The sequence below is a fragment of the Paenibacillus wynnii genome (assembly GCF_030812855.1).
In the GTDB taxonomy this organism is placed as follows: domain Bacteria; phylum Bacillota; class Bacilli; order Paenibacillales; family Paenibacillaceae; genus Paenibacillus_AQ; species Paenibacillus_AQ wynnii_A.
In genome coordinates this window covers 1-57,671 of sequence record NZ_JAUSTK010000025.1, presented here as the reverse complement: position 1 = coordinate 57,671, position 57,671 = coordinate 1, and the positions used below count along the sequence as shown (strand labels likewise).

General features: G+C 44.1%; 54 protein-coding genes and 1 tRNA gene (1 of these 55 running past the window's edge). 42 read left to right on the top strand and 13 right to left on the bottom strand.

The window, feature by feature from the left end; all coding sequences use genetic code 11:
- On the top strand, positions 1-270 hold the 3' end of the coding sequence (locus J2T20_RS19805) for a methyl-accepting chemotaxis protein (RefSeq protein ID WP_307591063.1). It extends 1,764 nt beyond the left edge of the window; only the last 270 of its 2,034 coding nucleotides appear in the window; its start codon lies beyond the left edge, outside the window; the stop codon is at positions 268-270.
- A gap of 133 nt (positions 271-403) precedes the next feature.
- On the opposite strand, the gene J2T20_RS19800 is transcribed toward J2T20_RS19805, so the two are convergent.
- Positions 404-931 carry a 5' nucleotidase, NT5C type gene (locus J2T20_RS19800; protein ID WP_307591062.1) on the bottom strand — a complete coding sequence of 176 codons (528 nt, stop codon included), beginning with the start codon at positions 929-931 and terminating at the stop codon, positions 404-406.
- Between the two features lie 88 nt (positions 932-1,019).
- Here J2T20_RS19800 and J2T20_RS19795 point away from each other — a divergent pair, with 88 nt between their 5' ends.
- Both J2T20_RS19795 and J2T20_RS19790 read left to right on the top strand, forming a co-directional pair.
- Entirely contained in the window at positions 1,020-2,306 is a 1,287-nt protein-coding gene (locus tag J2T20_RS19795; protein ID WP_307591061.1) for a helix-turn-helix domain-containing protein, read from the top strand.
- A 192-nt stretch (positions 2,307-2,498) separates the two neighbouring features.
- Positions 2,499-2,885 carry a hypothetical protein gene (locus tag J2T20_RS19790; protein ID WP_307591060.1) on the top strand — a complete coding sequence of 129 codons (387 nt, stop codon included), beginning with the start codon at positions 2,499-2,501 and terminating at the stop codon, positions 2,883-2,885.
- A 525-nt stretch (positions 2,886-3,410) separates the two neighbouring features.
- Here the strand turns inward: J2T20_RS19790 and J2T20_RS19785 are convergent.
- Positions 3,411-3,809, bottom strand: a complete 399-nt coding sequence (locus J2T20_RS19785; protein WP_307591059.1) for a GNAT family N-acetyltransferase — start codon at positions 3,807-3,809, stop codon at positions 3,411-3,413.
- 79 nt (positions 3,810-3,888) lie between these two features.
- Between J2T20_RS19785 and J2T20_RS19780 the strand changes: the two genes are divergently transcribed.
- On the top strand, positions 3,889-4,551 hold the full coding sequence (locus J2T20_RS19780) for an HD domain-containing protein (protein WP_307591058.1): 663 nt from the start codon (positions 3,889-3,891) through the stop codon (positions 4,549-4,551).
- A gap of 85 nt (positions 4,552-4,636) precedes the next feature.
- A complete protein-coding gene (locus J2T20_RS19775) occupies positions 4,637-6,082 on the top strand; it encodes a DEAD/DEAH box helicase (RefSeq protein WP_307591057.1) in 1,446 nt (481 codons plus the stop codon).
- A gap of 386 nt (positions 6,083-6,468) precedes the next feature.
- Here the strand turns inward: J2T20_RS19775 and J2T20_RS19770 are convergent, their stop codons facing one another.
- The gene (locus J2T20_RS19770) at positions 6,469-6,912 is read right to left on the bottom strand and encodes a DUF5680 domain-containing protein (RefSeq protein WP_307591056.1); all 444 of its coding nucleotides are present in this window, start codon (positions 6,910-6,912) and stop codon (positions 6,469-6,471) included.
- A 143-nt stretch (positions 6,913-7,055) separates the two neighbouring features.
- Positions 7,056-8,771, bottom strand: a complete 1,716-nt coding sequence (locus J2T20_RS19765; RefSeq protein WP_307591055.1) for an ABC transporter ATP-binding protein — start codon at positions 8,769-8,771, stop codon at positions 7,056-7,058.
- Positions 8,772-8,936: 165 nt separating this feature from the next.
- Between J2T20_RS19765 and J2T20_RS19760 the strand changes: the two genes are divergently transcribed.
- Entirely contained in the window at positions 8,937-10,157 is a 1,221-nt protein-coding gene (locus J2T20_RS19760; protein WP_307591054.1) for a CynX/NimT family MFS transporter, read from the top strand.
- A gap of 15 nt (positions 10,158-10,172) precedes the next feature.
- Here the strand turns inward: J2T20_RS19760 and J2T20_RS19755 are convergent, their stop codons facing one another.
- On the bottom strand, positions 10,173-10,931 hold the full coding sequence (locus J2T20_RS19755) for a class I SAM-dependent methyltransferase (RefSeq protein ID WP_307591053.1): 759 nt from the start codon (positions 10,929-10,931) through the stop codon (positions 10,173-10,175).
- 212 nt (positions 10,932-11,143) lie between these two features.
- Between J2T20_RS19755 and J2T20_RS19750 the strand changes: the two genes are divergently transcribed.
- The 8 genes from J2T20_RS19750 to J2T20_RS19715 all read left to right on the top strand — a co-directional run bounded on the left by J2T20_RS19750 (position 11,144) and on the right by J2T20_RS19715 (position 20,135).
- Positions 11,144-11,227 (top strand) — tRNA-Leu (locus tag J2T20_RS19750).
- A 381-nt stretch (positions 11,228-11,608) separates the two neighbouring features.
- Entirely contained in the window at positions 11,609-12,397 is a 789-nt protein-coding gene (locus J2T20_RS19745) for an SDR family NAD(P)-dependent oxidoreductase (protein ID WP_307591052.1), read from the top strand.
- Between the two features lie 170 nt (positions 12,398-12,567).
- Complete coding sequence (locus J2T20_RS19740) at positions 12,568-13,320, top strand: SDR family NAD(P)-dependent oxidoreductase (RefSeq protein WP_307591051.1); 753 nt, start codon at positions 12,568-12,570, stop codon at positions 13,318-13,320.
- Positions 13,321-13,366: 46 nt separating this feature from the next.
- Positions 13,367-14,452, top strand: a complete 1,086-nt coding sequence (locus tag J2T20_RS19735) for an alkene reductase (RefSeq protein ID WP_307591050.1) — start codon at positions 13,367-13,369, stop codon at positions 14,450-14,452.
- A complete protein-coding gene (locus tag J2T20_RS19730; RefSeq protein ID WP_307591049.1) occupies positions 14,449-15,462 on the top strand; it encodes an NADP-dependent oxidoreductase in 1,014 nt (337 codons plus the stop codon). The genes J2T20_RS19735 and J2T20_RS19730 overlap by 4 nt, the downstream gene beginning before the upstream one ends.
- Before the next feature lie 45 nt (positions 15,463-15,507).
- Positions 15,508-16,080, top strand: coding sequence for a TetR/AcrR family transcriptional regulator (locus tag J2T20_RS19725; protein ID WP_307591048.1), 573 nt, complete (start codon positions 15,508-15,510; stop codon positions 16,078-16,080).
- A gap of 371 nt (positions 16,081-16,451) precedes the next feature.
- Complete coding sequence (locus tag J2T20_RS19720; RefSeq protein WP_307591047.1) at positions 16,452-19,916, top strand: PAS domain-containing hybrid sensor histidine kinase/response regulator; 3,465 nt, start codon at positions 16,452-16,454, stop codon at positions 19,914-19,916.
- A 36-nt stretch (positions 19,917-19,952) separates the two neighbouring features.
- Positions 19,953-20,135, top strand: coding sequence for a DUF6954 family protein (locus J2T20_RS19715; RefSeq protein ID WP_307591046.1), 183 nt, complete (start codon positions 19,953-19,955; stop codon positions 20,133-20,135).
- Here J2T20_RS19715 and J2T20_RS19710 read toward each other — a convergent pair.
- From J2T20_RS19710 to J2T20_RS19700, 3 genes are read right to left on the bottom strand one after another with little or no spacing between them, the layout of a single operon-like run.
- Positions 20,098-20,979: a TIGR03943 family putative permease subunit gene (locus tag J2T20_RS19710; protein ID WP_307591045.1), complete on the bottom strand. Its 882-nt coding sequence runs from the start codon at positions 20,977-20,979 to the stop codon at positions 20,098-20,100. The genes J2T20_RS19715 and J2T20_RS19710 overlap by 38 nt on opposite strands.
- A 39-nt stretch (positions 20,980-21,018) precedes the next feature.
- Positions 21,019-22,008 (bottom strand): permease, encoded by a 990-nt coding sequence (locus J2T20_RS19705; RefSeq protein WP_307591080.1) that lies wholly within the window; start codon positions 22,006-22,008, stop codon positions 21,019-21,021.
- Positions 22,005-23,033, bottom strand: coding sequence for a CobW family GTP-binding protein (locus J2T20_RS19700; RefSeq protein ID WP_307591044.1), 1,029 nt, complete (start codon positions 23,031-23,033; stop codon positions 22,005-22,007). The genes J2T20_RS19705 and J2T20_RS19700 overlap by 4 nt, the downstream gene beginning before the upstream one ends.
- 235 nt (positions 23,034-23,268) lie before the next feature.
- Here J2T20_RS19700 and J2T20_RS19695 point away from each other — a divergent pair, with 235 nt between their 5' ends.
- The 4 genes from J2T20_RS19695 (at position 23,269) to J2T20_RS19685 (ending at position 26,312) form a co-directional block, all read left to right on the top strand.
- On the top strand, positions 23,269-24,477 hold the full coding sequence (locus J2T20_RS19695; protein WP_307591079.1) for a GTP-binding protein: 1,209 nt from the start codon (positions 23,269-23,271) through the stop codon (positions 24,475-24,477).
- A 211-nt stretch (positions 24,478-24,688) separates the two neighbouring features.
- Complete coding sequence (locus J2T20_RS25840; RefSeq protein WP_373457835.1) at positions 24,689-24,748, top strand: hypothetical protein; 60 nt, start codon at positions 24,689-24,691, stop codon at positions 24,746-24,748.
- A 97-nt stretch (positions 24,749-24,845) separates the two neighbouring features.
- Entirely contained in the window at positions 24,846-25,661 is an 816-nt protein-coding gene (locus J2T20_RS19690; protein WP_307591043.1) for a GNAT family N-acetyltransferase, read from the top strand.
- A gap of 24 nt (positions 25,662-25,685) precedes the next feature.
- Entirely contained in the window at positions 25,686-26,312 is a 627-nt protein-coding gene (locus tag J2T20_RS19685) for a class I SAM-dependent methyltransferase (protein WP_307591042.1), read from the top strand.
- Positions 26,313-26,356: 44 nt separating this feature from the next.
- Here J2T20_RS19685 and J2T20_RS19680 read toward each other — a convergent pair whose 3' ends face one another.
- Both J2T20_RS19680 and J2T20_RS19675 read right to left on the bottom strand, forming a co-directional pair.
- A complete protein-coding gene (locus J2T20_RS19680; protein WP_307591041.1) occupies positions 26,357-27,118 on the bottom strand; it encodes an MBL fold metallo-hydrolase in 762 nt (253 codons plus the stop codon).
- Positions 27,106-27,687 (bottom strand): helix-turn-helix domain-containing protein, encoded by a 582-nt coding sequence (locus J2T20_RS19675; protein ID WP_307591040.1) that lies wholly within the window; start codon positions 27,685-27,687, stop codon positions 27,106-27,108. The genes J2T20_RS19680 and J2T20_RS19675 overlap by 13 nt, the downstream gene beginning before the upstream one ends.
- Positions 27,688-27,841: 154 nt before the next feature.
- Between J2T20_RS19675 and J2T20_RS19670 the strand changes: the two genes are divergently transcribed.
- The 10 genes from J2T20_RS19670 (at position 27,842) to J2T20_RS19625 (ending at position 37,574) form a co-directional block, all read left to right on the top strand.
- The gene (locus J2T20_RS19670) at positions 27,842-28,129 is read left to right on the top strand and encodes a Dabb family protein (protein ID WP_307591039.1); all 288 of its coding nucleotides are present in this window, start codon (positions 27,842-27,844) and stop codon (positions 28,127-28,129) included.
- A 206-nt stretch (positions 28,130-28,335) separates the two neighbouring features.
- Positions 28,336-28,776: a DUF86 domain-containing protein gene (locus J2T20_RS19665; RefSeq protein ID WP_307591037.1), complete on the top strand. Its 441-nt coding sequence runs from the start codon at positions 28,336-28,338 to the stop codon at positions 28,774-28,776.
- Between the two features lie 19 nt (positions 28,777-28,795).
- Positions 28,796-29,428, top strand: a complete 633-nt coding sequence (locus J2T20_RS19660) for a helix-turn-helix transcriptional regulator (RefSeq protein ID WP_307591036.1) — start codon at positions 28,796-28,798, stop codon at positions 29,426-29,428.
- Between the two features lie 182 nt (positions 29,429-29,610).
- Complete coding sequence (locus J2T20_RS19655; protein ID WP_307591035.1) at positions 29,611-30,000, top strand: YtxH domain-containing protein; 390 nt, start codon at positions 29,611-29,613, stop codon at positions 29,998-30,000.
- A gap of 185 nt (positions 30,001-30,185) precedes the next feature.
- Positions 30,186-30,992, top strand: a complete 807-nt coding sequence (racE, locus tag J2T20_RS19650) for a glutamate racemase (protein ID WP_307591078.1) — start codon at positions 30,186-30,188, stop codon at positions 30,990-30,992.
- A 204-nt stretch (positions 30,993-31,196) separates the two neighbouring features.
- Complete coding sequence (locus tag J2T20_RS19645) at positions 31,197-32,408, top strand: M14 family metallopeptidase (RefSeq protein ID WP_307591034.1); 1,212 nt, start codon at positions 31,197-31,199, stop codon at positions 32,406-32,408.
- A 131-nt stretch (positions 32,409-32,539) separates the two neighbouring features.
- Positions 32,540-32,791, top strand: a complete 252-nt coding sequence (locus J2T20_RS19640; RefSeq protein ID WP_307591033.1) for a hypothetical protein — start codon at positions 32,540-32,542, stop codon at positions 32,789-32,791.
- 94 nt (positions 32,792-32,885) lie between these two features.
- On the top strand, positions 32,886-33,188 hold the full coding sequence (locus tag J2T20_RS19635) for a HesB/IscA family protein (protein ID WP_215178458.1): 303 nt from the start codon (positions 32,886-32,888) through the stop codon (positions 33,186-33,188).
- A 42-nt stretch (positions 33,189-33,230) separates the two neighbouring features.
- Positions 33,231-33,470, top strand: a complete 240-nt coding sequence (locus J2T20_RS19630) for a DUF1450 domain-containing protein (protein WP_036654274.1) — start codon at positions 33,231-33,233, stop codon at positions 33,468-33,470.
- Positions 33,471-33,674: 204 nt separating this feature from the next.
- Entirely contained in the window at positions 33,675-37,574 is a 3,900-nt protein-coding gene (locus tag J2T20_RS19625) for an ATP-binding protein (protein ID WP_307591032.1), read from the top strand.
- Between the two features lie 59 nt (positions 37,575-37,633).
- Here J2T20_RS19625 and J2T20_RS19620 read toward each other — a convergent pair whose 3' ends face one another.
- Positions 37,634-38,392: a LytR/AlgR family response regulator transcription factor gene (locus tag J2T20_RS19620; protein WP_307591031.1), complete on the bottom strand. Its 759-nt coding sequence runs from the start codon at positions 38,390-38,392 to the stop codon at positions 37,634-37,636.
- A gap of 159 nt (positions 38,393-38,551) precedes the next feature.
- Between J2T20_RS19620 and J2T20_RS19615 the strand changes: the two genes are divergently transcribed.
- The 4 genes from J2T20_RS19615 to J2T20_RS19600 are packed head-to-tail and all read left to right on the top strand — an operon-like array spanning position 38,552 to position 43,567.
- Positions 38,552-39,313: an MBL fold metallo-hydrolase gene (locus tag J2T20_RS19615; RefSeq protein ID WP_307591030.1), complete on the top strand. Its 762-nt coding sequence runs from the start codon at positions 38,552-38,554 to the stop codon at positions 39,311-39,313.
- Between the two features lie 25 nt (positions 39,314-39,338).
- A complete protein-coding gene (locus tag J2T20_RS19610) occupies positions 39,339-40,628 on the top strand; it encodes a hypothetical protein (protein ID WP_307591029.1) in 1,290 nt (429 codons plus the stop codon).
- A gap of 12 nt (positions 40,629-40,640) precedes the next feature.
- Positions 40,641-41,333 carry a hypothetical protein gene (locus J2T20_RS19605; RefSeq protein WP_307591028.1) on the top strand — a complete coding sequence of 231 codons (693 nt, stop codon included), beginning with the start codon at positions 40,641-40,643 and terminating at the stop codon, positions 41,331-41,333.
- A gap of 2 nt (positions 41,334-41,335) precedes the next feature.
- On the top strand, positions 41,336-43,567 hold the full coding sequence (locus tag J2T20_RS19600; protein WP_307591027.1) for an MMPL family transporter: 2,232 nt from the start codon (positions 41,336-41,338) through the stop codon (positions 43,565-43,567).
- 528 nt (positions 43,568-44,095) lie between these two features.
- Here J2T20_RS19600 and J2T20_RS19595 read toward each other — a convergent pair.
- A complete protein-coding gene (locus tag J2T20_RS19595; RefSeq protein WP_307591026.1) occupies positions 44,096-45,259 on the bottom strand; it encodes a THUMP domain-containing class I SAM-dependent RNA methyltransferase in 1,164 nt (387 codons plus the stop codon).
- Between the two features lie 155 nt (positions 45,260-45,414).
- Between J2T20_RS19595 and J2T20_RS19590 the strand changes: the two genes are divergently transcribed.
- Positions 45,415-46,044, top strand: coding sequence for an O-methyltransferase (locus J2T20_RS19590; protein WP_307591025.1), 630 nt, complete (start codon positions 45,415-45,417; stop codon positions 46,042-46,044).
- Between the two features lie 70 nt (positions 46,045-46,114).
- Here the strand turns inward: J2T20_RS19590 and J2T20_RS19585 are convergent, their stop codons facing one another.
- Positions 46,115-47,335 (bottom strand): MFS transporter, encoded by a 1,221-nt coding sequence (locus tag J2T20_RS19585; RefSeq protein ID WP_307591024.1) that lies wholly within the window; start codon positions 47,333-47,335, stop codon positions 46,115-46,117.
- A 223-nt stretch (positions 47,336-47,558) separates the two neighbouring features.
- Between J2T20_RS19585 and hemE the strand changes: the two genes are divergently transcribed.
- The 9 genes from hemE to J2T20_RS19540 all read left to right on the top strand — a co-directional run bounded on the left by hemE (position 47,559) and on the right by J2T20_RS19540 (position 57,510).
- A complete protein-coding gene (gene hemE / locus J2T20_RS19580) occupies positions 47,559-48,620 on the top strand; it encodes a uroporphyrinogen decarboxylase (protein WP_307591023.1) in 1,062 nt (353 codons plus the stop codon).
- A gap of 36 nt (positions 48,621-48,656) precedes the next feature.
- Complete coding sequence (hemH, locus tag J2T20_RS19575; RefSeq protein WP_307591022.1) at positions 48,657-49,613, top strand: ferrochelatase; 957 nt, start codon at positions 48,657-48,659, stop codon at positions 49,611-49,613.
- The gene (gene hemG / locus J2T20_RS19570; RefSeq protein WP_307591021.1) at positions 49,610-51,043 is read left to right on the top strand and encodes a protoporphyrinogen oxidase; all 1,434 of its coding nucleotides are present in this window, start codon (positions 49,610-49,612) and stop codon (positions 51,041-51,043) included. Before hemH ends, hemG begins: the two co-directional genes overlap by 4 nt.
- A 172-nt stretch (positions 51,044-51,215) precedes the next feature.
- On the top strand, positions 51,216-52,565 hold the full coding sequence (locus tag J2T20_RS19565; RefSeq protein ID WP_307591020.1) for a CapA family protein: 1,350 nt from the start codon (positions 51,216-51,218) through the stop codon (positions 52,563-52,565).
- A gap of 24 nt (positions 52,566-52,589) precedes the next feature.
- Positions 52,590-53,324, top strand: coding sequence for a glycerophosphodiester phosphodiesterase (locus J2T20_RS19560; protein ID WP_307591019.1), 735 nt, complete (start codon positions 52,590-52,592; stop codon positions 53,322-53,324).
- Positions 53,325-53,359: 35 nt separating this feature from the next.
- Positions 53,360-53,983, top strand: a complete 624-nt coding sequence (locus J2T20_RS19555; protein ID WP_307591018.1) for a fumarylacetoacetate hydrolase family protein — start codon at positions 53,360-53,362, stop codon at positions 53,981-53,983.
- 40 nt (positions 53,984-54,023) lie between these two features.
- Complete coding sequence (locus J2T20_RS19550; RefSeq protein WP_307591017.1) at positions 54,024-54,827, top strand: DUF92 domain-containing protein; 804 nt, start codon at positions 54,024-54,026, stop codon at positions 54,825-54,827.
- Positions 54,828-54,885: 58 nt separating this feature from the next.
- Positions 54,886-55,488: a TetR/AcrR family transcriptional regulator gene (locus tag J2T20_RS19545; protein ID WP_307591016.1), complete on the top strand. Its 603-nt coding sequence runs from the start codon at positions 54,886-54,888 to the stop codon at positions 55,486-55,488.
- A gap of 93 nt (positions 55,489-55,581) precedes the next feature.
- A complete protein-coding gene (locus J2T20_RS19540) occupies positions 55,582-57,510 on the top strand; it encodes an ABC-F family ATP-binding cassette domain-containing protein (protein WP_307591015.1) in 1,929 nt (642 codons plus the stop codon).
- Positions 57,511-57,671 lie beyond the last annotated feature (161 nt).

Genomic DNA, 57,671 nt, shown 5'->3' with positions numbered 1-57,671 from the left:
CAGCAGTATAATAACGATGCATCTATGATCTATGAACTGATGGTTGAATTTGAGAATGCTTCCGACCATTTGAGCACGACTGTATCTAGTATTGCTATTGCAGTTAATGAAGTGGCTGCTACGGTTAATGAGGGAGCGACAGGTGTGACTGATATCGCAGAGAAAACTTCGGACATTGTAGATAAGACATTCATGGAGGCCAAAATGGCGGATGAAAACTCACAGAGCGCCAGAGAGCTGCAAACATTGGTTGAAAAATTCAAAATATAACAGACTTTAATATAATCTTTACCCCATCTTCATATGCCTTTAAGCTTTCGGGATTATATTAAACACACCAACCCCCTTTAATATATGAATTGACCCTGCCGGATGGCAGGGTCCCTTTTTTTTGTCTGGCTGACTAAGATTTCAGAAAGTATTGTTGAACCTCCTGCCAATTGCTCACACGATCAAATCCGGTTACGCTCAAATTATGTGGAGCTGAGAATAAGATTCCTTGTCCGTTAAAGCGATCAAAGTGCCTCACGTTATCATCGATCAAGTAATCCGCATGGATGATACTCTTGTCTCCACAAAAGACAAAATTCATATCATTCAAGAATCCGAAATGTTCCCTGAGCCATTCATATTTTGCATTAAAGGAACTCGGGAATTCCATGGCAGCCGTAGTTATATAGATTTCATATCGTTTGCTTAAATTGCGGATAACCTCTTGACTGTCTTTCATTACCTCTAAATCACGAAAGAAAAGCGGATTATGCAAATAATCAATAATCTGTGAGGCTAAGTGCGGGCGAATATCCTCCAACCTGCCTACTTTTAAATCCTCAATCGTAAGATTGTCCCCATAATCGTGATTGTAGACTTTTAGATGTTTAGAGTTGAAATCGGCAATAACCTCATCCATATCAATAGCGATTCTTCTCAAAAGCAGTACCCCCTCTTATGAGTGTTTTCTTTTTATTATATAGGTGCTTGTGAACTTTGTAAGATTGATTTTTAGCGGAGTCTCTTTTTTGCCGGATTGGAGCATACTGAATGCCAAAAGAGAGTTAGGGGCGAATAATTTGTTCGAAATTACGCTGCTTGAGAAAAATGATCCGATCAAACTGCTTCAAGTCAGCTATTTGCAGCAATTAATTAGGGACGATTGGCACAATCTGGCGATGGTTAATGAGCGGTTGCAGCAGATTCAGCTTGCTCCGCTTACTGAGGATGAAGTGAAGCTGAAGTTCGTGGCAGTCCAACTGAGATTGCCGCAGGGTAGGAAAAGTGGACGGCAGGAACGGCATGATTCGCTTCACCTTAATTATCAAGGACTCTGCTGGGAGACTGCTGCCCTAAATGTAGGGATTTATGCGATAAATTATGCAGCTAACCCCTATATGGCCAACTTTTTGATAATAGGTGATAAGGAAAACGAACTGGAAGGGAAAACGGAAGGGTTCGTTCAGGAGCTGAAACAGAATATTGTCAATGAACTGAAGTTGGATAGTGTATTTGGAATGGGTAGAGAAGTTAAGGGACTTCATAACCTGAAGAATGGCTATGCTTCCTCCATGGTATCGTGGGGACATAACGCTGTTTCTACGGGGCAGAATGAGGATCGTAATAAGATATTAGATCAGTCCTATGATTTCCCGGTGGAATCGAGCAGGAAGATGGCGAAGAGCATTGAGAATTCGGATATGAGCAGCTTACGAGAGCAAATGGAGGCCCTTTTTCCCACTGACAAGAATACACCAAGCATCGTCTTTATCCATTTATCACTGCATATCCTGCTGTTACTCAGTTCCATAACCCGAAAATTCGAATGCGGCAGCACTTCCCTGCAGAATTATATATGGAACTGCCAAATGACACTGATGGATTATTCCTCACGTGAGGGGCTGCTGGAGAAGATGGAGGAGTTGGCACAACTCGTTATTGAGGAAGTTAGGAGGACACGTACTTCTGATAATCAGCATATGGAAGCGGTTAGGAAGCATGTGGAGGAACACTTCAGCAATGAGCTCTCCCTTTCCTATCTGTCAGAGTTATTTCATGTCAATGTGCCCCGTTTATCGGATCAATTTAAACAGCATGTAGGGATCTCAGTAAACAAATATGTATCCAGACTGAGAATCACCAAGGCCGAACAACTCCTGCAGCAGCATGAAATGAAAATAAATGATATTGCCCGGCTAGTGGGTTATTCGGACCCTGAATCCTTCACAACCTGTTACACAAAAAACTGCGGCGAGAGCCCTATGGAATACCGTGAGCGTTATTTGCAGAAAAAGCTGCCGGATAAAAGGTATTGATACCGATTTTCTTGAGAAGCTGTCCACAAGATCAACACAGATCTAGGGGGTGGCTTTTTTTATGTGCGCAGATAGACCTAAAGAAATGTCTACTTTACCTAGACTGACGACATTTTTTTGGGCCACCGAATGACTTACCATAAAGCTATCAAAGAGTTCATCTTTGAATCATGGATAAAGGGGAGCAAACAGATGAAACGATCTATGCAAAAGGTAACGGCAGTCATCCTGATGGTTATCCTGGTTGCGTTAGCTGCAACTGCTTGCGGCGGAAATAACAACAACACTAAGGCTAACGGAGACACCAGTAAAAACGGCACCACTAACGAAGCAAAAGGGGATAACAGCACCAGCGGTAAGAAGACTGAATTATTGTTCTGGTCACCCTTCTCCGGTTCTGACGGTCCGTTCATGAAAAAAATAGTCGACAAGTACAACAGCTCCCAAGATAAATACAAAATTAAATTTGTCATTCAGCCGAACGGCGAATATTACAAGCAATTGGATGTAGCGCTAAGCACAGGAAAAGAGCGTCCTGACCTTATGATCATGAACGTGGATCAGGTGCCGACGGCGTAGTTCAAGGATACTGCTACACCCAGCTTACTGATGTCGAACAGGAAATCAACGGCATGCTGATGTATGACCGTAAGACCAAGCTTCCGTTGGAGGTCATCAGAGCAATTAATGAGGGGAAGTAAGCTGGGGTGTGAGCTGGAAATGAGCAGGGATAGTTTGGGACGTTTGAAACAGACAGCAAACACATTAGCTCATTTATAAGCCAACCTAAGAGGGATTGTCAGCGGATATCATAAAAAGCCATTCCCACGGTATAGTTACCGGGGGAATAGCTTTTCTGTCTTAGGACGTATAATATCAGGGCCTGTAGCCGATCAGTTCCGCCCGAGTAGCTCGATTCCATCAATTCAAATGTACAAATACACTTGATTCCGCCTTAGTAGGCCGATTCCATCAATTCAAATGTACAAATACACTTGATTCCGCCCCAGTAGGCCGATTCCATCAAATCAAATGTAACATACCTTATAATATTTTCTGAAAAGGGACGTAATGTTCCACAATAATTTCTTAACACTAACTAACCTATTTCGCTCTAGGTATAATAAACGCACAATCCAGTTTGTCGAATCCAATTTTCGGATAATATTCCATGGCGGAGGGGGCTGCTAACAGCAGGAGCATCGGCTCTTCGCCTAAATGACCTTGCAGAACATTCACCAGTTCCTTGCCGATGCCCAGCTTTTGATAATCCATTCGCACGGCCAAATCAGATAAATAGCAGCAGTAGACGAAGTCCGTAATGGCGCGGGCGATCCCAACTGGCTTCTCTCCATCCCATGCCGTGACAAGTACATCAGCATTAGCAATCATTTTTCCGATACGTTCCAGATCATCGACAGGCCGCTTAATTCCCGAGCTTTTGAATATTTCTGCGGCTTCTGCCGCTTCGAGCGGGGCATTGATTTTGTATGTAATGTTCATAGTTACGCTCCTTTGTCATGGTTTTCTTCCTTAAAGGAAGTATAATAGATGAACAATAGGAGCAAAAGGAGTTTTTTCGATGGAACAAATGGATAAATCATATATCATTTCTCAAACAGAAATTTTCGTTAAAGAGCAGTTGGGTCAAGATACAACCGGACATGATTGGTGGCACTCCGATAGAGTTAGAAATACGGCAAGTGCCATTGCGGAAATCGAGAAGGCGGATGCTTTTATATGCACAATGGCTGCACTGCTGCATGATGTTGCCGATGAGAAACTTAACCCTTCCAAAGAAGTCGGATTACAAAAAGTACATACTTGGTTGACGTCCCATCTGACGGATCAGGAACAAATTAGCCACATCATGATGATCATAGAAACGATGTCCTATAGTGGCGGCGGCGGGGAGCCCATGAGCACGGTTGAAGGACAGGTTGTGCAGGATGCGGATCGGTTGGATGCAATCGGAGCTATCGGTATTGCCAGAGTTTTTGCTTTTTCAGGGGCAAAAGACCGTCCCATTTATGATCCGGGATTGCCTCCAAGAGACGAATCCTTGAAAGAAGAGTACCGAAATTATTCTAAAGGAACAGCAATCAATCATTTTTATGAAAAGCTGTTAAAATTAAAAACTTTAATGAATACTACATATGGACGACAATTAGCGGAGGAGCGGCATGAGTTTATGTTGACTTTTCTCGACCAGTTCTACAAGGAATGGAATCAAGGGGACAAATAGCTGGTATAATGTTAAAGTGCATAATATGGAAGTATCGCGGAAATTCCGCTTTGACCAGATAAATCAGCATAGAAGAGGTTGAACTATGAGCGAATTACAATTTAAAGATTATGAGTTAAGTGAAGAAATCGTCAAAGCGTTGGATGTTTTGAAGTATGAGAAGCCGACTGAGGTACAAAGCAGAGTCATCCCTGTTGCTTTACAGGAAGAGGATCTGATTGTTAAATCACAGACCGGCAGCGGAAAAACAGCAGCATTCGGCATTCCGATCTGCGAACTGGTGGATTGGGCGGAGAACAAACCGCAGGCTTTAATTCTGACACCGACCCGTGAGCTTGCCGCGCAAGTAAAGGATGATATCACGAATATCGGACGGTTCAAGCGGATCAAGGCCGTTGCCCTATTCGGTAAGCAACCCTTTGCTCCGCAAAAAGCAGAGCTGACACAAAAAACACATGTCGTTGTGGGTACGCCCGGACGCGTATCAGACCATATAGAACGAGGCACCATTCACTTGAACCGGATTAAGTATCTGGTTATCGATGAAGCGGATGAGATGCTGAACATGGGCTTTATTGAGCAGGTCGAAGCCATCATTAAAAAACTGCCTAAAGACCATGTGACGATGTTGTTTTCTGCTACATTACCGGATGCTGTAAAAAATCTTTGCCGCAAATATATGAGCTCCCCGATGGATATTGAGATTAATTCCGAGGAAGTTACTACTGCCAAAATCGAGCACGCGCTTATCGAAGTGAAACAACCTGCCAAGTTTTCTCTGTTAACCGATATTATCACCGTGGAGAATCCGGATAGCTGTATTATCTTTTGTCGGACTCAGGATCAGGTGGATGCGTTGTTCCGAGGCCTCGCCGATCAGCAATATCCTTGTGATAAGATCCACGGCGGCATGATGCAGGATGAGCGTTTTGAGGTCATGAATGCTTTCAAAAGAGGTCAATTCCGTTACCTAATTGCTACCGACGTAGCAGCAAGAGGGATTGATATCGAGAGCATCACGCATGTAATCAATTACGATATTCCGCTGGAAAAAGAAAGCTATGTGCACCGTATCGGCAGAACCGGCCGCGCGGGTAAGACAGGCAAAGCGATCACCTTTGCTACGCCGAACGAGCACAAGTGGGTAAAAGAAATTGAAGGATATATTGGCTTCAGTATTCCTGTTATGAAGGCTCCATCTGCGGATGCGGTTGCCTATGCGAAGGAAGCGTTCGAGCAGAAAATCAATATTCAGCCCATCCGTAAAAAGGACAAGAGCGAGAGCCTGAACAAAGAGATCATGAAGCTGTACTTCAATGGCGGCAAGAAAAAGAAGCTTAGAGCTGTGGATTTTGTCGGCACAATTGCCAAGCTCGAAGGGATCTCCGCAGAGGATATCGGAATCATAACGATACAGGATAATGTGTCGTATGTGGATATTTTGAACGGTAAAGGTTCTCTGGTGCTGGAAGCGATGAAGACAACGACCATCAAAGGCAAGCAGCTCAAAGTTTATATCGCGAATAAATAGGATGTTTGCAAAGTCGGATTTAAGGTGCAGTACGATATACGCAAAAGGGATCTGTTTTAAGTCTGAAGTACAGGCTTGAGATAGTTCTTTTTTTGCATTTTAAAAGAGCAATAAAAGGGACTGAACGAGCAAATGTTGGCTCTAATCCCCCATATACCCATATATCCAATTAGTTAATTGCACTTTATACACTTGTTTGGGTTAGCCAGCGGTTTATTTCTGAAATAGCTGTACCAAATACAACTATATCTCTACAAAACAAGAGTTAGTGTATACTTTTGAAGAAATAGCTGTATGGAATACAACTAAATAGTCGTTTGAGGAGAAATCAGCCTTTTTAATTGTACAAACTACACTTAAATGTAAATCGGACTCTTAAGATCAGCCTATTTAATAACCCCGCCATGGAACATGCATTCATAGACCTTTACAGCACCCTTAAAGATTACCTCAGATCCAGTAAACCAATCAAAGCTCCCGTCAACTGTACATGTATAGGTATACATATCATTTTTGTAGATGCTGGGTCCTCGGCAAGGCATGTGAAGAGGTGGGTTTTGTAAGGCTTCTTTTAAGAAGTCTCCGCTGAAACCTTCAGCGATGACACGTCCAACGTAATTCATAGCCCAAGAGGGTTTATCATTTTCCCATAAGGCTTCTTCACCAGCAAATTTTTCAGATCCTAGATACGTATCTATGTATTTCAAATTCCCTTTTGCAAATGCTAAATCATGTGAATTAGGACGAGAGGGCGTGACTTCTGGCCCGTTTCCTGCATAGGTTTCCCTTTTAGCTTCAATTAAAAATTCAATAACCGCTAACTGTTCCATTAAAACAGCCTCCTATATTTTTACTTCTACAATCTATATTAGAACATTTGTTCGCAACAAACAAGTGCCCATTTAATAAAAAAACAGCAAGCCAAGAATACTCTTGACTTGCTGTTTGGTTCGTATGAGTCTATGCCGTGTACTTACGCATTATACTGTGCCTGATACAGGCGGCTGTAAGTTCCTCCAGCATTCACAAGTTCTTCGTGCCGGCCTTCCTCGGAAATTCCGTCTTCATTAACTACGATAATTCGATCTGCATTCTTGATCGTTGTAAGACGGTGAGCGATTACGAGAGTGGTTCGGCCTACTGATAGATCTGCCAGAGATTGCTGGATAGCTGCCTCTGTTTCTGTATCCAATGCAGAGGTGGCTTCATCCAGAATGAGAATGGGCGGGTTCTTGAGGAACATTCGGGCAATAGCCAAACGCTGCTTCTGTCCACCGGACAACTTTACACCGCGTTCGCCAATGACGGTCTCCATTCCGTCTGGAAGGTTTGTAATTAAATCCTCCAGATGCGCCCGCTTAGCCGCGTCCCAGATCTCCGACATTTCGGCGTCCAGCTTACCATAGGCGATATTCTCGCGGATCGTTCCCGAGAAGAGGAATACATCCTGCTGCACAATTCCGATTTGCTTCCGCAGCGATTCCAGCTTAAGTTGACGGATATCCGTTCCGTCAATCGTGATTCGGCCGCCGGTTACATCATAGAAACGAGGCAGCAAGCTGCAGATCGTTGTTTTACCAGCACCAGAAGGACCGACAAAAGCAATCGTCTCCCCGGCGGATACATTTAGGCTGATTCCCTCCAGGACTGGACGATTCTCATCATAACCAAAGGATACGTCTTCAAAGTTGATATCTCCACGCAGATGGTTAACTTCAATCGCATTAGGCTGGTCGCTAATATCCGGCTCAGAATCTATAATTTCCAGGTATCTTCTGAAGCCCGCAATCCCTTTGGGATAGCTCTCGATCACAGCATTAATTTTCTCAATCGGTCGAAAGAAGACGTTGGCTAGCAAGATGAATGCAACAAACTCCCCAATTTGCAGGTCTCCTTGAATAAAAAACCATGCGCCACTCAGCATTACCAATATGGTGATGAGCCGAGTCATCATGTAGCTGACCGATAAGCTTCTGGCCATGATTTTATACGCGAGAAGCTTGGTTTGACGGAACATTTGATTATCAACGGCAAAGAGCTTCTTTTCATAATTCTCATTGGCAAAGGACTGTACAACCCGGATTCCTCCGACGTTATCTTCGATACGTGCATTGAAGCTGCCCACGTTCCCAAAAAGCTGGCGGTAGGTAGTGGTCATATTACGGCCGAAGTAAATGATGACCCAAGCCATGATCGGAACTATAACGAAGGTGATAATGGCCAGCTGCAGATTAATTTGAGCCATAAGTAAGAAGGCACCGATCAGTGTCATAATGGCTATAAAAACATCCTCGGGCCCATGGTGAGCCACCTCGCCGATATCATTTAAATCATTGGTGATACGGCCTATGAGATGTCCGGTTTTGTTATTATCGAAGAAACGGAAGGATAATTTCTGAATGTGCTCGAACATTTTTTTGCGCATATCCGTTTCGATATTGATGCCAAGCATATGCCCCCAATACGTGACTACATACTGCAAAACCGTGTTCAAGGCGTATATGGCCAAGAGTGCAACACAGGCGATAAGAATAAGCGGCCAATCCTGTCCGGGCAATAAATCATCAATGAACTTATTAACGGCTACAGGAAAAGCCAACTCCAGGAGGCCAGCCCCGACTGCGCAGGTGAAGTCCAGTATAAATAGTTTTCTATAAGGACGATAATAGGAAAAAAATCGACGAAGCATCGTTAGTTCACTCTTTTCTATAATGGGAAATGGTCGCTAAACCTCTTCAGGTTGCATCTTCTATCATAATGGTAGATGATTATTAGAAATAAATATACATATATTATGAAATTTTCTCTGGCAAGCGCTGCGTTTGCCTGTTTATTATGGCTTGGAGGGAATAGAATGAAAGCTCGGCAGCAAGAAGAGAAGTATATGAAAATAGGTATGTCACGTCTCAGACTGAATCGCTTATGGCTAGTGCTGGGTATTATTGTTATCGCGGCGGCTTTGCGAGCTCCCTTTACATCGGTGGGAACTTTAATAGAAATGATTAAAGAAGATTTGGGGTTATCCAATACTCTGGCCGGAGCAATCACTACACTTCCTTTGCTGGCTTTTGCATTGGTATCTCCCTTTGCATCTAAGTTTGCCAGCCGTTTTGGAATGGCTAATGTATTATTGATTGCTATGCTGTTGTTGGCTGTCAGTATTCTGGTACGATCAGGATCCGGCGCAGGACTGCTGTTCATCGGAACAGCTATGCTTGGAATTTCAATTGCAGTATGCAATGTGCTTCTGCCGAGTTTGATTAAAGGGAAATTCCCCCGCAAAATAGGGTTAATGACAGGTATTTATACCGTGTCCATGAATTTATGCGCTGCCTTTGCCGCCGGAATAAGTGTGCCGCTGGCAAGTCATACCAGCTTCGGCTGGAGAGGCACATTGGCGATGTGGTTCATATTAGCGGCCTTGGCAACGATGTTATGGATTCCGCAGATTCGGATACTAGGTATTTCGAGCGTGAGCCAGAAATCCGTATCCTCCAAAAATATATGGCGCTCGGCGTTGGCTTGGCAGGTTAGTTTTTTTATGGGCTTGCAGTCGCTGTTGTACTACGTTTTAATTGCCTGGTTTTCAGTTATTCTCGGAGAACGGGGGATGACATCCAGCCATGCAGGCTGGATTCTTTCATTGATGCAGCTGGCCCAACTGCCGTTTACGTTTTTTGTGCCTTTATTTGCAGGTCGGTTGAAAAATCAACGCAGCTTGGTCGTTATTACTTTCGTTCTTTTTGTAATTGGCATTAGCGGAATCTGGCTCGGCAGCAGCTCATGGATGGCCGTATGGGCCATTTGCATCGGTATAGCGGGTGGATTTGCCTTTGGTTTGGTAATGATGTTTTTTAGTCTGCGCACAAAAACCACCCAAGAAGCGGCTGAGCTTTCCGGGATGGCTCAATCTGTAGGATATTTATTGGCAGCAGCGGGGCCGGCCTTGTTCGGATGGCTCCATGATCTTACGCATAGCTGGGATCTGCCGCTTATATTGCTGTTGGGTGCTAGTGTTATGCTGCTGCTGGTTGGACTTGGAGCTGGGAAAAATCGGTTCGTTGGGGATGCATAGATTAAGAATATGAGGTTACCGTTTATAAGCGGCTATTCTGATTCTTCGGTAATCCATGACCCAGCGTTCTTTCTGATATAGAGACGGCTTGAGCTCTTTCACCATATATTCTATAACCTCTTCGCGTTCGGAGGGGGTAAGTACACTTAGAATCCCATTTGCAAATGTATTCATCCACCGCGCGAATCCTTGCTCCCCGGCCTCTAGCGGGGTAGGGCGATCGAAGCAGAGGGCCAGCTGTACGGTCAGACCGTGCTTCTCCAGCAGTGTGGTATATTCACCAATAGTCGGAAAATACCAAGGGAGTTGCAGTTTATCTAAACAGCCGGCAGCTGTAAAGGCCCGCGGTAGAGTGTTAACGATGGAGTCTATATTGCCCTGTCCGCCAAACTCTGCAATAAAACGCCCGTTCGTCCGCAGGCTTGAGGAGATGGAGGACGCTGTCCCGTTTTTATCCAACAGCCAATGCAAAGCTGCATTACTAAAGATGGCATCTACTGGAGCCTCTGATACATAGGATTGGCCGTCAGCTTCTACAAAGGTTATCTGAGGATATTTACTGCGAGCGGTATGGATCATTTCGGCCGAGGCATCTATGCCTGTAACATTAGTGCCTCGAGCAGCTATAGCGGCGGCTAAATCTCCAGTCCCGCAGCCCCAATCCATAATTCGCTCTCCCGGTGATGGATTTAGTAAATCCATCAGGGACTCCCCAAATTGAGAGACGAAGGCCATATCCGAATCATAATCCCCTGAATTCCAACGCTGTTTCATACTTTAGACTCCTCCTTGTTATAAAGTAGCTCTGACGCATAGTTCTTACTTATGTTGTAACATAGCGCCTCTTATAAGAGAAATATATAAAATGAATGACCTTGATTGGTTATTCCTATAACTATATTTTTATCAATAAAGGATCTTGCTTTTTATTCTGAAAAAGAGTATTATCTTATTTATCGGTGATTAATCACTGTGTTACATAATTTGCGGTCATGGCGGAATTGGCAGACGCGCTAGATTCAGGTTCTAGTGTCAGCAATGACGTGGAGGTTCGAGTCCTCTTGACCGCATTACCTTACAAATAGGGTTCGTAGTTGCTTAGGCAATTACGAGCCTTTTTTACGTGGGTTGGAGAATTAAGTTATTATTGTCGACGAATAAAGAACTATAAAAACCATTTCTTTACCGATCGTTCTCAATATGTTATGCTGATGACGATAGAAAAGGAAATGTTTAGAATGCTCATTCTTTAATTTTGAGGGTTGGGTTAAGAAGTATGGCAACAACATTTCAGTGAGGACTATAGAAAGAAAATGATTAATTTATTGTTTTTTTTTGGCATTATTAGAATAATCATTCCCGTATTATTGTCAGTTTATGCCTAAACAATCCGAATTACAAAATGCTATAAAACAGTTTAACGTTTACACTAAAAATAGAGGAGGGCTTATATGATGAAAAAAACTGTACTAATCACGGGAGTATCTGGCGGGATTGGTAAAGAGTTGGCGGATCGTTTCGCCAAGGATGGATTTAATTTAGTGCTGGTTGCGCGCAGTGAGGGTAAGCTTTTGGAGCTTGCGAAGGAATATCGGAAGAAACATGGCTCCCAAGTAACGGTTATCGCCAAGGATGTCGCATCACGCGGTGTACCGGAGGAGATTTTCACTGAACTCAAGGAGAAAGGGATCAACGTTGACTATCTTGTCAATAATGCCGGATTCGGTTTGTACGGTACATTTTTGGAGACGAACTTGGAGCAAGAGACGAACATGATCGACGTCAATATAAAGGCTCTGACGATTATGACGAAGCTGTTCTTGCCAGATATGGTCAAACGGGACCAAGGGGGCGTGATGAATGTGGCTTCATTGGTGGCTTTTTTTCCGGGACCTATGATGTCAATTTACTACGCGACAAAGGCGTATGTGCTGTCGTTCACCGAGGCTCTTGAAAACGAACTGAGCGGCACGGGTGTGACTGTGACGGCGTTATGTCCGGGACTTACGTCAACCGGTTTCGTTGATCGTTCAGGTATGGGTGCTTCGAAACTGTTCCAGAGCGGCGCTATCATGGAGGCTGGTAAGGTGGCTGAAGAAGGGTATCGAGGCTTCATGCGCGGCGAAAAAATCATCATACCAGGGGCTCGAAATCGATTAATGGCGTTCATTCCGCGGTTGCTGCCACGCAAATTGATGACTCGTATGGTTAGATCCATACAAAACCGATCCGGGCACTGACCTGTTTTTCAATAATATCTATAGCAATGCTGAATCTGCTGACTGCTTATTATTTGATCGGAGAAAAGATAATACTTTACTGATCGTTCTAAAAATGATATGCTGAGTCCAATTTAGAACGATCATTCTACAATTATCAAAATAATATTTCTTAAAAGGGAGAGAATCATATGAAGTATACAGTTATTACAGGAGCAAGTTCAGGAATAGGTTATGAGACAGCATTGGCGTTTGCGGCTCGGGGTAAAAACTTGATTATTGTAGCTAGAAGATTAGACAAATTAGAAGAGCTAAAATTAAAAATTCAGGAAATAAATCCTGATTTAGATGTTGTTATTCTTACAAGTGATCTGTCGGTTACTGATCAGGCATATACCCTGTATAACGATTTAAAGGAATATCAAATGGAGACATGGATTAATAATGCAGGCCTTGGTGAAGGCGCCTTTGTTGCTGATCAGAAACTAGAAAAAGTTGAAACCATGTTACGTGTTAATATTGAATCTTTGACCATCCTTTCTACACTATATGTGAGAGATTATGCTGATGTAGAAGGTACTCAATTGATCAACGTATCATCGGCACTCGGATATGTCATTGCTGTTGGAAGTGTTGCATATTCTGCATCTAAATATTATGTCAGTGCCTTTACAGAAGGGCTGGCCAAAGAACTCGAACTGAAAGGAGCAAAATTAAAGGCGAAAATTCTAGCACCAGCCATTACGGAAACGGAATTTGCAAACAAATCAATAGATGTGAAAGAGTTTGATTACAAATCCAGCATGCCTAAGTACCATACGGCTAAGCAAATGGCGGGCTTCATGGTGGATCTTTATGATAACAACGAAGTGGTAGGAATTGTAGATCCGAACTATGATTTCAATTTGAGAGGGCCAATCTATCCGATTCTTGAAGGATTGTAAAATTAATTAATTGATGAGTAAAATCATTTGAAAGTAGGGAAAAATAATGGAAAAGTTGTGGAGTAAAACGAAAATTGGAAACATGGAATTACCTCATCGTCTGGCAATGGCACCAATGACACGAAGCAGAGCGGAGGAAGATGGTACGCCGGGAGAACTGAGTTCGCTTTATTATGCTCAAAGAGCATCTATTGGATTACTTATTACTGAAGGTGCACAGCCTTCTGATGATGGTCAAGGTTACTTATGGTCACCTGGCATTTATACTGATGCGCATATTAAAGGATGGAAAAAGGTTACGGATGCGGTACATGAAGCGGGTGGATTTGTGTATATCCAACTGATGCATGCCGGTCGTATGTCACATCCCGACAATACCCCTCATCATCGTCAAGCCGTCGCACCCTCTGCAATTGCACCAGGTGTACCTATGTTTACTACTACAGGAATGAAGGACATACCAGTTCCACGTAAGTTAAGTAAAGAAGATATTCAAACGACCATTGCAGACTTCCGAAAAGCAGCGGCAGCAGCTATTAAAGCTGGTGCTGATGGTGTAGAAATTCATGGAGCAAATGGTTATCTGATTAATCAATTTATCGGAGAAAATTCGAATACGCGGACGGATGAATATGGTGGAAGTGTAGAGAATCGTGCCCGCTTTGCGATTGAAGTAACGAAAGCTATTGTCGAAGAAATTGGAGCCGAGAGAACAGGCTTCCGTATTTCGCCAGGGACCCCTCTTGGTGGAATTCAAGATGGTGAACAAGGCCCTGATCTTTACCGTTACCTTACGCAAGAATTAGCTAAATTGAATTTAGCATACCTTCATATTATGCACCTTGGAAACGAAGAACTGCTCCAGGACATTCGCTCCCTATGGACGAATCCATTATTAGTTAATCGAGCTGGACGAGCTCTGGAAGATCTTAGGGTGGATATTGATAGTGGCTTAGCTGACCTGGTACCAGTTGGTGTATGGTCATTAGCTAATCCAGATTTAGTAGAGCGTCTTAAATCGGGGGCTCCTATGAATGAAGCAGATCAAACCACATTCTTTGGCATCGGAAGCAAAGGATATACGGATTATCCTACTTTGAAAGAATTAGAATTCTCAGATGAGGTAAGGTGAAAACTCTCATGAAAGCAGCTCAAATCACCAAGTACTCCAAAAAAATCCATGCGCAAGTTAATAATATTCCAATTCCAGAAATCAATGATAACGAAGTCTTGGTAAAGGTAAAAGCTGCGGCTGTCAATCCACTCGAAATGTTAGTTATCACAGGTAGCGTGAAACTGATTCAAGATTATGAATTTCCACTAACCATTGGTAATGAGTTGGCAGGCGTTATCGAAAAGGTCGGAAAAAATGTGAAAGGCTTTTACGTAGGCGATGATATCTATACACGTCTTCCCCTGAGAAAAATTGGTGCTTTTGCGGAATATGCAGCCATTGACGCTGCAGCAATTGCCTCCATGCCAAAAAACTTATCCTATGCGGAAGCCGCAGCTGCAGCATTGACTGGACTTACAGCCTATCAAGGTCTACACGAAGAACTTGAGGCACAGTCTGGTAAATCTGTATTCATTCCAGGCGGATCGGGTAGCTTTGGTCAAATGGCTGTCCCAATCGCAAAGGCAATGGGTTTAAAAGTTATTGTCAGTGGCAACTCACAAGCACGCGACCGTACTTTGGAAATTGGTGCAGATCAATACTTGGATTATACAAAGGAAAACTATGTTGACTTGTTGTCAAATGTCGATTATGTGATGGATACCCTGGGGGCCGATGAATTTGATAATGAATTAAAAATCATTCAACCAGGCGGAAGATTGCTCTCTCTCCGTACGGGACCCAATAAACGTTTCGCAGAAGACAAAAAATTCCCATGGTGGAAGCAAAAGCTGTTTTCTGTTGCTGGCGCAAAGTATGACAACAAAGCCAAGAAACGCGACGTGGAATACCGCTTTATCTTCGTTCGTTCTGACGGCGAGCAACTAAAAGAAATTACCAAAATCATTGAAAAAAACAACATTGTTCCACCGATTCATCCAACACTATTTACCATTGGCAACGTAAATGAAGCGCTAGAACTAGTCGCAAATGGACGTCCAAAAGGGAAGGTGATTATCAATTTTTAAGTGATCGTTCACTTAAATGTATAATGAATGAACGAGGTGATGACAATGGCAAGATACAAAGAATTTGAGGTTAATGAAGTACTAGATAAAGCGATACAACTCTTTTGGGAGCAAGGCTACGAGAAAACTTCGATGCAAGAATTGGTTGAGAATATGGGGATTCACAGAAGAAGTATATATGATACTTTTGGGGATAAACATGCCTTATTTATGAAGGCGCTCAAACGATACGAGGCTATTCAAAACAATAAAATGAGAATATTGGTTGAGAAGCAAGAACCGGTGAAGGAATTAATTCGGCAATTTTTAGAGACCACTCTTGAGAAAAAAGAAGACCCTCAAGGGTGTTTCATCGTTAATTCGGGTGTGGAGCTGGGATTATGTGATCCAGAAGTTTCTTCTTTCGTTGAAGATAGCTATTCAAAAATGGAAAAATTGTTATATAATTTCATTTTTTATGGTCAACAAACTGGTGAAGTCAAAGCTCACCTTGACCCTGAAGTTCTTTCTCATTACTTCATGAATGCTTGGTTAGGGTTACGTACGATGGTCAAAACAGCAACCAATCAAGTGAAGTTATCGGGTATTATTAATACTACACTGAGCATATTAGATTGAAAAGGAAAAATAAGAATCAAAGCCGCTGATCTGAATAGCGATTCAGTGGCATTCACAATACTACTACGTATTTTTTTAACTTTACTAGAATGATCGTTCTTATTTATTTCTGTACAAGTAGCTGATTCGGTTCCGAATCACATACGCGAGTCCTCTTGACCGCATATATCTCGAAAAACTCTTCAATTATGAAGAGTTTTTCTTTTTTTTTATTTTGTTTAATTTCCCAGGCGAATCAATTTCAAAGGAAGTCTCCAATTATTGGAGGCTCACTTCTCAGTATTTTTTTTGATTTTACTTTTCACGCTGAAGGCTTTCCTTTATGCTCTTAATATATACTTTTGTTTACTTTTACTGAGGAGGCTGCATCATTGTCTGATTTTAGTTATGAACAGTTATTTTTACGATCTTCCATCGGTTATGCGGTAGTCTCAACGGTTGATGGGACCATGATACATTCCAACCCTGCACTTTGCACAATGCTTGGCTACACAGAAGCTGAGCTATTAAATATGCGTTATCTGGACATTGCGTATCCCGAAGACAAGCATCCCGGTGATCATGACACCATTGTGAACTATTTAGAGCAAAGCCCTAAAGAGGCTGTTGATATAGAAAAACGGTATGTGCGTAAGGATGGCGAGGTTATATGGGTCGCCTTGCATGTCTTTTTAATCCTTGATGAAATCTTCGGTAAACCGCAATATATGATTGCTGAAATGTCTGATATTACAGACCGAAAGCTGGCGGAGAAAAAAATTGAGGAGAATCAATATTTATATAATTTGATTACGCGGAATACGCCGGACATGATTTCCTTTGGAGATCCGGACGGAACGGTTACCTATGTCTCTCCCTCGGTTGAGAAGCTTTTAGGGTACCCTGCACACGAAATAATCGGTCATAAAAGACCGGAATTATACCATGCAGCTGATGCAATTGAGATGATTGAAAAGGGTATGCTCAACTCGGATAAAGACGTATATACCCGCAGGATCCGTCATAAAGACGGACATTATTTATGGATTGAGTCCTCGTTTCAGGTTATGCGTAATAGCGATGGAGATGTGGAGCAGGTTCTGACAATTGCTCGGGATATCACAGATCGGAAGAAGCATGAGGATATGCTGGCAAAAGCGCAATCTCTCTCCCAAATGGGTTCCTGGGAATGGGATGTGGCTAACAAACGTTCTACTGTATCTAGGGAAATGCGGCATATCTTTGGGTTTACTGAAGATAACAGCAATCATTCAACATATGGTCCAGAGACACTTCGTGCCTGGATAGAGCCGGATGATTACCAGAATGTGTTGGCAGCCATTCTACCTACACTTATGAATGGGGCCAACGGACAGGTAATATTCCATATTAGAACCACTGAGGGTGTACAAAAGCTTATTGATGCCCATTGGGAGGCTGTATTGGATGAAGCAGGAAACACAGTTCAAATCAGCGGTGTGGTACAGGATGTTACAGAACGCTATGAGATGGAGGAACAACTTCGGGAGAGTGAACGGAATTATCGGCTGATTTCAGAGAATTCTCTAGACTTTATTTCCCGCAACGCATCGGATAGTGACGCCACCTTTTTATATGCATCACCTATTTGTTTGACAATGTACGGCTACACACCTGAAGAGATGGTTGGTACAAAAGGGTTGGGATATGTTCATCCCGACGATACTGATCGAGTGCAGGCATATTTGCGTGACTCTATGGATGAGACCAAACACGAGCCTGTTGTATTCCGTTTTCTACGTAAGGACGGCTCGTATATATGGGTGGAAACTACTATTAGGTATATCTATACAGGAGAAGGGGAGATACAAGAACTCATCTGCGTAACTCGTGACATCGCGGAACGGAAGCAGTATGAATTGAAGCTTCAGGAGAGCCAGAATCGCTATAAGTCCCTCTTCGACTACAACCCTTCTGCGATCAGTGCGATGGACTTACAGGGTCGGACCCTTTCTGTGAATTCCAGTCTTCAATATTTAACGGGCTACTCCAAAGAGAGCCTGCTCATGTCCGATTACAACGAAATCATTGATACGGAAGAACTGGAAAAAGCTAAAGAACGCTTTCAAAGAGCCGCGAGCGGACTTGCCCAGATTTTTGAAAGCAGGTTGATCCATCGGGAAGGGCATGCGGTAGAGGTTAGTGTTATATATGTACCAATTATGGTGAACAACCAAGTGGTTGGGGTATTCGGCATTACAAGCGATATCACCGAACGCAAACGTCATCTGGAGCAAATCGAGAAGCTTAGTTATGAGCATGCTCTTATTTTGAACTCCGTCTCAGAGGGGATTTTTGGGATGAATCTTGAGGGAGCTACCATGTTCATCAATCCTGCTGCGGAGACGATGCTGGGATATGAGCGGGGGGAATGGTCCGTTAATAATAAGCTTCATACCATTCAACAAACCTGGCTCGACAGCACCCCGTATTCGGGAGGTCAGAAAATTTTAATCCCATCATTCTCTGACAACACTTCTTATGAAGAAAGAGAAGGGGTATTCTGGAGGCAGGACGGCTCAAGCTTCCTGGTCAAGTATCGGATGACACCTCTTTATGACAACGGGGAACAGAAAGGTACAGTAGTGGTCTTCAGAGATATCACTGAGGAGAAAGAGATCGTACGGGCCAAGGAGTCGGCGGAGCAGGCGGATCGGGCGAAATCCGAGTTTTTGGCGATAATGAGTCATGAGCTTAGGACGCCCATGAACGGTATTATTGGGATGGCCGATTTGTTGTCAGGCACAGAGCTTAATGATGAGCAGCTATATTACACGCAAATTATTAATAAGAGTGGGGAGTCATTGCTGCATATTCTGAACGAAGTGTTGGATTTCAGCAAAATTGAAGCCGGTATGATGACTTTGGAGCTGCAGATGGTGGATATTCGCAATGTCATGCAGAGCGTCATAGATATCTTTTATCCCAAAATAGTGGAAAAAGGGTTGACCCTGCAAAATGAGATTGCTCCGCTCCTTCCATCGCTAATAGTGACTGATGAAACCAGATTGCGGCAAATCCTCGTGAATCTGGTGGGGAATGCTGTGAAATTTACCGAGGCGGGAGATATTAACATTTCCGTGGAACTCTTATCATCCTTGAATTCAGGGAATCCTATTCTTAAGTTTACGGTTAAGGACACGGGGATTGGTATCCCGTTCGAGAGCCAAGGGCTGCTTTTCCAATCTTTCTCTCAATTACACCCTTCTATCAACAGGAAATACGGTGGCACAGGATTGGGACTGGCTATCAGTAAAAAACTGACCGAGCTGCTCGGAGGCACTATCGGTGTGGACAGTCAAGAAGGTGAGGGTTCAGAGTTTTACTTCACGGTGCAGGTGTCGCTTCCAGGAGAGGAAAGAGGACAGAGTAAGGCTCTCAGTTCTCCAGAAATAGAGGATAGGAATATCGTAGTTGAAGAAAAAAATACCGGAGGAGAGTATGGACCGTTATCCATTCTAATCGCCGAAGATCATCCCGTGAACAGGCAACTGCTTCAAGTATACCTGCAAAGAAGAGGTTATACACCGGATATGGTCCAAAACGGGGAGGAGGCGGTTCAGGCTGTGCTCAGCCGGTCCTATGATTTGGTATTCATGGATATTCAGATGCCGATAATGGATGGTATAGAGGCTACGGGAATTATACGGGAGAAGCTGGGGCATTTTCCAGTTATAATCGCGGCTACAGCCTTCGCCAGAAAAGGTGACAAAGAAATGTGTCTAAAGGCCGGTATGCAGGACTTTATCTCCAAGCCTATTCATGTTAAGGAGCTCGACAGAGTGCTGAATGAGTGGTCAGCCCGCATCCGCAGATAATCTTCAAGTATACCTGTGAAAATGGAGGTGTAATAAATGATTTGGTTGCTTTATGTTTTGTTCGGTGTGCTTTATATATTGACCACTTTTTTTGGTCTTGGACCGGTGCTGTTTGCCGATGGATCGGATAGAGAACGGATCGTTACACTGATCGTAGTTTTGCTTATTTATGCAGCCATTACTATTTTGCTGAGGCTTGTTCTGAAGCGCCGCCGCTAGATTTCTCTAATTGATACCACGCTTCAACGGAGTCGGGGCTTGTGTAAATGTAAGGCGTAGGCGGCTGAGAAATCGGTGTAATAGACACTGCGCTAATTTGCATGATTTCCTGACCCTTGTACTGTACGATATGAAGCTTGCCCCGAACCTCTATCCAGGTATCCGCGGGCAGGCTTATTTGTGTACCCGGATCCACCATTATTCCAAATGGGGTAGCATCAGCGGTGCAACACTGTACCAGAAATCTGCTTAGGGTAAATGACTTATCATGTGATTCAGGTTCATTGGGATACAAGAAGCCCGAAACGATGATTTCCTTCCCTTCAAAGGGTTGCTTATATCTATCAATAGCACCAAAAGTTTCAGAGAATATCTCAGGATACACTGAAATAACGGGTTGTTCGTATAAGATCCTGGCTAGTTCAGCAAATTCTTCCTGATACGAATCAGAGGATATGAATTTTTGCTCTGAAGCGACGTAGGTCAACGAAACTCCTTTTTTGGATGCAGCTACACTTCCTAAAGCGCGATCAGGCAGCAAGAAGCCGAGCAGCAATGGGAATAAAAATAAACTGTAAAGGGTTATGCTCCTTAGGCCCGAACGGGGGAGATGCTGATCACAGTTGCATAAAGCGCTGCTTTTGCCGAACAAGGCTTGAATAGTCAGGCTGAAGGCCATCGCCGCCAACGGTATTGGACAGAGCTTAACCAAGCTTGCCAGCTTAGGTGTTACGTAATAATGAAGAGTATCCTGCTGGGCCAGATGACCGATATAAAGGGCGAAGGACAGCAGGATAAATGCTCTGAGAGTATAATGCATACGGATGCTGCGAGAGTCATTCATGTCCATTCCTCCACATGTAGCAAGTTGTAATGCGGGTGTTCAGAGCCAAATAGAGAAGAGCACTGAGCCAATAAAGACGCCGGAGAAGATCAGGAAGAACAAATATAATGCAAATTTGGTCTTAAATAGGGCCATTAGCATCAACGAGTTTTTAAAATCCAGCATAGGTCCCAACACCAAAAAAGCTAGCAGTGATCCGGGAGGGAAAGTGTGCAGAAAGGTTGAAGCGACAAAGGCATCCGAGGTAGAGCAGAGGGAGAGGACAAATGCCAATCCCATCATAAAAAGGTATGATCCAAGAGGTTTTCCCCCTATTGCGACCAGACTGTCATGAACCATAAAGGTCTGGATGGCAGATGTTAGCAGGCATCCGATAATTAAGTATTTTCCCATCTCAAAAAACTCATCAGACGTATGCACAAAGATGGAAACCAGCTTGCCCCCGCGGAAGCTGCGTTGATGGGTTTCTTCTGTTTCCTGTGTAACCGACAGGCGGAGGGGTGACTTCTTAACAGTGGCGTAAACCGCCAGTCCAATGATGCAGGCTACGCAAAAAGCTAATCCCATCCGGGAATAGGCCAGGACTGGATGACTGCGAAAGGCTGTGAAGGTTGCTCCATACACAACCGGATTCAGAATGGGCCCGGATAAGATGAACACGATGGCTACGTAGACAGGCATTCCCTTATGGATTAATCGCCGGACGAGAGGAATCATACCGCATTCACATATAGGAAAGATGACTCCGAGCAGGCAGGCGAATATAATTGCAGGAATCGGCCGCTTGGGAATCCATCGCGAAATCATCTCATCGGGAACAAATACCCGTAGTAATGAAGAGAGCAGAGCACCTGCTAATACAAACGGAAGTGCCTCCAGCAAAATACCGATAAGGGCTATTTTAAAAGAGTCGATGTACGCATTGTCCAATAGTGCTTGATGCTCTGGCAGCCAGACGATGCTAAGGATGATCAGAAACGCAACGGGAAGGAGCAGCGGCAAGATTTTTATTGGAGTAAAGGTCTTCAAGAATTGAACAAGGCGAACCACCGCTTCGCCAGCTGTGCTTCATTTAGATTCATGCCGATAAATACCACATAAGGCAAACCAGGATATCGTGAGGCTTCCCAAGTTGTATTCATTCCTGCATATTGAACAAGCTGGACCGCTTCTTGCTCTGATAGATGAACATGTCCCTTAGCACGCAGCAGACTGCCGCTCCACTCCTGAAAAAAATCCTCCAGCTGTTCCCTCGAAAGTAACTTGGACCCCGCTTGTGGAAAAGTTAACGTTACGGCAGCTACTTGTGAGAAGGATACCTGACGCTCTTCTTCCGTTTCCTTGACAGCTACATTTCCTTGCTCTGAATAGGATTTCTTAAGTGTAGCTCCTTTAAAGGCTTGCGGAGCACGCTGTGGAACGGGAGTATGAGGCTGTCGCGGGGAAATTCCTGCAAGCAGTGGTGACAAATTAATCTTGCTGTAATGGGTAAATACAATCTCCGCTTCTCTATTGTGTTTACGGACTACTTTTTCAATCTTCCACAATGCTTCAGGTTCGACCAAGTCGCTTTTATTGATAACAATGAGGTCAGCCGTCGTTAGCTGCTTGCGCATCGTCCGAATAAGCTGTTTATCAGCTGATAAGCGGCTGTTATATTCCAGAGCATTTTCTGCATCAAGCATGGCGACGGTATAATGCAGTGATAGCTTTTCCCGCAGGGATGCCTCCTGAAGTGTCTTTTCGATCTCTTCGGGATCAGCCACACCGGTAAGTTCAATATAGATAACATCCGGACGCCGTTTGATCAGCACCAGCAGACTGTCCAGAAGTTCGTCCTTGCGGCTGCAGCATACGCATCCGTCCAGAAGCTTTTCCACACTTGTTTCTGTATGCTCCTGTACAATATACCCGTCAACATCCCGCTTCCCAAGCTCATTCATCAGGACTCCAGGCTGCACCCCTCTTCCTTTACTCTCCTTTAGCATCGACAACAGCAAGGTGGTCTTACCACTCCCGAGGAACCCACTCAGAATGATCACCGGTATTTTCATATTCCAACACTCCTCCACGAAATGGATCGAAATCACGAGAATCATATTTTTGTAATTCCATCTATACGTACTTTGTCCGCTAGAAAGACCACAAATCTTGGGAAAGCGGTTACAAACTATCTGCTGTTGACACTGGGAGCAGAATACGTGTAAAATGTGTTAATCGTAACAATTACGAATAATAAGGAGATCAACCTACACTTTTTAATCTCATAAATAGAAGGAGATAAACATGATGAAAAAAATTCCTGTTACCGTGTTAAGCGGATACTTGGGCTCAGGAAAAACCACGTTACTGAATCATATTCTACACAATCGGGATGGACTAAAAGTGGCTGTAATTGTAAATGACATGAGTGAAGTGAATGTGGATGCAAATCTAATCAAATCCGGCAACTCTCTATCCCGAACAGAGGAGAAGCTGGTTGAGATGTCTAACGGATGTATCTGTTGTACTCTACGTGATGACTTGCTGCGGGAAGTGCAGAAGCTGGCAGAAGAAGGGCAATTTGATTATATCTTGATTGAGTCTTCGGGAATCAGCGAACCGGTTCCGGTTGCTCAGACATTCACCTATGATAATCCGGAACTGGATATCGACTTAACTAAGCTAACTCAATTAGATACGATGGTGACTGTTGTCGATGCTAACCGCTTCTGGCAGGATTTCGCCTCAGGAGATAGTTTATTGGATCGTAACCAGACAGCCGGGGAAGATGACTTCCGAGACATCGCCGACCTGCTTATTGATCAAATTGAAACCTGTGATGTGTTGCTGCTTAATAAATGTGATTTGGTAGATGAAAAGGAATTGAGTAAGCTTGAGGTTGTACTGCGTAAGCTTCAGCCTTCTGCAAAGATCATCCGTACGGTAAAAGGTGTAGTTGACCCACGGGAAATCCTCAATACCGGATTATTTGACTTTGAGAAAACTAGTTTGTCATCCGGCTGGATCGCGGAGTTAAGCCAGGAAGGGCATACGCCTGAGAGCGAAGAGTATGGTATAACATCCTTCGTATACAGACGTAGAACGCCTTTCCACCCTGAAAGATTAAGTGATTTCTTCAGTGATTGGCCGGAAGAAGTTGTAAGGGCCAAAGGTCTGGTCTGGCTTGCAACCGAGGGTGATCTGGCAGCCAGCTTGAGTCAGGCGGGGCCTTCAATTCAGTTCGGACCTGCAGGTTATTGGCTGGCTACAATGCCGGAGGATCAACAGCTTGAGGTCCTGGAGAGCGAACCTGATGTGAAGGAAAAGTGGGACGAGCAGTGGGGGGACCGACTGAATGAGATTGTTTTTATTGGACTAAGGTTGGATCGTTCGGTTATTGAAGCCCGTTTAGACAGCTGTCTCCTCTCAGAGGAAGAGATGATGCAGGATTGGGGTTTGTTCAATAACCCGCTTCCGTGGCCTGTGGATGAATGGCTAGCAGCGGCGATGGACTAAGAATGAATTTGCACCAGACAGACGGCTAATTCTCTGAGCAATTGGAGGATAGGCCGTTTTTTCTAACTATATAGATTGAACTTTTGATTTATAGGTGATCCGAATGTGGTGAAAATTTTTGTGAAACACGTATGAACAACAACCAGGAGTGAACCATTTATCGAGTTATTTGGAGGGGATATTTCCCTATAAATGTTGATTATAAGGTTTTATTTATGATTTACAGGTAAATTTTCCCTCTAACTTTATTTCCCACGGTTGTCCTACATGAACACAGAAATCTTAAGTACAATCTATGTTTGCTTTAAAGAGACTGTAGATTATTATATAATAAAGGTGTTTTTTTCCAAATAAAGGAGTGTTGAGTAATGAGCGAGGGGGAAGTGAAGCTGCTGCCTACGATGCGCAACAAACGTGGTAAAGAGGAGAGGGATATGCTGTATAAATCTATTGAAGAGATCACATTAAATACGTGGCCCGCGGAACAGAGTATTCTTTTGCAGGGTTGGATTCTGCGTTCAGCGGCGGGATATACGAAAAGGGCTAATTCGGTTAACCCTTTATATGGAGCGGGTGCATCTGACGATGAGGTTAGGAAGAAAATCAAGCTGGCAGAGGCGTATTATCTGGATGCGGGGCTTAAGCCTGTTTTTAAAATAACTCCTTATATTCAGCCTGCAGATCTGGATAAAATTCTTGAAGGATTCGGCTATAGTGTGGTAGAGCCTTCTTCTGTCCGGGTGTTGGATCTGAACAAACTGCCGGTCGCTAATTCACAATATTCAGTTCAGATCCAAAATGAATGGAGCGAAGAGTGGCTGGAGGCTTTTGCCGAGTTGACAGAATTGTCCGATGAGAACCGAAGAACTCTTAAAAGAATGTTCTCTGCTTCAACTTTGAAGCAGGGATATGCCCTATTGCTAAAGGAAGGTGTTCCAACCGCATGCGGGCTAGGGGTCATTCAACACGGGTACATGGGAATATACGATATTGTTACCTCTACATCTCATCGTAGACAAGGTATGGGAGAACAACTGCTTATGGGACTGCTTCATTGGGGTAAGCAGCAAGGTGCTTCGTCCTCTTTCCTCCAAGTAGTTCTGGCTAATCATGGGGCTTGTGCTTTGTATGACAAATTAGGCTTTGAAGAAATTTATCAATATTGGTACAGGGTTAGAAATTGAACAGGAGACAGGAGGGGGAGCTTCATGTACGATTACTGGAATCAACGATTTGCGCAAGAAGGGATGATCTGGGGAAGCGATCCCAGTCCTACGGCACTGCTTGCCATGGATTTATTCCGGCAGCATCAGTCGAAGTCCGTGTTAGTTCCTGGAGCAGGCTACGGACGTAATACGAAGGTATTCTCGAAGGAGTTCGAGACCTATGGCATTGAAGTGACTCCGGTAGCCATAGAGATTGCAGCTGAGTGGGATCCGTTGAGTTCTTTCACTCTTGGATCAGCTTTGGATCACCGTTTGGAAATACAGGTCGATGCCATTTACTGCTATGATTTACTTCATTTATTTCTGCAAGAGGAGCGCCGAAGACTAGTGGTTAATTGCCTGAAGCAACTGCGTCTCGGCGGAGTGGTCTATTTCACAAGCTTTTCTGATGAGGATCCGAACAACGGCTGCGGAAGGTTAATGGAGCCTGGAACCTATGAATATAAAGAAGGAAAATTCGCCCATTTCTTTAACGATCGGGAGCTAAGGGAGCATTTTGCAGGGACGGAGATTTTGGACACCGGTTCATATCCCGAGACTTTGAAGAGCCCAGAAGGCAAGAGCCATTCATACATATTGAGATACATAGTTGCTCGAAAAATGAGCTAAACATCAGAGGAAGCAACATATTTCCCCTGATCCGGCATTGCCATTTATTTGAAATTATTACTTAAAAGCGCCAGTTGCGCAGATAATTCTGTGCCTCTCATGGGTAAGCCGTGTCCAGTAAGGGCGACGAGGGGGTTCAATTGGGCAAGCTTGCGGACAGAATCCTCCGCCTTAGCCCAATCGATTGTGAAATAAGTAGGCGGTCCATGAATTTCCTGCTGCTGCATAACGACAGCCAACGCGGATTCTTGTTTTACTGTAATAAAAGCGTCTCCCGCAATTAATACGCTATCCTGCTCACGAAACAGTGAAATATGTCCCGGACTATGTCCAGGTGTATGAATCCATTTCCAACCCAACGCACCGGGCACAGTTCCATCCTCAGGCAAAGGCAGCACCGAAGTTCCAAGATTAATACTGCGATGCGGGTACAAAGGGGAGATCACTGCCATTAATCCGCCGCCTACGGATGGATCTGCCGGTGGATAGTCCTGCTGTCCTGTTAGATATGGAAGTTCCAGAGGATGGGCGTAAACAGGCATGTTCCATTCCTCCAAGAGCTCCTTAATCGTACCTACATGATCAAAATGTCCGTGTGTCAGAATGAGGGCCAGCGGCGGTTTACAAAAATTCTCTTTCGCCGTATTCAGGATACTGCCAGCAAACATGCCAAGGCCTGTATCCACGAGAATCCATTCGGAAGTTGAAGAGCTTATATAGGCGACATTTACAAATAAGGTGCGAAGTCCGATACCCCCTGGGGCTACCTCCCACAGATCTGTAAATCCAGAAGTCAGGAGTCGCAATCCGCAAACAAAATATTCGTAGGAATTCTAAAAAACTCCGCGGCCTTGTCCTGCAATACAGGTGTAGGCAGATGACCATAATGCAGCCATTTACGGAAAGTACCCGGATGAATGCTTATCCACTGACTTACATCGGTTACGGACAAATCATAGACCATGCAAAGTCCAAGCAAGATTTTATTACGTTTGGGCGAGCTGGATTGGGCTCTCTTCATGAATCGGGAAGAGGAGGGCTGGCACAGGATTGGACTTTCTTGAATCAACGCTTCATTGAAAAGAATATGGGCAGGATATCCTAGAATACGGCAGGCCTTGTCCATATTGATTCTGGATGGAATACGGCCTTCGTACACCCAAGCGCTGACGCTACGTGATGAGATAGACAGCTCTTCGGCAAACTGTGAGAGTTTCATATCCTTAGCCATCAATATGGCTAAGAGTACACGATTGCGGATTTGACTGCGTTTAGGCCGGCGAAATCTTTTGACGCGCACACCCTGTCCGAGGTATTTACGGTTTATCTGGGCCCAAGCCTGGATTTTGTGAGGTTCTGGTTGAATTGTAGGCATACTTCCTCCGATTTTTTGTAATAAATACTACATTACTTCCCTATATGGATCAATGGATAATCCTGTAACTACGGACTCCTGTGTAAGTTTCTTTCAGAACGTGTGGTGTTATGATATATTTTAAAATATAAGAATAGACAGGGAGCGAAATAACATGATTAAGCATATTGTATTCTTCAAACTGAAGGATCGTTCACCCGAAAGTGTAGCAGCCACGGTGGCTGTATTACGTAACATGGAAGGAAAAATCCCGGAGCTTCTAGCGATAGAGGTGGGTACTGATTTGCTCCGCTCAGAACGTTCCTTTGACATTGCTCTTGTGACGGAAGTAGCCTCACTGGAAGATCTGCAGGCCTATCAAGTCCATCCGGTCCATAAGGAAGTTATTACTCATATTAATGAGGTTAAGGAGCTTTCTTATTCTGTTGATTATGAAATTTAAGACGGTCTTCCGAGAGACGAGAATCTGATTTTATAAAAGAAAGTGGTGGCAGTCTTGCGCGAGTTAGAATATCCAATGGAAGCGTTAACTTATTTGGTGGTCTTCCTTGCGGCGTGTGTGGTTATGTTTTTCTGGTTGAAACGGCGGGGTAAGCGCGGAAAGTAGACCTTAATAAACGATCTTAGAACTCTTTTGGGGGTATAGCTGTGTATTATGTCAACCGGAAGCAAATCGAACTCATTCTGGACCAAATTCCAGATATCACTGCAGGCCTGCGGTATGCGGCGGCTAACTGGGACGGCAGTACATTAATGGGACTGGTGCAGGAACGTAGTCTCCACTTGGCTATTGAGGTCGTTACTGACGTAGGGAGCTGTCTAATTGACGGATTTATCATGCGGGACGCGGGTAGTTACGAGGACATTATTTCCATTATTCATGAAGAGACCGTGTTCGGTGACATTGGTATCTATACCAAACTTATTGAATTAGTCGCTCTGCGTAAGCCGCTTGTTCAGGATTATTTTGAGTGGGATCGCAGCTCTCTGCATCCTTTAACTCCGGTACTTTCAGAGGTTTTGGAGCAATTTGCCTTAGAAGTCCGCAACTATTTAGACCAGGAATTGGGGACCAACATACATCAATAAATAGAAAGGGGTCCGTGAGATGAAAAAGGAGCAGGAAAGCGGCTCGACAAGGCGTATGATCATGAAGCTCCTGAAAACAAAGGGACCGCTGACTATCGGTGCACTGGCTTCAGAACTGGAAATTACAGAGATGGGTGTCAGGCGCCATGTCCTTCAAATGGAGCAGGAGGGCATTGTTAAAACCAAGGTTGTGCGTCAGGCGATGGGTAGACCCTTACATATGTATTCATTAACTGAGCTTGCAGAGGAGTATTTTCCGAAAAATTATCACAACCTAGCCCTAGAGCTACTTCGGGAGCTGGATCATGGCAGCGGGATCGAAGCTGTTAATACTTTATTCGAAGGCCGCCGCAGGCGGATGCTTGCTCAGTATTCTCCAATGATGGAAAACCGGAACTTGGAGGAGCGGGTTGCAGAGTTGTCCTCCATTCAAAATGCTGGGGGATATATGGCGGAATGGAACCAGAAAGATGACGGATCTTATGAAATACGTGAATATAACTGCCCGATCCGTCAGGTAGCCGGACAGTTCCGGAATGCCTGTCAATGCGAGCATAATCTATTTGAAGAGTTATTAAGTGCCAAGGTAACGCGCAGTGAATGTATGGCTGAAGGTGGAAGGTGCTGCAGATACAGTATTGTGCCTATTTAAATTTTTTAGGTGAAAAGAGCTCTTTCTTTGTCACAGGACAGCTTCTCTCCGCTTATGATAGTAGCAGATATAGGCATTAGCCCAATCGGGTGAAGAGAAGATCTACTTAGGGCCGAAAGTGCCGAACCGTTTTCTCGCTTTCCCCAAATGGGGCACAGTAAAGATGAAGGAGAGATGAACAGATGAAGAATAACAAGAAAAGCGTGTTGTGGGGCGTTGTGGTCGGAAGTGTTGTAGGCTCTGTTGCAGCTTTGCTATTTGCACCCAAGGCTGGAAAAGAACTTCGTAAGGATATTTCGGAGGGAACAGCCACGACTCTGGAGAAAGCTCAGGAAATTGCATCCCAAGCCGGTGACAAAAGTGTGGAGTTATATGATAAAGCTAAGGATGTTGTCGTAGAGGTTCGGGAGTGGGGTAAACAACGTCTGGGTTCGGAGACGGAGGAAATCGTGGAGGTCAGCGGAATTACAGACGATGAAACTGCTGGCGAAGTAAACGTTGATGCAGTAGTAGATGAAGTTAATGTAGATGCTGTAATTGATGAAGTCGATGATAGCAGCAAGGTCGAGTAGGAAATTATAAATGTTAGCCGGTGCCGTTTTTCGCTTATTGGCGAAGAACGGCTCTTTTAATTGAAACTTGTCTTGAACTGAAGATGTAAAAGGAGTAATATCTGCAATTGGGGCAGAAAGTCAGGTACACTTTGTTTCCGCCTTACATAAGCTACACAAAACAAGAAGAAGGAAGCGGTGTGTTCGTGCAGCAAGCTATTGCAATACTAGATTCAGGTGTTGGAGGGCTGACTGTTGTCAAGGAAGTGATGAGGCAGCTCCCGCGGGAGAAGATCATTTATTTCGGAGACACTGCCCGCGCGCCCTACGGACCCCGTTCAACAGAAGAAGTGAAAAGGTTCACGGAGCAAATCGTCGATTATCTCATTCAATTTAATCCTAAAATGATTGTTATCGCCTGTAATACAGCAACGGCGGCAGCGCTCGAATATATTTCGGCCAAAGTATCGATTCCTGTTATAGGTGTGATTCATCCTGGCGCGCGAGCCGCAATTAGTGCCACACAAAGCGGACAGGTAGGCGTAATAGGTACGGTTGGAACGATTAACAGCGGGGCTTATACAGTGGCACTTCAACAGCTCTCCCCTTTTGTACAAGTGGTTAGTCAGGCATGCCCAATGCTTGTCCCTTTAGTAGAACAGGGTATGTTCCGCTCGGAGGAAAGTTATGAGGTTGTGGAGCGATCGCTCGAGGGCATTAAAGACGATAATATTGACACCTTAATTCTTGGCTGTACTCATTATCCGTTTCTGATGTCGTCCATAGGGAAGGTGATGGGAAACTGTGTCAAACTCATTAGCTCAGCTGATGAGACAGCAAGGGAGATCAGCACGATTCTATATGAAAAAGGGAAGCTGGCTAGCGGCAGCGAAAGTCCGATACACCAGTTCTTCTGCAGTGGAGATGCTGAAATGTTCCAGAAAATCGCCCGCGATTGGCTAGGGGAGCAAATCAACCGCACACCCGTTGTGTGGCAGGTATCATCGCTATAATTCTTATCATCCCGTATCCGATCAGGACAACTCCCTATAGGGAGAAAAAGGAGGTATCCGGCAGCCATTTACATGGCTCAAGAGATACCTCCCTTTTTTATTTCTAGCCGACTCCTATTTCCTGCAGAATGGAATCTGCTAAGCTCAGCAGAGAGCGCATACAATAGATTAAAATATGGTAATTTTCATAGGGGGATGAGATTGATGCAGCAATATGTAACACACAAAGGAGATACCGTAAGTCGGATTGCCGCGGCCCATGGACTGACCCCTGAGCATGTGATTCAAGGAAACCCATGGGTAGTGAAGCAGGCTTACTTACATCCCGGACAAATCATATATTTACCCTCTGCTCCGCGCAGTCGTTACGCTCTACAGGAAGGAGATAGCGCAGAAAAGTTGGCTGCTTTGTTCAATATCCATATAGAGGAACTTGAGAAATTGAATCCGGGAATCCTATCCGGACGCTTCCATCCTGGAAAAGTACTGGTGATCCCAACACCTAAGCCGAAACGTGTGGTGATATTACGTGGAGAATACGGTCCGACCAATGTTGAAGAAGATATTGCTGCACTCATAGAGAAATATCCCTTTATGGAGAAAGATACTATCGGCTACAGCGTTATGGGGAAGCCGCTGCACCTCATTAAGATAGGTCGGGGAGCCCGCCATTTACATGTTAACGCCGCCCTTCATGCCAATGAATGGCTGACTTCACCTTGTCTAATGTCTTTCGTAGAGGAGTATGCCGCAGCGTATGCCGGAGGAGGACTCTGGAATGGACATCGTGTGCAGGATTGGTTCAATAACTGGACCTTATGGGCCGTCCCCATGGCGAATCCAGACGGTGTAGAACTGGTACAGGAGGGCGCTGGACCCGATCATTTATATTTCAATGATCTGCTCAAATGGAACGGAGGCCGCCGGGGCTATCGGCATTGGAAGGCCAATATACGCGGAGTGGATTTAGGCGACCAATTCCCGGCACATTGGGAAGAGGAGGCCGCACGCCGAGGGGTGACGGGCCCGGCACCTCGTGACTACAGCGGCCATGCTCCGTTATGTGAACCGGAAGCCGCAGCTCTTGCTGCCCTTGCGGAGAGGATACCAGGAGACGCAGCTGTGTCTTTGCATAGTCAAGGCGGAGAAATTTATTGGAATTACCGCGGGTATGAACCACCGGAGAGTGCAGAGTTGGTGGCTAGGCTGGCATCAGCCAGTGGATATCGGGCTGTTGAACTAACGGGAAGTGATGCGGGCTTCAAGGATTGGTTCATTCAATACTTTCGTAAGCCGGGATTTACAGTAGAGCTGGGGATAGGCAAAAACCCGCTGCCGCTTAACGATTTTGAAGATATGGCACTCGAAACCGGACTTATTATTGGAGCTCTTCTTTCGGTTGTGAAAGTTAAATGAAACAATTTCAGTAATTTTGCGTAGTATATAGCAAAAGGTATGGCCGCAGTCGTTACTATATGTTATACGCGGCTGTATCTTTTTTTGTAGATAACTGGCATACTATACTGAATCATCACGAGGAGGTCCCATTGAAACTTAAAAAACTGCTGTCTTTGAAGCAATGGTCCCATATATTCCGCAATTCCTGGCAATACATTGTTTCACCGGAAGTCGCTGTAGCGGACAAGCTGTTATTCACCATCCCGGTCATTGTATATTGGGTGATGCCTGATGTTCTTCCATTTATGCCGATTGATGATATCGGGGTTACGATGCTGTTGGCGGGCTGGTTTGTTTCCAGAATGGAGCGCAAGTACCCGGTTCTGAAGATTAAACGCTAGCTGGTGGATAAAATAGTTGCTTTTACAAGTTGCTTTCCTTTAAAATAAATTATTGAGTATTTAAATTATATTGGTGTCGGGAGATGGACTGAACATGAACGTTAAAATTACCCGCAATGCGGCTAAAGTGATAAAGAAACAAATGGAGTTGGAAGGAAACAGCGAACTTAAGTTGCGCGTAGCTATTACACATGCCCATGGCGACCACGCTCACTACGGACTTGATTTGGACACGCCTAAGGAGAATGACGTTGTAGTTTCTACAGATAAAGAAATTGACGTTATTCTAGAACCTGGCCAACCGTTGCTTGACGGAGTCAAGATTGATTATTTGTATTTTCCTCAAGAAGGGTTTGTAATTACGAATCCGTCAAAAGGAAATCATGGCGACCATTAAGGTCTCGCCCAAGAATCTAAGGACATAAAGAAGGTTTGCTCCATGGCTAACGATATACGTATTTGCGACGAATGTAATCACATCAAGATGAAAACCATACTGCCAAAGCTCCGTAAGATGGCTCCTGATGCAGAGATTAAGACCGGATGTATATCCTATTGCGGTCCTTGCGGTAAACGGCCGTTTGTCTATATCAATGGTCGGTATATCAGCGCTCCGACTGAGGATGAAGTGCTTAAGAAGGCAGAACCCTTCGTCAAGCAGCCCGCTGTTCAGGAATGAATATTGGAAGTATGGATCAGAAAAGGCACAGGTTGCAAAGACTTACTTTGCAACCTGTGCCTTTTTGCTGTGGAAGGAAATACGGCTTAAACCGGATTATAAGAGTATTTTATCACAGGCTAATTCTGGATATATGTTAATATTATCTTTATATTATTCAAGATGGGTTTTGTGAGAAATACTGTAACTTAAGGGGGCGTGTGGTTGGGTAAGCCGAAGATGTACCTATTTATTGCAATTTGTTTTTTCGCTGTTATATTGTTAGACAGCTCAATTTATCTTCTCATGTATCATCAAGAAAATTCCAGGCCATACGTAAACCTAAATAAAGGTTTTCAATACCGATTTGGCGATTCGGCATTTAATGAGCAAGGGGAACCCAGCTGGACCTTTGAAGAACAATCAAAGGATTGGAATCGTAAAACGACCGATAAATTATCCGCAAAAGAGCGCCAAGGCAGAAATTATGTATGGATGAAGATCAAACTTCCCGAAGGGGATTGGGAAGATCCGCATTTATTTCTGTATCGTTCACTCGATATTTTTGAAATATATGTTGATCATCAGCTTTTCCATCAATTTGGAGATTGGAATAATCCTGATAAATTAATGGCTTATCCATCACATTTTATTTCGATACCGAAGGAAATGATGGGTAAAACTATATATTTTCGTATCTATTCTACTTATGATCCGATAGGCCTCAGTTCAACTATGTTGTTTGGTAATGGGGAAAGTATCATTTTTGGTCTTATTCTTGCTGATGCTCACAAGTATATAATTAGTATTATTTTTATGTTTCTAAGTATGCTGTCCATGCTTTTATATTGGAAGAATCGGAGAGAGCGTGGATTTTTATACTTTTCCATGTTCGCCATGAGCGCAAGTGCAATCATTATCACTCAGCAAGTGCAATCAAAGTTTATATGGAATTTACCGTTTTTTGATTACTATCTAAACATCATTGCGGTATTCAGCATCATGTTTTTATTTCTGCAATTTATTGAATATATTTATGAGGGACCCTATCGTAAAGTTATCTGCTGGCTTAAACGGATCAGTCTTCTGATATTTATCGCGGTTATAATTGTCTCCTGTATAAACCCTAAATACTTAATACAATATAAAGTTTACGATATCGATTCTTTGTTTATACTCCTATGTTTCGCAATCGTAATGCCTATTTTGTTTCATTATTTACATAAGAACAACCAAAAAGAGCAGAAGGTATTATATATCGGTATATTATTATTCACCTTAATTTGTATAAAGGGTCGTATTGCAGAATTTATGTGGTCTTTCATCTCTATTCCATCTGATCTATTACCTTTTGGCGAGAGTTTAATGACTTCCTCGATTGAGTGGGCGCTGTTTTGTCTTGTCGTTACTTTTGGTCTCATAATGTTAGGAAGATTTCAGGAAGTCTATGAACATAACAAAATCTACTTAAATAAGCTGAAGAAGCAAAATGAAATGCTTTTACAAATGAACAAAATGAAAGATGAGTTTCTTGCCCGTACCTCTCATGAACTACGTACCCCTCTTAACGGTATGGTTGGTATTTCAGAATCACTTATGGACGGGGTTTGTGGGCCTGTTAATAAGGAAATCAGCAATAACTTAGCTTGGATAATACTTAGCGGAAAACGGCTGACCAAAATGGTCAACGATATTCTTGACTTTACTAAGCTTCGTTATAATGAAGTACTGCTGCAGTTCAAACCCGTTAGAATGAAAGATGAGATTGATCTTGTTATTAGTATATGTAAGTCGTTAGTAGGTACGAAGTCTTTGGTGTTCATTAATGAAGCAAGTAGCAATTTGCCGCTTGTTAAAGCAGATGACAATAGGGTTCAGCAAATTTTATATAACTTAATTGGAAATGCTATTAAATTCACGGAGTCCGGATGCATCCAAGTGAATACTAGGATTAACGGAGACTGGATGGAAATTTCTGTGTCGGATACAGGAATAGGAATTCAGCAGGACAAATGGGAGGTAATATTTGATCCCTTTCAGCAAGAGGATGAATCTATCTCATATCAGTTCGGTGGAACAGGGCTTGGATTGTCCATCAGTAAGCAACTAATTGAATTGCATGGCGGGAGTATTGGATTAACGTCCAAAGTGGGTGTGGGTTCAATCTTCACCTTCACACTTCCTGTATATATCAATGATGAATCGGTTGATGAAGAGACTCAATCTGAAGACGCCGCATCTACATTTGTCCCATTGTTCAAAGAATCCATTCCGTATCATTCAAACCAGCTTGAACCGTATATCACAACAGCACCTTCCCATTCGACTCCTGAGGATAATGAAATAGAAAAAGATTTGTATATTCTGGTTGTCGATGATGAAATGGTTAACATTCAAGTGCTTTTTAATTATTTATCATTTGAGAATTATACTGTCATGCATGCTTGCAGCGGAATGGAGGCTTTAGAAATACTGGAGAGGGGATTAGAACCAGATCTAATTCTGCTAGATGTGATGATGCCTAATATGTCCGGCTTTCAGGTGATTAAAGAAATTCGCAAAACCTATGCCATACACGAGCTTCCAATTATATTGCTCACCGCTAGGGATATGGAACAAGACTTGGTAGCGGGCTTTAATCTGGGTGCTAATGATTATTTAATTAAACCCTTTTCCAAGAATGAACTACTATCCCGCATCAAGATGCATATTAAGCTAACGGGGTTCAATAAAATTATAGAACAGACGGTACGGGAACGGACAGGGGCAATTAAGAACTTACTAGACTATGCAGGTCAAGGGTTCTTATCGTTCAATGCAAGTTTAAGGGTTGATGAAGAATTCAGCGCGGAGTGTACTCGAATTTTTGATATCAATATAGCGGGTTCTGATGTGACGGAGTTATTATTTCCAACGGATTTGGAGCAGCGCAACAAGCTTGAGTGGCTTCTTCAGAGGCTGTTCTCCTCAGGTCAATCTTTGGAGGATATGAACCCTTTCATTGATTTGCTACCCCAGGAGACAACTCTTGAAGATGAAGTGTATCGGATTGATTATAGGTTTTATATACGTGAAATGAAAGACCGGGTAAGAAGATGTATGATTGTTCTAACGAATATAACCGAACAACAGCAATTATCCCGCCAGTTGGAACATGAGCAGAACGCACTGAAAATAATGACTCAGGTGTCGTCTCGTCCCTATTTAGTAGTGGAGATCATTGACCAATATGAACGAATACTTCTTGAGTTCCAGACCCTGAATGAAGGATCATCTGATTCAATGGTGAAGAGTTTGTACAAGCGGATTCATTCCTTAAAAGGGAACTTCACATTCTTACATATGCAGCGTATCTCAGCGTATTTAAATGAGATGGAATCTTATTGTTATCAACGGATACATAGTTCTATTAAACAAAAAAACGGATATCGATCCAATGCAAAGTCCCTAAAACTATTGCATATGGCGAATGAAGAATTCACTTGGATCCAAACTATGTTAGGTGAATGGTTTGCACAAAAAGACAAGAAATCCCAACCTCTCCATACTCTAATTCTTGGATACAAGGAATATGTAATGATGTTAGCAGAAAGACGAGGTAAAATCATTCAATTGCTGCCGTTGGAAGAGACGGAGATAACATTGGATTCCACAGCAACTCAGGTGTTAAGTGAGGTTTTAATTCACCTTTTACACAATGCTATCGAACATGGAATCGAATTGCCCGATGAACGTTCCCGCATCGGAAAAAATTCAATAGGTACTATAAAATTCAAGCTTGAGCAATCTTTAAAACCCGGGTTTTTGGCATTATGTGTACAAGATGATGGTCGCGGAATGGATACGAAAGCCATTCGCAGACTTATGGTGCAACGCAAGATTACTTCAGAACAGCAAGCTCATGAACTCAGCGAAGAGGAGATTGTGGATTGGATATTTACAGAAGGGTTAACCACCAGTGCAGCCGTAACGGAATTTTCGGGACACGGGATGGGGTTGGCCGCAGCAAAGGATGCGTTAATCTCTGTGGGAGGATCCATTCGGGCAACCTTTTCAACGGGACAAAGTTCTCAATTACACATTGAAATTCCGTGTTACGCAGACAACTTACGGAATATCAGTTAAATCAAGAGGAGCATATCGACCGCCTTAACGGTCTATGCTCTTTTTTTATATAAATATAACTACGGTTTTTTCTTAAGTTTACACAACTGCATAAAGGCAGGGTAGTTTCGCCTAGTAAGAGGTATCGTCTTATCTTGTTTCATATAAATAATTTCATAATTACCTGGAAGAATCGGATCAGGCTGAACCGTCTGGATGTGAGAAATATTGATCAGGTAGCTCCGATGGGGCTGGAAGATTTGTTCAGAGCACTGATTTTTAATTTGTTCCAGGTTAGTAGTTGTTTCAATAACCGTATTCTCTACCAAATGTAACTGAAACACCCTCTTGTCTATTTTTTCTGCGAACAGGATATTCCCTTCATTAATGCTAATATCTCTGTATCTTTGTTTGACACGGATTATATTTTCTTCAACATGCCGAAGTCGTTTGATGAGACGTTGCTCATCTATTTTATATTTAGCACGCTGAATGGCACGTTCAAAGCGATCCGGAGTAATGGGTTTATTGATGTAATCGACAGATCCTATCTCAAATCCCTGACTGTAATGAAACGGTTCGGATGAGGCAGAAATGATTATGATCTGCGAATCCAATCCTTGCTTTATAAGTTGTTTGCAGGCTGTCAGACCATCCATTTTTGGCAAGCTTATATCTGTAATGATTAAATCCGGTCCATGTTCCATCGCACTTTCTATCAGAGCCTTACCTGTTCCTACGGCATCCATAAGTACTAATTCTTGCTGCTGGGCATAAAGCATTAATTGGCTTCGATAAGCTGGCTGATCCTCAGCAATAATGCAGGTATATGTACTCATTTACGTTCCCCTTTTCAAACATTATTACCTCAATGTTACAACTTTCGACCGTTTAGGGCGATTTTCCTTCTATTGAAGACAATTTCCGTTATTTATCCATATTTAGATATATATTATATATAGAAGTTAAGCTGAGCTTAGAAGGGATGACACAAGTTTATGGAAATGCAATTTTATCATGTCGGAGGGGCTTGTTTTGTTCTGAAAATGGATCAAGATCTACTCATATCCTGCGATCCTGCGTTAAGTCCTGAAGGTACGGAATATCAGTTTAAGTCTTTTTCAAGTGTTCGAGTCAGACCGCCTATCTATGAACAAGAACTATTGGATCAGGTCAATATTTGGCTAATTACACATGTTCACGAAGATCACATTGATGACTATGGCATTCGAAGTATCGCAGAAGACTCGACTATAGTCACGCATAAGAAAGCAGAAGCTCTATTCGCCAATCACAAGGAAGTGCTCACTGTGGATTGGAATGACACGAAGGTATTGAATAAAGACGGATATGTCATTGAGGTAACTACAATACCGGCATATCACGGAAATAACTTTATTATGCGCAGTATGGTAGGCAGAGTGAACGGTTACTTCATACGGATAACCAAAGGCGAAGAGAAACGCACGATATACATAACTTCAGATACTGTATTTCATCCTCGGATTGTGAACATGGTTAGCGAACTTGGGCCCATAGACTTGATGATTGCTAATCTTGGAGAAGTTTCCCCTGATAAATTCGGAGGCCCTTTAACGATGTCTGTTGTTATGCTTAACAGGATGGTGGAACAGTTGAAGCCTTCTACTGTAATTCCAATACATATCAATGATTTTTCCCATTATACAACAACTGAGGATCAGGTTACCGGCATGGGATTTAACGTAGTCGATCAAGGTCTGTGGATTAAAGTAAGTTAAATATATTTGAAAGGGAGTTGTAGGAGTGAATACATTTTTAGCTTATATGAAGAGTTTTTATACAAGACTCGCAATTATTTTAGGGGGGGCCATGTATGTTACCTATGCTTTAGCAAGCACTAGGTGGAGTAGTCCATATCTTATTACGGTAGCGCTCGTAGTTGCTGCTTTTCTACCCTACTATACTAAAATAAGTGAATGGTTCGAACGTTATGGTGTACTTAATACGGGCAAGATGTTTATAGGTAAATTCATTCGTTTTGTCTGGCAATATGGATTCAATATGTTTATCCTTTTTATGCTGCTGAAAGGAAATATTATTAAGAGCGAAGATCTGGATATCATTGGAGGGTTGTTCGGGGCAGTGGCTCTGACTACTTTCTCTTCTCAAGGTATGCAGTACTTGGCGATCTCACTGGCAAATCGGGATTATGGTAATCACTATAAGAATGTTACGTTTGCATTAGGCTCGAATGTAATTATCAGCGCATTGGCGTCGATGGGAATCGTTTGGATTCAGTATGTTTTTATTGTCATGGGCGTTGTACTTGGTTTTATCGGTTCCGTATATAGTCTTATCACCGATGTGATGTGTCTAGTTGCTCCAAAAGGCGGGATTGGCGTATTTTTTGGCACATTCAATCCAGTCCACAAAACACATATGTTAATCATTCAGCGATTCATTGAGGAACGTAAGCTTACGAAGGTATATATTCATCCCACAGTTGTCCCTCGTATGCATGGTAAATTATTACATAATGGAATTATTCGTATCGCCAAGATGGAGAATGGTATTCGGATATATGAACGGACAGAAAAAGCAGACGCACATATTGATTATTTTCCAACGGGGAATAAGTTTTACGAGGTTGAGAATCGGTTAGCTATGCTCAAAGCAAGTGTGGATGATTGGGACATGAAGGATCAAGTTGAGGTGGTTTATTTTCCAAATGAGTATGAAGCGGATGGTTTTTATGCTGTTATAAACAAGATCAAAGAGATGCATCCTGGTGAGCGTATACACGGACTACACGGCAGCGATCATGGGGGGATGCTTGTTCGTGCCATCTATGACGAGTCGATCGGTGTTTGGCCTTACGCAATTGTTCGTAAAGACAATGTCTCAGCCACAGCTATTCGTGCAGGAGCCAAGAACATGACCAGTGCCACCGTAACCAAAATTATTGAAATCCTAAAAGATTCATACATCAAAAAGGAGAACGAGCACATCGAAATTAATGGAGTTACCTATGTATACAGTAATAGCAGACTCCTCTCTCTTGAGAAGCACGAAAACCTGTCAAGGACTTCATAAGGAGTGAATAAAGTGTCTTTACTAATAAAAAAAGCAGTTCAAGAAAGAGAGCTAGTTTGTCGTGATGGGCTTTCATTGGAGAGAGTGCAGCATGGTGATCTTACGATCGAGATTAGCAGAGGATGTTATCGTCCAGAACAAACGGAATATGTGGCGGGCATTTACTATGGTCATAAAGATTATCATTTTGAAACCTCATATTCAGAAGTATTAGAGCAAATGTTAGAAGAAGACCGAATACTAGCGCCGGTAACGACAATTTATTCATTAGTAGATGATAGAAATACATGTGTGGGGTCTATACGGACGATCATGAAGCTGCCAGATTGTGAACTGCCACTTGAACGGGAATTTGGAATTCAGCTTTCACCCTGGACCCATAGACATCAACCGATTGATAGAATCTATGAAATCGCCCGTTTCGCGGTGACAGTGAATACAACGAAGGGGATCATGATGTTATTTCGAGAGCTTTTTAAAGATGCCCTGATTAACGATTTTGCAGTAGCCAGCTTGGATAGTCGAGTTCTGAGAGGTTTGCGGAAAATGGGGTTTCACTGGTTTGATCTACAGGAACCCAAGTATTATCTAGGATCATTGACATGTCCTGTAGCACTTAAGGCAGGCGAACATATTGGCGGGATATTCGCTGATATCGTCAAGGATATGCATAACAAGAATACGTTAACAAGAAAGGCAGAATAATTATGTTTAATAGAATTGGTAGATTCACATCAGTATATCCGAAGACTGTTATTCTCATATGGGTCGTATTGCTTGTCTTAAGTCTTCTATTCGGTACCAAACTAAAAGAAGAGTTGAGTATCGGGGGCTTCAGTGATCCTCAAAGTGAATCAGGAGTGGCCGATGTAATTGTCAAGAATCAATTCGCCGGTCTTAGCGCTCAGCGGGTTATTGTGGTTGTGGAAAATAAAAATAAAAATGATCAACAGTTCTCTACAATAATTCAAAAGATTGAGGACAAGGCAAAGGTAGACAAATTGGTTGAATTCACAGCGCATGATATCTCTTTTGTAACGGAAAAACATCGTGCGTATGTATATCTGAATTTGAACGGAAGCGATAACGATTCCATGAAATTCGTGGATCGCTTCAAACAGCAGTTGAGGGATATGAAATCGGAAGTGGAGGGCTTCAATATTCTCATTAGCGGCGGGCCGGGTATCTATTATGATATTAATGCCGCCAGTACTAAGAGTGTATCCAACGTTGAACGAATTGGACTGCCTATTGTGTTTCTACTGCTATTGTTTGTGTTTCGTTCAGCGGTTGCAGCACTTCTGCCTTTATTAATGGGTGTAATATCGATTTTGGTAACAATGGCAGTCATCTACTTTCTAACTCCTTATATGCAACTTTCAACGCTACTTACCAGCATAGTGACCATGCTTGGGCTTGGTGTTGCCATTGACTATGCCTTATTTATTACACAGCGGTTCCGTGAGGAGATGGATAGTCATCAGGATAAAAGTCTAGCAATAGTGAATGCCGTTGCATCGTCAGGGCGTTCCGTATTTTTTGCAGGACTAACCATCGCAATCAGCTTAATTTCGTTGTTGTTACCGAATACTCTGTTGTTTCGTTCGGTAGCTGTAGGCGGCTTCGTAGTTGTATTGGTATCTATTCTTGCAGCAATCACTTTATTGCCGGCTATATTGTTCTTACTCGGTAAAAATGTTGAATTACTCAAAATTCCAGTCTTCAAGCTGAAGCGCAACAGCAATAATGTTTGGCAGAAGATCATTACTTTTATGATGAAACGAACCATTTCCTTTCTAATTCTGGGGTTAGTGCTTGTAAGTATATTCTTACCTTTCATTTCACAGATTCAAATGCATGTTCCTGTAGCGGCCTTTAATGAATTGCCGGACGGAAGTGATGCGAAATTAGGAATGGAGGCTGTGGTGAGCGATTTTGGAATTGGGAATACATTTCCGATCCGCATCTTGCTGCAAAGTCAAGACGGTTCCGTATACGATAAGGATTCAATACATGAAATTTATGATATCGCAAGCAGTGTGGAACCACTGAATGATGTGTCGAAAGTAATGGGAATAACGAGTCTAAATGAGCAGTTCAATTCAGTAGAACAATATGAAGCATTGTACAGTAAGGTTGACGTACTACCAACAAATGTACAAGCTTCGTTAAAATCATTAGTTAGCAGTGATCAGAAAAGCACCTTACTATATGTAGTACCCTCGATTGCGCCGAATACAGAGAAAGCTAGAGACCTAGTTGTAGAAATTAGAGATCTCTTATCCAGACGCTCCAATCAAAAGTTGGTTACATACGTAAGCGGAGAAACCGCTATGGGTCTAGATTATGATAATAAAATTATGCATCAAATTCCTAAAATCATTTTGGTTAGTGTTACGCTTACTTTTCTGCTATTACTAGTTGCTTTTCGTTCTGTCTTATTGCCGCTTAAGGCAATTGTTTTGAACAGCCTGGTTACCGTTAGTTCGCTTGGATTTCTCATATACATGTTTCAGAACGGTCATATGCCAGGTACACATCCTCAAGCCCTTAATGTGAATACGCCTATTTTGTTATTCTGCATTTTGTTCGGTTTGAGTATTGATTATGAAGTGATCATTGTATCGCGAATCCGGGAATCTTATTTACGAACCGGTAACAATGACGAAAGTATTGTAGATGGATTTGTAGCAACCGCAGGAATGATTAACGGGGGAGCAGCGATTATGATTACAGTATTCGGTGTATTCATGTTCGCCGATATTCAGATCGTTCAGGAGCTGGGTGTGGGGCTTGCCTTTGCTATTCTCATTGATGCATTGATCGTACGTACAATTGTCGTTCCTTTATCTATGAAATTACTTGGACGTCTTAATTGGTGGCTTCCATTTAGTAAAAGCAAGAGTAGGGATTCTTTATCTAGGCACAAAAATATTTAGGAGTTCTCGTATTCTGCGTAAGGGAGTACCCAGTCTAAATCATCACGACATTCATCACATACAAGGACGTATAATTTATCCTTAACATGTCTTGGTGTTAAGTTCATTTCATCAGTGATCGATGTATCGCAGACTGCACAGGATTTTTTTTCTAAAAAGTGGTTCAGGCAGTACATTTTGTTCTTGTTATGTAAGATACGATCATCGTATAGGAGAACTTGTAGGTCTTTGAATGATACATAAACTTTATCAAGAATTTGAGAGCATTCACTACAAGTTTTACAAGTGTAAACCCTTTTCAATAGTGCCATTCCCTTCCATTGCCGATTTTCTTTTATATCTTATAGTACTCAATAATAATGGGAAAAGATAGGGAAATACATCGTTCATTAACCATCACTATACGTAATAAAGGCTTCGTACACTTTCTAAAATGAAAAGTGGGCGGGGTCTTTATTACATTTAATCTGCCTGTAGCAGCGAAAAAAAGGACATCCAGCCCGAAAGAGGAGGATGTCCGATTCAATATTAACTATTAGGTTCTGAATTATCTTTATCCGGATTTCTAGGTGGAAGCGGGCCTAAATATTGATAAAACTGACATTCAATACGTCCGTTGTATAATTTACGTCGTTTATCTGCCTTCCGTCCGTAGAACTGCTCAAATTCCTTTGAAGGGCTAATGGCGAAGAATGACCATGAAGGAAGGTATAACATCATTTCACCAAACTGGCGAGTCAGCTTTTCCACTTCCTTGTCATTACTTATGCGCTCGCCATAAGGTGGATTGGTTATAATACAACCATACTCACCTTCGGGTCTGGCTTTGGCGGCAGCGATAACCTTAAAGGTAATCTCACCGGATAAACCTGCACTCTTGGCGGCAGCTTCTGCAAGCTCGATAGCTTCAGGATCAACGTCGCTGCCAGTAAGCTGCAGCGGATAATCATCGCGGACAGCATCGTAAGCTTCTTCCCGAGCGTCCTCCCACAGACGGCGCGGAATGACAGGCCAATGTTCCGATGGAAACGAGCGCCGTAGGCCCGGAGCAATGTTCCAGGCAATCATGGCAGCTTCGATGAGCAATGTGCCCGTTCCACAGCATGGATCGTACAGTGGTCGATGGCCGTTCCAGCGGCTGAGCTTTATTAGTGCAGCTGCCATGGTTTCCTTCAACGGTGCTTCTGTGGATTGTCTGCGGTAACCGCGTTTGTGGAGTGCAGGTCCAGTGGTGTCTAAGGTGATCAGCGCGATGTCATTCAAGAGGATGACTTCAATGACATAACGGGGGCCATCCTCTGGGAACCATTCTGTCTGATAGGAAAGTTTAAGCTTTTCTACAACCGCTTTTTTGACAATTCCCTGACAAGCAGGTACGCTTGTCAGCTGGGACTTGTGCGACCGGCCTTCCACGGGGAATTCGCCATTTTCAGGAATCCAGTCGGCCCAAGGCAGAGCTTTCACACCTTCGAACAGCTCATCGAAGGTTTTAGCAGGGAATTGCCCCATTTTAATGAGTACGCGGTCCGAGGTACGCAGCCATAAATTACAGCGGCAGATGTCGATATAATCACCGCTGAATAGTACTCGTCCGTTCTCGACCGTGGTCTCATAACCCAGTTCGTTTAATTCGCGTGCTACGACAGCTTCCAAGCCCATAGGGGCAGTAGCGATTAATGTTAATTTGCTCATTGATCTCAACTCCGTTTTACTTGTAGATAGATACAGAAAGCCAGTACAATCAAGTATAGGGGAATGCGGTGAACTTCACAATGTCCGACATTCCCAGAAAACCCCTCTCTCGGGAACCTATGTGGACTCGAGAGGATTAACAAAGGAGATATTACATGCTTAGCCAAGAACAATACAGTGAACAACTCTATACAGAGGACGAAATTTTGCTTCAAGTGAAACAATCGATAGCTGATCATGGTATGCCTGAAGTCTCCGTTGAACCGGGCTACGGCCGCCTATTGACCATGCTCATTAAGCTCTCCGGCGCATCAAGCGTACTAGAAATCGGTGCTCTTGGCGGATACAGCGGCATTTGCTTGTCCCGTGGGTTCAGGGACGGCGGTAAGCTGACCTCTCTGGAGCTTAAGCCTGAATACGCTGCCGTAGCCCGGCGGAATCTGGAACTGGCAGGCTTCGGCGATTCTGTAGAGTACAGAATCGGACCAGCCATGGATAGCCTGAAGATTTTGGAATCCGAAGGGCGGAAATTTGATTTCTTTTTCATCGATGCTGACAAAATGAATTATCCGAACTATCTTGAATATGCCATTCAGCTAGCTAATCCCGGTGCGATTATTGCCGGAGATAATATTTTCCTGCGGGGCCGTACTCTAAATACAGATAGGAACGGCCCCGCCATACTGGCAGTGCGTCGATTTAATGAAATGATCGCCACGGATGACCGACTGATAAGTACATTGCTGCCGGCCTACGATGGGCTTGCCTTAGCAATGGTTAAGTAATTATCCCCTGAATCAGAATCGAATCAAGCTCCAAATGTTCAACTAGACTGGTTTGACGTTTGGAGCCGCGTCATCGAAATGAGCGACGGGTAGTTTCTTTGTATAGTTTTAGGCGTACCCATATAGTGTTAATAAGCAATAAGACTCCGGAGATAATGAATAAACCTTCAATTCCGATATAGCCTGATAAAAAACCGCCGATAATCGCTCCCAGCATGTTGCCTAGCGCAAGCGTACTGCTGTTGAAGCCGAATGCACGGCTTTCCTTGCCGTCTGGCGTATAGGAACGGATCAGCGCATTTACACTGGGCAGCAGCCCTCCCATAAAGACACCCATCATGAATCGGATAATAATAAGCTGCCACACACTGGTGACAAAGGCCTGAGGGATAAGGAATACAGAGGCGCCTATTAAGGCAAACGTCAAAATACGATGAGCACCAATCTTATCGCTTAGCTTACCCAGAACCGGAGATGCCAGCATATTTGAGACTCCTGTGACTGCACTGACCATGCCGGCCCAGAAGGCGATATTCACAGCGGAGCCGTGCAGCTTCTCCACATAAAGGGGCAGCAGCGTCATGGGGCTAATCATTGCGAACTGCAGCAGAAAGGTTACTCCGAATAATGCTGGAAGCTGGGGAACCTTAAGCAGCTCTTTTAGGCCTGCCAGTACAGACGCTTGAGGTACATGGGCAGCTTCGATACGGTCGAACTTTTCTTTTACCAGGAACAGTGCCAACAGAGAGGCTACGAACAATAAGGCACCGACTACATAAAAAATGGGTCGGAATCCGATCGAGTCAGCTAAGAGTCCGCCGATGAGCGGTCCCAAGATTGTACCGGCTACGGAGCCCGATTGCATAAGACCCATGGCAAAGCCCATACGAGGTTTCGGAGTTGTACCTGAGATGAGTGCAATTGAGGCAGGATTAAATCCGGCTATGGTTCCATTTAACAAACGCAGAAGCAGTAATTGCATCGGTGTCTGAGCAAAGCCCATGAGTAGTATAACTACCGCCATACCGAAGCTGGAACGCAGGAGCATGATTTTTCGTCCGTATTTGTCGGCAAGCTTCCCCCATAACGGCTGGAACAGAAATGCAGTCAAAAAGTTTGCCGCAAAAATCAATCCGGCCCAAATCCCGATCGCATGTTCACCCTGTACTCCCAGATCTTTTGCAAGATAAAGGGACAAGAATGGGGTAATCATAGTCATACCGGCATTCACTAAAAATTGGCCAAACCAAAGCACCGTGAGGTTGACCTTCCAAGTCTCCCATTTCTTCAAAGTGCTTTCACTTCCCTTCAGCTTGGAGAATGTGTGGAACTATTATTCACGAAAAATTGACATTCTATCAGTATATCATAATTTTTAAAGGTGTTAATGCAATACATATCATAGTATTGTCATAGGATTGTCATGGCCTCCATTAGTGTGATGGTTGTTACTTACTTTTAAAAGGGGCATAATATATATTAAGAAATTAATCAAATTTAATGGAGATCTTATCATGACCTACAACGACACTTTTATCCGCGCCTGCCGCAAGCAGGATACGGAGCATGTTCCCGTTTGGTATATGCGGCAAGCCGGCCGTTATGATCCCGACTACCGTACAATCAAGGAGAAGTATACCCTGTTGGAAATATGCAAACAGCCTGAGTTGGCGGCTGAAATTACTCTGATGCCTGTGCGTAAGCTAGGCGTAGATGCAGCTATTTTGTATTCAGATATCATGAATCCGGTTGCTTCCATTGGAATTGATTTTGACATCGTCAAAAACATCGGTCCGGTTATACATAACCCGATTCGTTCTGCCGCAGATGTAGAGAAATTACGGCCCATTGATGTAGAAGGTGACCTTAGCCACATTTTGGAGACGATTTCTCTTCTAGACAAGGAATTAGATGTGCCTCTTATTACGTTCGCAGGTGCACCTTTTACAATTGCCAGCTATCTTATTGAGGGACGTCCTTCAAAAAGTTATATCCGCACCAAGACGCTTATGTACAGTGAACCCCGTGTGTGGGAAATGTTAATGGAAAAGCTAGGAGATATGATAATCACTTATCTTCGCAGCCATGTACGCAGTGGAGGCAAGGCCTTTCAATTGTTCGACAGCTGGGTGGGTGCGCTTGCCCCTAAGGATTTTGAAATCTATGTCCTGCCGACTATTTCAAGAATTTTTAGAGAATTATCAGATCTGGATGTGCCCAAAATCTACTTCCCGGGCGTAAGTTCAGGAGAACTTCTGCCTACGCTTACTAACCTTCAAGCTGATGTGATCGGGCTGGATTGGCGTGTCAGTATCAGTGAAGGACGCCGCAGAACAGGCGGTAAGTTTGCGATGCAAGGTAATTTGGATCCTTATCTGTTGACTGCTCCAATGAATGTTATCAAAGACCGCGCCAAGCAATTGATTGATGAAGGCATACTTGAACCCGGCTATGTGTTCAATTTGGGCCATGGCTTATTCCCTGAGGCTTCTTTGGAAAAACTGCGGGAATTAACAGAATACATTCATGAATACTCGAAGGATCTTATGAAAGAATCAGTGAAGGCACGTTCCTGAACATACCTAGACTAACTGTAAAAGGGGATGGAAACTGTGACAACAAAAGTAGGCGTTCTTGTCATGTCATACGGCACTCCTGAGAGCTTAGAAGGCGTGGAGGCTTATTATACGCATATCCGGCGAGGTAACCCGCCTTCAACGGAGCAGCTTAAAGAACTGAAAGACCGTTATGAAGCCATTGTCGGGGGCGTTTTCCCGCTTCGGGAGAATACGGATCGTCAGGTAGAGGGCTTAGAGGCTGCTCTAAATAAAGACAATGGAGAGACTACTGTTGAGTTTGTATGCTACCAAGGTCTGAAGCATGCTCATCCTTTCATAGAGGACGGTGTGAAGGCCATGGCCAGGGATGGCATTACAGAGGCTGTAGGTATCGTTCTTGCCCCACATTATTCGATTATGAGTGTAGGAACCTATATCAAACGTGCACAGGCAAAAGCAGACGAATGTGGCATTCGGATGGAATTCGTAAATAACTACCATCTGCATCCTGAGCTCATTGATGTGCTGAGCCGCCGGGTCTCTGCTCGCTTGGATCAATTTGAAGAAGCTGGAGCGAAGCGAAGTGAGGTAAGAGTGCTGTTCAGTGCACATAGTCTGCCGGAGCGTATACTCTCTATGGGCGATCCTTACCGTGACCAACTCCTCGAAACCTCTGAGGCTGTTGCCAAACAGGCGGGTGTCACTTCCTGGCAGTTCACTTGGCAGAGCGCAGGCCGTACAGCTGAGCCGTGGCTGGGACCGGACGTACTGGATACTCTTCGTGAGCTTTCTAAAGAACAGGTTGAAGATGTACTGGTAGCCCCTGTTGGATTTGTATCTGATCATCTGGAAGTGCTATATGATCTGGATATTGAGGCTCAGACTATCGCACGGGAATTGGACATGCGCTTAATGCGAATTGAGTCGCTGAACAGTGACCCTGCTTATATGTCTGTACTAAGCAGTGTGGTGCGTACACGGTACAATCAAATGCAGGCGGGTTCGATATGACGGGTACTGCACGAAAAATTGTAATCATCGGCGGAGGGCTGAGCGGTCTTAGCGCAGCCTTCTACGTCCGGAAATATTATAAATCAGCGGGCATTCAACCTGAAATTATTGTGCTCGAAAAAGAAAAAGTGCTTGGCGGCAAAATTGAAACGCTGCACCGTGAGGGGTTTGTCATTGAAAAGGGTCCTGATTCCTTCCTCGCCCGTAAAACGGCGATGGTTGATCTAGCCAAGGAATTAGAATTGGACCATGAACTGGTGACAACCAATCCCAATGCCAAGAAGACCTACATATTGCAGCGGAACAAGCTTCACCCTATGCCTGCTGGGCTTGTACTGGGTATTCCGACAGAGATCAGACCCTTTCTGCAAAGCGGATTAATCTCCTTTGGAGGAAAAGTTCGTGCGATGATGGATTTTATGATTCCGCCTCGCAGAAGCAAGGAAGATGAATCGCTGGGTCAGTTAATTGAACGGCGTCTGGGTACGGAAGTGCTGGAGAATATGACTGAACCGCTTCTAGCCGGTATTTATGCCGGAGATATGAATAAGATCAGCCTGCAAGCCACCTTCCCCCAATTTGGTGAAGTGGAGCGTAAATATGGAAGCCTTATTCGCGGTATGACTACAGGGCGAAAGCCGGCCGAAACACATACAGGAACCAAGAAGAGTGCATTCCTGACCTTTCGTCAAGGCCTGCAAAGTCTTGTGCATGCACTGATTAATGAACTTCAGGATGTAGAGCAGCGTACGGGGGTTTCCGTAACCTCTATCATTGATGATATAGCTAATAAGGATAAAGGTAATCCGCGTTATCAAGTTGAACTTGATAATGGTGAAAGAATACCGGCGGATGATATTTACATTACCGTTCCGAATTTCGCCGCTGCCGATCTGCTGCGTCCACATGTGGATGTATCCGCACTTGACGCTGTGAATTATGTATCCGTTGCTAATGTGGTAATGGCCTTTTCTAAAAAAGATACGGCTACGGAATATGATGGATCAGGGTTTCTGGTTCCTCGCAAGGAAGGGCGCAACATTACGGCCTGCACTTGGACATCGACCAAATGGCTTCATTCCAGCCCTGAGGATAAAGTACTCTTACGCTTTTATGTGGGGCGTTCGGGAGACGAGCAGAATGTAGAGCTGCCGGATGATGCCCTGGAGGAGCTGGTACGCAAAGATGTCCGGGAAATTATGGGCATCACCGCCAATCCGCTTTTTACTGAAATTACCCGTCTGAAGCATTCCATGCCGCAGTACCCCGTGGGGCATCCAGGCAATATTGCCAGGCTGCGGGATGAGCTTGGTGCGGTTCTGCCCGGTGTATATGCATTTGGTGCCGGTTATGATGGTATTGGAATGCCTGACTGCATCAAACACGCCAAGCTGACCGCTGAAGCTGCTGCTAAGACTGTGCAAAAGTAAGAATTAAGAATCCATATATATATTCATGCAAGCGGTGAAGCGATTTTTTGCTTCACCCTTTGTTTTGTGGAGGAAGACAATCTATCAAATGGCAGTCTGCTATTTTGGAGAGAGAAGTACCAGATATGCTATAATAAAACCACTTTAACGGCAAAGGAGCTTACAGAACACCATGTACCCGCCGAGATCGCGCAGAAGAGACAAAAGAAATGCCTCGGGTCATCGTCGCCCAAAAAGGACATGGGTATGGATCAATGCAATCCTGCTACTAATGATAATAGCCATTTTAACTTATGTACTTAATGAAGACGGTAACAAAAGCTCCAACACTCCATCGCTAGCGGTGCAAAGCAGTGCCTCACCTTCTCCGGATCCCAGCGAGGCTCCGCCCGCGGTGACTGCTTCTACCACTCCAGAACCAACACAAGCTTCTGTAGAGCCCACATCTACTGGAGAACTAGAGCCTGTGGAAACTCCTGATGCTGATACAGTGGTGAATACTCCCTCACCGCCTGCACCTACAGACGACGGGGCGATTTCAGGTTTGCCGGAGGATACAGACTCCGAAGGGGATACAGTTAAACTTAGTTTTGGTGGAGATGTAATCTTTTCCGGTAAGGTTGGAGAATTGTTGGAAAAAACGGGTTATGAATATCCCTATGCCCGACTAGGTGGATTATTCAAAGAGGATGACTTGTCCATTGTTAATCTTGAGACTCCGGTTTCGGATGGGGTTACGAGTGCCGCCAATAAGCAGTATGTATTTAAGGCTCCCCCTAAGGCACTGGATAAACTTAAGGCAGCTGGAATCGATGCTGTTAATCTGGCGAATAATCATACACTTGACCAAGGCGAACAAGGCTTGCGGGAAACGCTCAGCAATCTTGAAGAAAGAGGCATTCCCTATGTCGGGGCTGGCTTGAATGAGGAATCAGCCTATTCAGCCCAGTATTTTGAACGCAAGGGGATTACAGTTGCCCTGCTTGGGTTTTCCCGTGTTCTACCTGAATCCTCTTGGAAGGCGGAGAGGAATAAACCGGGCTTAGCTTCTGTCTACGAAAGTGAAGAGGGGCTTAAGGCAATTACCGAGGCCAAAAAGAAAGCGGATATTGTTATCGTTGTCGTTCATTGGGGCAAGGAACGTGTGAGTCAAGCTGATACTGTGCAGCAGTCATTGGGACGCAGCTTTATTGATGCAGGCGCAGATCTGGTGATCGGAGGCCATCCTCATGTACTGCAGGGTATTGAGCCTTATAAGGGGAAGTGGATCGCCTACAGCACTGGGAATTTTATATTTACAAGATCTTCAGTTCCTTCTACTTGGGATACAGCCGTTTTCCAGGCGGAATGCAATGTAGAGGGCCAGTGCTCCATGCAGCTAAAGCCCTTTAATGCTGAGCTGGCTCAGCCTGTTCCAATGAGTCCTGAAGATGGACAAAAGCTTTTCAAAAAAGTTGAATCTATTTCTTGGGGACAAATCAAAATTGATAATGAAGGTAAGGTTGTGCATTCCTCAGAGTGATGATAACGGCTAAGGGGGGTCCTTATGTTTAAAAATTTATGCGTTGCCCATCGCGGGTTTTCCGGCAAAGCTCCGGAGAATACATTGGCAGCCGTTCGAATGGCAATCGCCTTGCCTTATGTCCGCTGGATGGAGATCGACGTTCAAATGTCTAAAGATGGTGTGCCGGTCGTCATTCATGATTATAGTCTGGACCGAACGACCAATGGCCATGGCAAGGTCAAGGATATGGATTGGGCGCAGATGAAACGGCTGGATGCGGGAAGCTGGAAAGGACGCGCTTTTAAAGGAGAAAGAGTACCTTCTCTTGAAGAGGTTTTGGATCTTTCTAAGGGCCGATTGCATCTTAACATAGAACTAAAGACGGTAGGGAACCTATATCCGGGTATAGAAAAGTCGGTTATTAACCTTATCTCCTCCAAAGGTATGAAGGATGAAGTTGTTCTAACCTCCTTCGAAGCGGGTGCCCTGCAAAGAGTTAAAGAAGTAGATCCGCGGATGAACACGGGACTTATCTTTGATTCCAGATCAGGAGATCCTGCTAGGCGCGTACAGGAGCTGGGTTGTTCGTTTCTGTCCATAAGCTTTGCGCGTCTGAATCCAAACTTAGCCAAGCTGCTTACAGAGCAGGGAGTGAAGGTTATGGCCTGGACGGTGGATAAAGCGAAAGAGATGCGTCGCCTCGCAGACATGCATTCTGATATAATGATTTGTACGAACCGTCCGGATGTTTGGGGCGATACGTTTTTGGGAGTATAATAATAATAAATCGACGGGAAAGAGGCTGATGCCCAATGTGCGCTACTGTTAATAACTTATACTGCGTTGGACGTAACTACAAACTGCATGCGGAGGAACTCGGCAATAAAGTGCCGACAGAGCCTTTAATCTTCATGAAGCCCTCTCATGCGGCTGTTCCCCTCGACAAGGCAATCATTCATCTTCCGAAGGATGCAGGCCAGGTTCATTATGAAGGCGAGCTGGTTCTGCGCATCGCACGTGATTATGTTCCGGGAACTAGTGTAGAGGAACTCGTTGATGTCATGGCTCTGGGCTTGGATTTCACTCTGCGTGATGTTCATAATGATCTGCAAAAGAAGGGCCTTCCCTGGACCGCTGCCAAAGGCTTCAAAAATGCTGCACCATTAACACCATATATTGCGTTTCCAGATAAGGAAGAGCTTGAGGCAACTGATTTTATTATTTTGAAAAACGGTGTTGAGGTTCAACGCGGAAATGTAAAGAACATGATATTCTCGCTTCAGAAAATAGTTGACTTTATCGCAGCCCGTTACGGGCTTGGTAAAGGTGATGTTATATTTACAGGGACGCCGGAAGGTGTAGGCCCTACTGTATCTGGTGATTCATTCGAGCTGTTCTGGGGCGATACTCTGATGGGTACCTGTCTGATTGGATAAGTAAATAGATGCAACTTTAGCAACAGCGGGAGTGGAATGTATGCAATGGGTTATCGGCGCTTGTGGCGCTCTGATTGTTGCCGGTGCTGCTTATTATAAGCAATCCTTAAGCCTTTCCGGCATGCTGGCTGCATTGATTATGGGTACCGTTTATTTTGGCGCCGGGAATGCCTTTTGGTTCGGTATTCTACTGCTCTTCTTCATCTCCTCCAGTCTGCTGTCCAAACTTCATCATGAAGATAAGGCTGAATTGGAACTAACCTATGATAAAACAGGCCGCCGTGACGCCGGGCAAGTCTTCGCTAACGGAGGCATTGGCATGGTTGTGGTACTGCTTAATGCGTTATATCCCTTAGAAATATGGGAGTTCCTGTTTGTAGGAGTAATGGCTACTGTAACCTCGGACACATGGGCTACGGAGATAGGGACGCTTAGCAGAAGACCTCCCCGGTCTGTTCTGACAGGTAAAGTCCTGCCTACTGGGGCATCAGGAGGAGTATCACTTACGGGTTCACTTGCTGCAGCAGGGGGTGGTATACTCATCGGCGCGGCCTCATGGCTGCTACAGCTTGCCGCTGGTATGCCGGATCGCTCGTTCATTCTGCTGACACTTGCCGGGCTCTTTGGTGGGGTGGCAGGAGCTTTTACCGACTCTATCCTCGGTGCAACCGTGCAGCAGATGAACCGCTGTACGGTCTGCGGTCGAGAGGTAGAGGGGAGCAGACATTGCGGTGCAGCCACTGTCCAGGCACGCGGCTGGCAGAGGATGAATAATGATGCTGTTAATTTGTTCAGTTCTATATTCGGCGGCGTCGTGGCATTACTAATAGGTAGTCTGGTTTGAATGAGTGAATGAATGATTATATCAAAGCCACTAGTTGGCACAGTAAGGGGGTGAACCGATGAGCAGCGTATCCAACGACAAACATACAGCCATACTGGATGCCGCGTACACGCTCTTCGGTTCAGGCGGATTCTACGAAACGAAGATGTCGGACGTTGCTGAGCAAGCAGGTATCGCCAAAGGTACTGTATACTTATACTTTAAGAGCAAAGAGGAATTATTCCTCGCGGTCACACGCCGAGATTGTGAAGGCTACCTCGAGCAGTTGGAGACAAAGCTTACGGCTCAAAGGGGTTTGGCTGACAAGCTCTCCGTGATCGCGGAGCATCATCTGTTTTATTATTATGAACGCAAGCAGCATACCAAGCTATTTTTCCGGGCACCGAACAATAACCCGGAGCTGGTAGCTTATATGGCCTATTTTATGGAACAATACATGCAGGCGGTAGTGAAGGTGCTCGTGGAGGGCGGAGGCTCTGAACCCGAATTGATGGCCCAATCCTATATAGGAATGCTGGACCGTCTTAAGATGGATATTTTGTTCGATCCTTCCTTTTCGGAGGCAGATGCTCATAAACGGGCCCAATTTGCCGCAAGTCTCTTCATAAGAGGGGCTATGGATAATTTGCATCCTTTTCAGGGTGACAAGTTAGCAGAGTAGAATAGATTAAGAGGCCGTCCGGTTTCCGGGCGGTTTTTTGAGAGTAGAAGAGTTAACAACTAGTTTAAAATATAAGGCAAGCGAGGAACAAGTATGAATATTATGACGGTGGAACACCTCTCCAAAAGCTATGGGGAGAAAATTTTATTCAATGATGCTTCATTTGGTATGGATGAACGAGATAAGATCGGTGTTATCGGTGTCAATGGAACCGGGAAATCAACATTTCTGCGTATTATTGCCGGTCTGGAAACTCCGGATGAAGGACAAATTGCGATCGGAAATTCGGTGCGTGTACAATTTTTAGCGCAAAACCCGCCTTACAACCCCGAGAATACAGTGCTTCAGCAAGTTTTCGCCGGAGATGAACCGGAGCTTGTGATGATGCGTGAGTATATGGAGACGATGTCACTGCTCGAGACTCAACCCGGCAACAAAGAGTTGGAGAACAAGCTTGTTCAGATTGGCAATGATATTGGTGCGGCGGATATTTGGCATTTGGAGAGTGAAGCGAAAAGTGTACTCACCAAGCTTGGCATTACCCAGTTTGATGCACTTATGGAGACACTTTCGGGAGGTCAGCGTAAACGGGTTGCTCTTGCAGCAGCACTAATTACACCGTCCGAACTGCTTATCTTGGATGAGCCTACCAACCATATTGATACAGAATCAGTATCCTGGTTGGAGCAATATTTGAAAAAGCGGCGTGGAGCCTTGTTAATGGTTACGCATGATCGTTATTTTCTAGACCGAGTGGCAGACGTTATGTTGGAACTCGACGGAGGGCGTTTGTTTAGATATGAAGCGAACTATTCACGCTTTTTGGAGTTAAAGGCTGACCGTGAGGAACGTGAGGCTTCTGCGGAGCAGAAACGTAAAAATCTGCTGCGGACGGAGCTTGCCTGGATTAGACGCGGAGCAAAAGCCCGTACAACCAAGCAGAAGGCCCGGATTGACCGCTACGAGAAGCTTAAAGATGGTCAGGTCAGCAGTTCAAACGGTACTTTAGATATTTCGGTTGGTTCAACACGTCTGGGCCGTAAGATTATCGAGATTCATGATTTGACCAAAATTCTTGATGGGCGTGTGCTCATTAAAGATCTGACCTATATCGCTGTACCTCAAGACCGTGTGGGGATCGTCGGTAAGAATGGTAGCGGTAAATCAACATTGCTGAATCTGATAGCTGGAAGACTTCAACCGGATGGCGGTGAGGTTCAACTCGGTACTACAGTGAAGTTAGGTTACTTCACTCAGGAGCATCAGGATATGGATGACACCCTGCGGGCTATTGAATATGTGAAGGAAGAGGCGGAAGTGATCAAAACTGCAGATGGCAGTACGATTACAGCCGGTCAAATGATGGAACGTTTCCTATTTCCTCCTGCAGCACAATGGACTCCGATTGCAAAGCTTTCCGGGGGTGAAAAGAGACGGCTCTATCTTCTCCGTGTATTGATGGGTGCACCTAACGTGCTGCTGCTGGATGAGCCTACCAATGATCTGGATATTGGCACGCTGGCAGTACTGGAGGATTATCTGGATGAATTCCCAGGGGTTGTATTCACAGTATCTCATGACCGCTATTTCTTGGATCGAACAATGGACAAGCTTATTGCTTTCGAGGACGGAGAGATCCGGCTTCATGTCGGCGATTACACCGAATACGAGGAATGGATGGCTAAGAATGTTCCCGTACGTAATTCGGTGCAAAACGAAAATCCTCGACGGATTACGGCTCCAGTGTCAACACCTGATACAGTTGCTCCACAATCACTTAAGGATAAACCTAAGTTCACATTCAAGGAACAGCGTGAATACGAGGGAATTGATGAGCAAATTGAACAGGCGGAGAGTCTTCTAGTTGATATTAGTACGAAGATGGAGGCGGCTTTTGCCGACTCTGGGAAGCTGCAAGAGCTTACCAAGCTGCAACAGCAAGCGGAAGCTGAGCTGGAGCATCTAATGGAGCGCTGGACGTATTTAAATGAATTAGCAGAGAAGATTGCAGGTAAAGCCTAGTTTAATCTCTAAATGGATGACTTTTTTGCAAGCTAGCCTCGGGGTAACCGATGGCTAGCTTTTTTAGTGCGCCACGCATGGCGACTAACTAGGTGGTGAAAGTCCACTGTGGGGGTCTGTAGTTACCAACCACTAGCCAAGAGCAAGGGTGTCCATCGTGA

Excerpts from the sequence above, each read along its gene's own strand:
- J2T20_RS19790 (WP_307591060.1), top strand. The coding sequence starts at position 2,499 with ATGAAACGATCTATGCAAAAGGTAACGGCAGTCATCCTGATGGTTATC.
- J2T20_RS19785 (WP_307591059.1), bottom strand. The coding sequence starts at position 3,809 with ATGAACATTACATACAAAATCAATGCCCCGCTCGAAGCGGCAGAAGCC.
- J2T20_RS19780 (WP_307591058.1), top strand. The coding sequence starts at position 3,889 with ATGGAACAAATGGATAAATCATATATCATTTCTCAAACAGAAATTTTC.
- J2T20_RS19775 (WP_307591057.1), top strand. The coding sequence starts at position 4,637 with ATGAGCGAATTACAATTTAAAGATTATGAGTTAAGTGAAGAAATCGTC.
- J2T20_RS19770 (WP_307591056.1), bottom strand. The coding sequence starts at position 6,912 with ATGGAACAGTTAGCGGTTATTGAATTTTTAATTGAAGCTAAAAGGGAA.
- J2T20_RS19765 (WP_307591055.1), bottom strand. The coding sequence starts at position 8,771 with ATGCTTCGTCGATTTTTTTCCTATTATCGTCCTTATAGAAAACTATTT.
- J2T20_RS19760 (WP_307591054.1), top strand. The coding sequence starts at position 8,937 with ATGAAAGCTCGGCAGCAAGAAGAGAAGTATATGAAAATAGGTATGTCA.
- J2T20_RS19755 (WP_307591053.1), bottom strand. The coding sequence starts at position 10,931 with ATGAAACAGCGTTGGAATTCAGGGGATTATGATTCGGATATGGCCTTC.
- J2T20_RS19745 (WP_307591052.1), top strand. The coding sequence starts at position 11,609 with ATGATGAAAAAAACTGTACTAATCACGGGAGTATCTGGCGGGATTGGT.
- J2T20_RS19740 (WP_307591051.1), top strand. The coding sequence starts at position 12,568 with ATGAAGTATACAGTTATTACAGGAGCAAGTTCAGGAATAGGTTATGAG.
- J2T20_RS19735 (WP_307591050.1), top strand. The coding sequence starts at position 13,367 with ATGGAAAAGTTGTGGAGTAAAACGAAAATTGGAAACATGGAATTACCT.
- J2T20_RS19725 (WP_307591048.1), top strand. The coding sequence starts at position 15,508 with ATGGCAAGATACAAAGAATTTGAGGTTAATGAAGTACTAGATAAAGCG.
- J2T20_RS19715 (WP_307591046.1), top strand. The coding sequence starts at position 19,953 with ATGATTTGGTTGCTTTATGTTTTGTTCGGTGTGCTTTATATATTGACC.
- J2T20_RS19710 (WP_307591045.1), bottom strand. The coding sequence starts at position 20,979 with ATGAATGACTCTCGCAGCATCCGTATGCATTATACTCTCAGAGCATTT.
- J2T20_RS19700 (WP_307591044.1), bottom strand. The coding sequence starts at position 23,033 with ATGAAAATACCGGTGATCATTCTGAGTGGGTTCCTCGGGAGTGGTAAG.
- J2T20_RS19695 (WP_307591079.1), top strand. The coding sequence starts at position 23,269 with ATGAAAAAAATTCCTGTTACCGTGTTAAGCGGATACTTGGGCTCAGGA.
- J2T20_RS19690 (WP_307591043.1), top strand. The coding sequence starts at position 24,846 with ATGAGCGAGGGGGAAGTGAAGCTGCTGCCTACGATGCGCAACAAACGT.
- J2T20_RS19685 (WP_307591042.1), top strand. The coding sequence starts at position 25,686 with ATGTACGATTACTGGAATCAACGATTTGCGCAAGAAGGGATGATCTGG.
- J2T20_RS19675 (WP_307591040.1), bottom strand. The coding sequence starts at position 27,687 with ATGCCTACAATTCAACCAGAACCTCACAAAATCCAGGCTTGGGCCCAG.
- J2T20_RS19670 (WP_307591039.1), top strand. The coding sequence starts at position 27,842 with ATGATTAAGCATATTGTATTCTTCAAACTGAAGGATCGTTCACCCGAA.
- J2T20_RS19660 (WP_307591036.1), top strand. The coding sequence starts at position 28,796 with ATGAAAAAGGAGCAGGAAAGCGGCTCGACAAGGCGTATGATCATGAAG.
- J2T20_RS19655 (WP_307591035.1), top strand. The coding sequence starts at position 29,611 with ATGAAGAATAACAAGAAAAGCGTGTTGTGGGGCGTTGTGGTCGGAAGT.
- J2T20_RS19645 (WP_307591034.1), top strand. The coding sequence starts at position 31,197 with ATGCAGCAATATGTAACACACAAAGGAGATACCGTAAGTCGGATTGCC.
- J2T20_RS19635 (WP_215178458.1), top strand. The coding sequence starts at position 32,886 with ATGAACGTTAAAATTACCCGCAATGCGGCTAAAGTGATAAAGAAACAA.
- J2T20_RS19630 (WP_036654274.1), top strand. The coding sequence starts at position 33,231 with ATGGCTAACGATATACGTATTTGCGACGAATGTAATCACATCAAGATG.
- J2T20_RS19620 (WP_307591031.1), bottom strand. The coding sequence starts at position 38,392 with ATGAGTACATATACCTGCATTATTGCTGAGGATCAGCCAGCTTATCGA.
- J2T20_RS19615 (WP_307591030.1), top strand. The coding sequence starts at position 38,552 with ATGGAAATGCAATTTTATCATGTCGGAGGGGCTTGTTTTGTTCTGAAA.
- J2T20_RS19600 (WP_307591027.1), top strand. The coding sequence starts at position 41,336 with ATGTTTAATAGAATTGGTAGATTCACATCAGTATATCCGAAGACTGTT.
- J2T20_RS19595 (WP_307591026.1), bottom strand. The coding sequence starts at position 45,259 with ATGAGCAAATTAACATTAATCGCTACTGCCCCTATGGGCTTGGAAGCT.
- J2T20_RS19590 (WP_307591025.1), top strand. The coding sequence starts at position 45,415 with ATGCTTAGCCAAGAACAATACAGTGAACAACTCTATACAGAGGACGAA.
- hemE (WP_307591023.1), top strand. The coding sequence starts at position 47,559 with ATGACCTACAACGACACTTTTATCCGCGCCTGCCGCAAGCAGGATACG.
- hemG (WP_307591021.1), top strand. The coding sequence starts at position 49,610 with ATGACGGGTACTGCACGAAAAATTGTAATCATCGGCGGAGGGCTGAGC.
- J2T20_RS19565 (WP_307591020.1), top strand. The coding sequence starts at position 51,216 with ATGTACCCGCCGAGATCGCGCAGAAGAGACAAAAGAAATGCCTCGGGT.
- J2T20_RS19560 (WP_307591019.1), top strand. The coding sequence starts at position 52,590 with ATGTTTAAAAATTTATGCGTTGCCCATCGCGGGTTTTCCGGCAAAGCT.
- J2T20_RS19555 (WP_307591018.1), top strand. The coding sequence starts at position 53,360 with ATGTGCGCTACTGTTAATAACTTATACTGCGTTGGACGTAACTACAAA.
- J2T20_RS19550 (WP_307591017.1), top strand. The coding sequence starts at position 54,024 with ATGCAATGGGTTATCGGCGCTTGTGGCGCTCTGATTGTTGCCGGTGCT.
- J2T20_RS19545 (WP_307591016.1), top strand. The coding sequence starts at position 54,886 with ATGAGCAGCGTATCCAACGACAAACATACAGCCATACTGGATGCCGCG.
- J2T20_RS19540 (WP_307591015.1), top strand. The coding sequence starts at position 55,582 with ATGAATATTATGACGGTGGAACACCTCTCCAAAAGCTATGGGGAGAAA.